The organism is Pseudomonas sp. NFACC43 (genome assembly GCF_900119645.1).
GTDB lineage: Bacteria > Pseudomonadota > Gammaproteobacteria > Pseudomonadales > Pseudomonadaceae > Aquipseudomonas.
This window is the reverse complement of record NZ_FPKK01000011.1, coordinates 1-54,279: the sequence shown is the minus strand read 5'-3', so window position 1 is coordinate 54,279 and position 54,279 is coordinate 1. Positions and strand designations below refer to the sequence as shown.

At 61.4% G+C, this 54,279-nt stretch carries 66 protein-coding genes and 1 pseudogene (1 of these 67 only partly in view); 15 read left to right on the top strand and 52 right to left on the bottom strand.

Annotation, left to right across the window (positions count from 1 at the left end; all coding sequences use genetic code 11):
• The 12 genes from BT179_RS18810 to nrdR form a co-directional block, all read right to left on the bottom strand.
• On the bottom strand, positions 1-795 hold the 5' portion of the coding sequence (locus BT179_RS18810) for a helical backbone metal receptor (protein ID WP_072431432.1). Its footprint begins 3 nt before the window's first position; 795 of the gene's 798 nt are visible here — the first part of the coding sequence; its start codon is at positions 793-795; its stop codon lies beyond the left edge, outside the window.
• Entirely contained in the window at positions 795-1,214 is a 420-nt protein-coding gene (locus BT179_RS18805; RefSeq protein ID WP_072395589.1) for an MFS transporter, read from the bottom strand. The genes BT179_RS18810 and BT179_RS18805 overlap by 1 nt, the downstream gene beginning before the upstream one ends.
• Complete coding sequence (gene ribA, locus BT179_RS18800; RefSeq protein ID WP_072395587.1) at positions 1,211-1,828, bottom strand: GTP cyclohydrolase II; 618 nt, start codon at positions 1,826-1,828, stop codon at positions 1,211-1,213. Before ribA ends, BT179_RS18805 begins: the two co-directional genes overlap by 4 nt.
• A 109-nt stretch (positions 1,829-1,937) precedes the next feature.
• On the bottom strand, positions 1,938-2,696 hold the full coding sequence (locus BT179_RS18795) for a substrate-binding periplasmic protein (RefSeq protein WP_072431433.1): 759 nt from the start codon (positions 2,694-2,696) through the stop codon (positions 1,938-1,940).
• Positions 2,697-2,707: 11 nt separating this feature from the next.
• A complete protein-coding gene (locus BT179_RS18790; RefSeq protein WP_072395583.1) occupies positions 2,708-3,211 on the bottom strand; it encodes a phosphatidylglycerophosphatase A family protein in 504 nt (167 codons plus the stop codon).
• A complete protein-coding gene (thiL, locus tag BT179_RS18785) occupies positions 3,208-4,173 on the bottom strand; it encodes a thiamine-phosphate kinase (RefSeq protein WP_072395580.1) in 966 nt (321 codons plus the stop codon). The genes BT179_RS18790 and thiL overlap by 4 nt, the downstream gene beginning before the upstream one ends.
• Complete coding sequence (gene nusB, locus BT179_RS18780; protein ID WP_072395578.1) at positions 4,174-4,674, bottom strand: transcription antitermination factor NusB; 501 nt, start codon at positions 4,672-4,674, stop codon at positions 4,174-4,176.
• The gene (gene ribE, locus BT179_RS18775) at positions 4,671-5,147 is read right to left on the bottom strand and encodes a 6,7-dimethyl-8-ribityllumazine synthase (RefSeq protein WP_072395576.1); all 477 of its coding nucleotides are present in this window, start codon (positions 5,145-5,147) and stop codon (positions 4,671-4,673) included. The genes nusB and ribE overlap by 4 nt, the downstream gene beginning before the upstream one ends.
• 246 nt (positions 5,148-5,393) lie before the next feature.
• Complete coding sequence (gene ribBA / locus BT179_RS18770; RefSeq protein ID WP_072395574.1) at positions 5,394-6,485, bottom strand: bifunctional 3,4-dihydroxy-2-butanone-4-phosphate synthase/GTP cyclohydrolase II; 1,092 nt, start codon at positions 6,483-6,485, stop codon at positions 5,394-5,396.
• 16 nt (positions 6,486-6,501) lie between these two features.
• Positions 6,502-7,176 (bottom strand): riboflavin synthase, encoded by a 675-nt coding sequence (locus tag BT179_RS18765; RefSeq protein WP_072395572.1) that lies wholly within the window; start codon positions 7,174-7,176, stop codon positions 6,502-6,504.
• Between the two features lie 46 nt (positions 7,177-7,222).
• Positions 7,223-8,356: a bifunctional diaminohydroxyphosphoribosylaminopyrimidine deaminase/5-amino-6-(5-phosphoribosylamino)uracil reductase RibD gene (gene ribD, locus BT179_RS18760; RefSeq protein WP_072431434.1), complete on the bottom strand. Its 1,134-nt coding sequence runs from the start codon at positions 8,354-8,356 to the stop codon at positions 7,223-7,225.
• On the bottom strand, positions 8,353-8,817 hold the full coding sequence (gene nrdR, locus BT179_RS18755; protein ID WP_013694316.1) for a transcriptional regulator NrdR: 465 nt from the start codon (positions 8,815-8,817) through the stop codon (positions 8,353-8,355). Before nrdR ends, ribD begins: the two co-directional genes overlap by 4 nt.
• 127 nt (positions 8,818-8,944) lie before the next feature.
• Here nrdR and BT179_RS18750 point away from each other — a divergent pair, with 127 nt between their 5' ends.
• From BT179_RS18750 to trxA, 3 genes are all read left to right on the top strand, one after another.
• On the top strand, positions 8,945-9,409 hold the full coding sequence (locus BT179_RS18750) for a YbaY family lipoprotein (protein WP_072395568.1): 465 nt from the start codon (positions 8,945-8,947) through the stop codon (positions 9,407-9,409).
• An 11-nt stretch (positions 9,410-9,420) separates the two neighbouring features.
• Positions 9,421-10,080 (top strand): class I SAM-dependent methyltransferase, encoded by a 660-nt coding sequence (locus tag BT179_RS18745; protein WP_072431449.1) that lies wholly within the window; start codon positions 9,421-9,423, stop codon positions 10,078-10,080.
• 176 nt (positions 10,081-10,256) lie between these two features.
• The gene (gene trxA / locus BT179_RS18740; protein ID WP_072395557.1) at positions 10,257-11,129 is read left to right on the top strand and encodes a thioredoxin; all 873 of its coding nucleotides are present in this window, start codon (positions 10,257-10,259) and stop codon (positions 11,127-11,129) included.
• Positions 11,130-11,190: 61 nt separating this feature from the next.
• Here the strand turns inward: trxA and BT179_RS18735 are convergent, their stop codons facing one another.
• Positions 11,191-11,538 carry a hypothetical protein gene (locus BT179_RS18735; protein WP_072395555.1) on the bottom strand — a complete coding sequence of 116 codons (348 nt, stop codon included), beginning with the start codon at positions 11,536-11,538 and terminating at the stop codon, positions 11,191-11,193.
• A 130-nt stretch (positions 11,539-11,668) separates the two neighbouring features.
• On the opposite strand from BT179_RS18735, the gene BT179_RS18730 reads away from it, so the two are divergent.
• From BT179_RS18730 to BT179_RS18710, 5 genes are all read left to right on the top strand, one after another.
• Complete coding sequence (locus tag BT179_RS18730) at positions 11,669-12,253, top strand: DUF2796 domain-containing protein (protein ID WP_072431435.1); 585 nt, start codon at positions 11,669-11,671, stop codon at positions 12,251-12,253.
• A gap of 130 nt (positions 12,254-12,383) precedes the next feature.
• On the top strand, positions 12,384-13,094 hold the full coding sequence (locus BT179_RS18725; protein ID WP_072431436.1) for an ABC transporter ATP-binding protein: 711 nt from the start codon (positions 12,384-12,386) through the stop codon (positions 13,092-13,094).
• A 1-nt stretch (position 13,095) separates the two neighbouring features.
• Positions 13,096-14,361: an ABC transporter permease gene (locus BT179_RS18720; RefSeq protein WP_072395549.1), complete on the top strand. Its 1,266-nt coding sequence runs from the start codon at positions 13,096-13,098 to the stop codon at positions 14,359-14,361.
• Positions 14,362-14,372: 11 nt separating this feature from the next.
• Positions 14,373-14,891 carry a DUF3299 domain-containing protein gene (locus BT179_RS18715; protein WP_072431437.1) on the top strand — a complete coding sequence of 173 codons (519 nt, stop codon included), beginning with the start codon at positions 14,373-14,375 and terminating at the stop codon, positions 14,889-14,891.
• Positions 14,892-15,074: 183 nt separating this feature from the next.
• A complete protein-coding gene (locus tag BT179_RS18710; RefSeq protein ID WP_072395544.1) occupies positions 15,075-15,773 on the top strand; it encodes an OmpW/AlkL family protein in 699 nt (232 codons plus the stop codon).
• Between the two features lie 83 nt (positions 15,774-15,856).
• Here the strand turns inward: BT179_RS18710 and BT179_RS18705 are convergent, their stop codons facing one another.
• Together BT179_RS18705 and BT179_RS18700 are read right to left on the bottom strand one after the other, a co-directional pair.
• Positions 15,857-16,786: an NAD-dependent epimerase/dehydratase family protein gene (locus BT179_RS18705; RefSeq protein ID WP_072395542.1), complete on the bottom strand. Its 930-nt coding sequence runs from the start codon at positions 16,784-16,786 to the stop codon at positions 15,857-15,859.
• Positions 16,779-17,663, bottom strand: a complete 885-nt coding sequence (locus tag BT179_RS18700) for a sugar nucleotide-binding protein (protein WP_072431438.1) — start codon at positions 17,661-17,663, stop codon at positions 16,779-16,781. The genes BT179_RS18705 and BT179_RS18700 overlap by 8 nt, the downstream gene beginning before the upstream one ends.
• A 325-nt stretch (positions 17,664-17,988) precedes the next feature.
• On the opposite strand from BT179_RS18700, the gene BT179_RS18695 reads away from it, so the two are divergent.
• On the top strand, positions 17,989-22,302 hold the full coding sequence (locus BT179_RS18695; RefSeq protein ID WP_072431439.1) for a DEAD/DEAH box helicase: 4,314 nt from the start codon (positions 17,989-17,991) through the stop codon (positions 22,300-22,302).
• A 36-nt stretch (positions 22,303-22,338) separates the two neighbouring features.
• Here BT179_RS18695 and BT179_RS18690 read toward each other — a convergent pair whose 3' ends face one another.
• Complete coding sequence (locus tag BT179_RS18690; RefSeq protein WP_072395517.1) at positions 22,339-24,426, bottom strand: mechanosensitive ion channel family protein; 2,088 nt, start codon at positions 24,424-24,426, stop codon at positions 22,339-22,341.
• A gap of 379 nt (positions 24,427-24,805) precedes the next feature.
• On the opposite strand from BT179_RS18690, the gene BT179_RS18685 reads away from it, so the two are divergent.
• Genes BT179_RS18685 through BT179_RS18670 form a run of 4 tightly spaced genes read left to right on the top strand, consistent with a single transcriptional unit; the run spans position 24,806 to position 28,848 of the window.
• Positions 24,806-25,732 (top strand): DUF72 domain-containing protein, encoded by a 927-nt coding sequence (locus BT179_RS18685; protein ID WP_072395515.1) that lies wholly within the window; start codon positions 24,806-24,808, stop codon positions 25,730-25,732.
• Positions 25,729-26,550: an endonuclease/exonuclease/phosphatase family protein gene (locus tag BT179_RS18680; RefSeq protein ID WP_231991113.1), complete on the top strand. Its 822-nt coding sequence runs from the start codon at positions 25,729-25,731 to the stop codon at positions 26,548-26,550. Before BT179_RS18685 ends, BT179_RS18680 begins: the two co-directional genes overlap by 4 nt.
• On the top strand, positions 26,547-27,845 hold the full coding sequence (gene clsB, locus BT179_RS18675) for a cardiolipin synthase ClsB (RefSeq protein ID WP_072431440.1): 1,299 nt from the start codon (positions 26,547-26,549) through the stop codon (positions 27,843-27,845). Before BT179_RS18680 ends, clsB begins: the two co-directional genes overlap by 4 nt.
• Positions 27,832-28,848: a lysylphosphatidylglycerol synthase domain-containing protein gene (locus BT179_RS18670; protein WP_072431441.1), complete on the top strand. Its 1,017-nt coding sequence runs from the start codon at positions 27,832-27,834 to the stop codon at positions 28,846-28,848. Before clsB ends, BT179_RS18670 begins: the two co-directional genes overlap by 14 nt.
• Positions 28,849-28,980: 132 nt before the next feature.
• On the opposite strand, the gene BT179_RS18665 is transcribed toward BT179_RS18670, so the two are convergent.
• From BT179_RS18665 to BT179_RS18655, 3 genes are all read right to left on the bottom strand, one after another.
• A complete protein-coding gene (locus BT179_RS18665) occupies positions 28,981-29,739 on the bottom strand; it encodes an alpha/beta hydrolase family protein (RefSeq protein WP_072395509.1) in 759 nt (252 codons plus the stop codon).
• Positions 29,729-30,838: a DUF3182 family protein gene (locus tag BT179_RS18660; RefSeq protein ID WP_072431442.1), complete on the bottom strand. Its 1,110-nt coding sequence runs from the start codon at positions 30,836-30,838 to the stop codon at positions 29,729-29,731. Before BT179_RS18660 ends, BT179_RS18665 begins: the two co-directional genes overlap by 11 nt.
• 183 nt (positions 30,839-31,021) lie before the next feature.
• On the bottom strand, positions 31,022-32,017 hold the full coding sequence (locus BT179_RS18655) for a GlxA family transcriptional regulator (RefSeq protein WP_072431443.1): 996 nt from the start codon (positions 32,015-32,017) through the stop codon (positions 31,022-31,024).
• Between the two features lie 98 nt (positions 32,018-32,115).
• Here BT179_RS18655 and BT179_RS18650 point away from each other — a divergent pair, with 98 nt between their 5' ends.
• Positions 32,116-32,670: a cysteine hydrolase family protein gene (locus BT179_RS18650; RefSeq protein WP_072431444.1), complete on the top strand. Its 555-nt coding sequence runs from the start codon at positions 32,116-32,118 to the stop codon at positions 32,668-32,670.
• 79 nt (positions 32,671-32,749) lie between these two features.
• On the opposite strand, the gene BT179_RS18645 is transcribed toward BT179_RS18650, so the two are convergent.
• Positions 32,750-33,262, bottom strand: coding sequence for a single-stranded DNA-binding protein (locus BT179_RS18645; protein WP_072431445.1), 513 nt, complete (start codon positions 33,260-33,262; stop codon positions 32,750-32,752).
• A 9-nt stretch (positions 33,263-33,271) separates the two neighbouring features.
• Positions 33,272-34,669: an MFS transporter gene (locus BT179_RS18640; protein WP_072431446.1), complete on the bottom strand. Its 1,398-nt coding sequence runs from the start codon at positions 34,667-34,669 to the stop codon at positions 33,272-33,274.
• A gap of 178 nt (positions 34,670-34,847) precedes the next feature.
• Between BT179_RS18640 and uvrA the strand changes: the two genes are divergently transcribed.
• Positions 34,848-37,682: an excinuclease ABC subunit UvrA gene (uvrA, locus tag BT179_RS18635; protein ID WP_072395497.1), complete on the top strand. Its 2,835-nt coding sequence runs from the start codon at positions 34,848-34,850 to the stop codon at positions 37,680-37,682.
• A gap of 102 nt (positions 37,683-37,784) precedes the next feature.
• On the opposite strand, the gene bfr is transcribed toward uvrA, so the two are convergent.
• From bfr to BT179_RS18480, 31 genes and pseudogenes are all read right to left on the bottom strand, one after another.
• Positions 37,785-38,249 (bottom strand): bacterioferritin, encoded by a 465-nt coding sequence (gene bfr, locus BT179_RS18630; RefSeq protein ID WP_072395495.1) that lies wholly within the window; start codon positions 38,247-38,249, stop codon positions 37,785-37,787.
• Positions 38,250-38,407: 158 nt separating this feature from the next.
• Positions 38,408-39,856 (bottom strand): catalase, encoded by a 1,449-nt coding sequence (locus BT179_RS18625; protein WP_072431447.1) that lies wholly within the window; start codon positions 39,854-39,856, stop codon positions 38,408-38,410.
• 222 nt (positions 39,857-40,078) lie between these two features.
• Positions 40,079-40,465 (bottom strand): 50S ribosomal protein L17, encoded by a 387-nt coding sequence (gene rplQ, locus BT179_RS18620; RefSeq protein WP_024778333.1) that lies wholly within the window; start codon positions 40,463-40,465, stop codon positions 40,079-40,081.
• A gap of 42 nt (positions 40,466-40,507) precedes the next feature.
• Positions 40,508-41,509 (bottom strand): DNA-directed RNA polymerase subunit alpha, encoded by a 1,002-nt coding sequence (gene rpoA / locus BT179_RS18615; RefSeq protein ID WP_003186012.1) that lies wholly within the window; start codon positions 41,507-41,509, stop codon positions 40,508-40,510.
• Positions 41,510-41,531: 22 nt separating this feature from the next.
• On the bottom strand, positions 41,532-42,152 hold the full coding sequence (gene rpsD / locus BT179_RS18610; protein WP_003176404.1) for a 30S ribosomal protein S4: 621 nt from the start codon (positions 42,150-42,152) through the stop codon (positions 41,532-41,534).
• Positions 42,153-42,170: 18 nt separating this feature from the next.
• Positions 42,171-42,560: a 30S ribosomal protein S11 gene (gene rpsK / locus BT179_RS18605; RefSeq protein ID WP_002555466.1), complete on the bottom strand. Its 390-nt coding sequence runs from the start codon at positions 42,558-42,560 to the stop codon at positions 42,171-42,173.
• A gap of 30 nt (positions 42,561-42,590) precedes the next feature.
• Positions 42,591-42,947 carry a 30S ribosomal protein S13 gene (gene rpsM, locus BT179_RS18600; protein ID WP_072395491.1) on the bottom strand — a complete coding sequence of 119 codons (357 nt, stop codon included), beginning with the start codon at positions 42,945-42,947 and terminating at the stop codon, positions 42,591-42,593.
• A 130-nt stretch (positions 42,948-43,077) separates the two neighbouring features.
• A complete protein-coding gene (gene rpmJ, locus BT179_RS18595; RefSeq protein WP_002555468.1) occupies positions 43,078-43,194 on the bottom strand; it encodes a 50S ribosomal protein L36 in 117 nt (38 codons plus the stop codon).
• A 30-nt stretch (positions 43,195-43,224) separates the two neighbouring features.
• Positions 43,225-44,553: a preprotein translocase subunit SecY gene (secY, locus tag BT179_RS18590; RefSeq protein ID WP_072395489.1), complete on the bottom strand. Its 1,329-nt coding sequence runs from the start codon at positions 44,551-44,553 to the stop codon at positions 43,225-43,227.
• Entirely contained in the window at positions 44,554-44,991 is a 438-nt protein-coding gene (gene rplO / locus BT179_RS18585) for a 50S ribosomal protein L15 (protein ID WP_003186032.1), read from the bottom strand. It lies immediately after the preceding gene.
• A 3-nt stretch (positions 44,992-44,994) separates the two neighbouring features.
• Complete coding sequence (rpmD, locus tag BT179_RS18580) at positions 44,995-45,171, bottom strand: 50S ribosomal protein L30 (RefSeq protein WP_003176408.1); 177 nt, start codon at positions 45,169-45,171, stop codon at positions 44,995-44,997.
• A 2-nt stretch (positions 45,172-45,173) separates the two neighbouring features.
• The gene (rpsE, locus tag BT179_RS18575) at positions 45,174-45,674 is read right to left on the bottom strand and encodes a 30S ribosomal protein S5 (RefSeq protein WP_003186035.1); all 501 of its coding nucleotides are present in this window, start codon (positions 45,672-45,674) and stop codon (positions 45,174-45,176) included.
• A gap of 3 nt (positions 45,675-45,677) precedes the next feature.
• Positions 45,678-46,028, bottom strand: coding sequence for a 50S ribosomal protein L18 (gene rplR / locus BT179_RS18570; protein WP_003186037.1), 351 nt, complete (start codon positions 46,026-46,028; stop codon positions 45,678-45,680).
• Positions 46,029-46,038: 10 nt separating this feature from the next.
• A complete protein-coding gene (gene rplF, locus BT179_RS18565; protein WP_072395487.1) occupies positions 46,039-46,572 on the bottom strand; it encodes a 50S ribosomal protein L6 in 534 nt (177 codons plus the stop codon).
• 12 nt (positions 46,573-46,584) lie between these two features.
• A complete protein-coding gene (gene rpsH, locus BT179_RS18560; protein ID WP_011063773.1) occupies positions 46,585-46,977 on the bottom strand; it encodes a 30S ribosomal protein S8 in 393 nt (130 codons plus the stop codon).
• A gap of 209 nt (positions 46,978-47,186) precedes the next feature.
• On the bottom strand, positions 47,187-47,492 hold the full coding sequence (rpsN, locus tag BT179_RS18555) for a 30S ribosomal protein S14 (protein ID WP_072395485.1): 306 nt from the start codon (positions 47,490-47,492) through the stop codon (positions 47,187-47,189).
• Positions 47,493-47,505: 13 nt separating this feature from the next.
• Positions 47,506-48,045, bottom strand: a complete 540-nt coding sequence (rplE, locus tag BT179_RS18550; protein ID WP_024778330.1) for a 50S ribosomal protein L5 — start codon at positions 48,043-48,045, stop codon at positions 47,506-47,508.
• 20 nt (positions 48,046-48,065) lie between these two features.
• On the bottom strand, positions 48,066-48,380 hold the full coding sequence (gene rplX, locus BT179_RS18545) for a 50S ribosomal protein L24 (RefSeq protein ID WP_003186046.1): 315 nt from the start codon (positions 48,378-48,380) through the stop codon (positions 48,066-48,068).
• A gap of 11 nt (positions 48,381-48,391) precedes the next feature.
• Entirely contained in the window at positions 48,392-48,760 is a 369-nt protein-coding gene (rplN, locus tag BT179_RS18540; protein WP_024778329.1) for a 50S ribosomal protein L14, read from the bottom strand.
• 23 nt (positions 48,761-48,783) lie between these two features.
• Positions 48,784-49,050 carry a 30S ribosomal protein S17 gene (gene rpsQ / locus BT179_RS18535; protein WP_003194644.1) on the bottom strand — a complete coding sequence of 89 codons (267 nt, stop codon included), beginning with the start codon at positions 49,048-49,050 and terminating at the stop codon, positions 48,784-48,786.
• 2 nt (positions 49,051-49,052) lie between these two features.
• Positions 49,053-49,244 (bottom strand): 50S ribosomal protein L29, encoded by a 192-nt coding sequence (gene rpmC, locus BT179_RS18530; RefSeq protein WP_002555481.1) that lies wholly within the window; start codon positions 49,242-49,244, stop codon positions 49,053-49,055.
• Positions 49,244-49,657 (bottom strand): 50S ribosomal protein L16, encoded by a 414-nt coding sequence (rplP, locus tag BT179_RS18525; protein ID WP_003186052.1) that lies wholly within the window; start codon positions 49,655-49,657, stop codon positions 49,244-49,246. Before rplP ends, rpmC begins: the two co-directional genes overlap by 1 nt.
• Positions 49,658-49,669: 12 nt before the next feature.
• Positions 49,670-50,356, bottom strand: coding sequence for a 30S ribosomal protein S3 (gene rpsC / locus BT179_RS18520; RefSeq protein WP_024778328.1), 687 nt, complete (start codon positions 50,354-50,356; stop codon positions 49,670-49,672).
• Between the two features lie 13 nt (positions 50,357-50,369).
• A complete protein-coding gene (gene rplV / locus BT179_RS18515) occupies positions 50,370-50,702 on the bottom strand; it encodes a 50S ribosomal protein L22 (protein ID WP_003103908.1) in 333 nt (110 codons plus the stop codon).
• An 11-nt stretch (positions 50,703-50,713) separates the two neighbouring features.
• Positions 50,714-50,989, bottom strand: coding sequence for a 30S ribosomal protein S19 (rpsS, locus tag BT179_RS18510; RefSeq protein WP_002555486.1), 276 nt, complete (start codon positions 50,987-50,989; stop codon positions 50,714-50,716).
• 16 nt (positions 50,990-51,005) lie between these two features.
• On the bottom strand, positions 51,006-51,830 hold the full coding sequence (gene rplB / locus BT179_RS18505) for a 50S ribosomal protein L2 (RefSeq protein WP_053151953.1): 825 nt from the start codon (positions 51,828-51,830) through the stop codon (positions 51,006-51,008).
• Between the two features lie 14 nt (positions 51,831-51,844).
• Positions 51,845-52,144, bottom strand: a complete 300-nt coding sequence (rplW, locus tag BT179_RS18500) for a 50S ribosomal protein L23 (protein ID WP_002555488.1) — start codon at positions 52,142-52,144, stop codon at positions 51,845-51,847.
• Complete coding sequence (rplD, locus tag BT179_RS18495) at positions 52,141-52,743, bottom strand: 50S ribosomal protein L4 (protein ID WP_003186057.1); 603 nt, start codon at positions 52,741-52,743, stop codon at positions 52,141-52,143. Before rplD ends, rplW begins: the two co-directional genes overlap by 4 nt.
• 12 nt (positions 52,744-52,755) lie before the next feature.
• Positions 52,756-53,391, bottom strand: a complete 636-nt coding sequence (rplC, locus tag BT179_RS18490; protein WP_053151955.1) for a 50S ribosomal protein L3 — start codon at positions 53,389-53,391, stop codon at positions 52,756-52,758.
• A gap of 80 nt (positions 53,392-53,471) precedes the next feature.
• Positions 53,472-53,783, bottom strand: a complete 312-nt coding sequence (rpsJ, locus tag BT179_RS18485) for a 30S ribosomal protein S10 (RefSeq protein WP_003186070.1) — start codon at positions 53,781-53,783, stop codon at positions 53,472-53,474.
• A gap of 156 nt (positions 53,784-53,939) precedes the next feature.
• Positions 53,940-54,279 (bottom strand): annotated as a pseudogene (locus tag BT179_RS18480) (elongation factor Tu); the annotation flags it as partial.

The following is a 54,279-nucleotide window of genomic DNA, read 5'->3' as shown; positions in this document are numbered from 1 at the left end:
ACGGTCTGGCGCGATCAACCCGCACAACCCCGCCGTCGCCTCGATCATCTGCCCACTGGGCCGCTCCAGGCCCTTGTCACTGACCCGCAACAAGCGCCCCTGCTTCACCGCCGCCAGCTGCGGCCAGGCTTTCCACGCGTCGAGCTGGGCCTGTTCGGTGGCCAGGATGACCTGGGGATCGCGCTGCAAAACCGATTCCACGCTGACCTGCGGCGCCGGCAGGGTCAGGTCGGCAAAGACGTTACGCGCCCCGCAAACCGCCAGGGCATCGCTGATGACCTGCCCACCGCCGACGGTGTACAGCGGCCGATCCCAGACCTGGTAGAACACCGGCAATGGCTCAGCGCGCCGATAGCGGCGGCGCAACGCCTCGAGACGCTCGCGCAACAGCGCCGCTCGCTGCTGCCCTCGTTCGGGACGGCCGAGCCGCGCGGCAATGTCTTCGATCTGACCGATGAGTTGGTCGAGGTTGTGGGGCTCGGCCACATAGACCGGGATAGCCAGGCGTTTGAGCTGCTCGCGTTGCGCCTTGCCGACGCTGCCGGGCCAGAGCAGGAGCAGATCGGCCCGCAGGCTGAGCAACCGCTCCATATCCAGCTGCCCGTAACGTCCTACGGAAGGCAGATCCTTCAGCACGGGCGGACGCTCACCGCCATCCAGCACCCCCACCAGCAGGTCGGCGGAGTCCAGCTCAACGACGATTTCCGACATTGACGGCGCCAGGCTGACCACCCGCGGGGCCGCGGCAGTCGAGGCGCTGGCGACCAGCAGCAAGACCGCCAGCCAGCGGCCCATCAGCCGAGTTGGCGCGGTAGGCGATACAGGTAGAACAGCACCGCAGTAGACAAGGCCAGCAGCATCAACGGCACGGCCTCCAGGCCGACGAACACCGCCAGCGCACCGATCCAGGCCGGCAAGCCGGCGGCCAGGAAAGCGGCACGGCGGCGGGCCGCCAGCTCGATCCAGGCCTGGGGCTCTTCAGGGGTGTCGAGAGACTTCTGCGTGGCAATCAGGGCAAGCTTGTACGCGCCGAAGAATCGCAGGCTGACGAACATCGAGGCCACGCCGGCGATGAACAGCGGCATCGCCAGCACCGGCAGGATCGCCTCGCCCTGACCAAACACCGCGTTGATCACGAACAGCGGCAGCAAGGCCAGCGCCAGGTATTTCCACCAACTGACGGCCAGCCGCCTGCGGACCTGACCCCGCGTCACGCGCGGTCGACCTCGCCCTGGTGCTCGTTGCCCATCATATGGTCGAGCTTGCTGGCCTTGGTCGCCAGGTAGAGCTTGTTGTGAGGATTGTGGCCGGTGTGCAGCGGCACACGCTCGGCCACCACGATGCCCATGTCGGTCAGCGCCTTGACCTTGCGCGGGTTGTTGGTCATCAACCGCAGGGACTTGATGCCCAGGTGTTCGAGCATGGGCTGGCAGATGCTGTAGTCGCGCAGGTCGGCGGCGAACCCGAGGCGCTCGTTGGCTTCCACGGTATCGGCGCCACCATCCTGCAATTCATAGGCGCGGATCTTGTTCAACAGGCCAATGCCGCGCCCTTCCTGGCGCAGGTACAACAGCACGCCGCGGCCTTCCCGGGCGATGGCCTGCAGCGCGGCTTCGAGTTGCGAACCGCAGTCGCAGCGCTGGCTGAACAGGGCATCGCCCGTCAGGCATTCGGAGTGAAGGCGACCAAGCACCGGCGCACCATCGGCAACATCACCCAGGCTCAGCACGACGTGTTCGCGACCGGTGGCTTCATCGAGGAAACCATGCATGGTGAATTGCGCAAAGGGCGTTGGCAGCTTGGAAGCGGCAACAAAAACGACAGGCACCGGTGTGCTCCTGATCTAGTACTGGAGATTCGCAGAGGGGGGCATTGTAACAGCAGCTTCCGATGGACGCTTAGGCTGAATTATCGGCCATTACCATCGAAAAGGTTGATCACGGTTTCGGCGGCTTGCCGTGTGCGTCGAAAGGATAAGGTTGTTTCCAACGCTCGAAAATCGGTTTCAACTGGCCGCTCCTGACCAGGATCTCCATGCGGCGGTCGAACAGCGCGCTCAACGCCTTTCCGTTTTCGGTGTTGGCGAAGCCCAGGTACAACGGCAGGTTGATCAGCGGCGAGAGCTTGTACTGCTGGGGGTTATCGGCCTTGGACAGTACATCCTCGATTTCCATCAAGGCGTCGATGTAGAAGTCGGCCCGATCATGCAGCAACATCGGCAGGATGCCTACGGAGCGGTGGATTTCATTGAAGCGCCGGATATTGGGCAGGTAGTTGTTGTATTCGTACCCGCGCATCCACACCAGGCGATAATTGCCTATGGTCGCCAGGGTCGGCGTTGGCTTGGAGGCCAACCCCAGGGCATAGATGTGATCGACATCGTAATGCCACTTCGGGTACAGCACGCCCTCGGACTCATCGAGGTACGCGCCGACCTGCACGTCGGCCTCGCCGCGCTGCACCAACCCGATCGAACGGGTGTAGGGCACGCTGCGGATCTCCAACCGGACGCCTTCGGGCTCGAACACTTCCCGCAGGATGTCCCAAGCCATGCCCTTGCCATCAGCCTGGGTGTAGTCGGACCATTCCTCGCTGACGGCACGGACCTTGTCGGGCAGCGGCGCCGAGTCGGCCACCCGGATGCCAAGGCCAGCTCCTAGACACAGCAACAGCAACAGTGCGCGGCTTACGCCCATGCCTGAATCCCTCAGGTGAAACACCACACCAACCCCTGCATTGCCAACCAGGCGAAAACACCCGCCAACACATCGTCAAGCATGATACCGACACCGCCGTGTACGTGACGGTCGACCCAGCGAATCGGCCATGGCTTGAGGATATCGAAGAAGCGGAACACCAAAAACCCCGTCAACAACCAGTACCAGCCCTCCGGCACCAGCCACAGGGTGATCCACATGCCGACCATTTCGTCCCAGACGATACCTTCATGATCGTGCACCCGCAGGTCGTCCGCGACCTTGCCACACAACCAAAAGCCGAACAGCATGGTGATGCCCAGCGCCAGCCAGTAGCCCCAGTCCGGCAACATCTGCCACAACGGTATGAAGGGTAGCGCAACCAGCGAGCCCCAGGTGCCCGGGGCCTTGGGCAACGTGCCGGAACCGAAGCCAAACGCCACGAAATGCCAGGGATTGCGCCAGACCGACGGGGGTACGAATTCAGCCGGGACCTGGTTGGGATGATCTGTCACGGTGTCTCCCGAAAATGTTGATAACCCCGGATTTGCGGGGTGATGTCGCGTCCGTCCGGGTCGACCAGGCTGACGCCCTGCCCTGCTTCGACACGGCCGACCACGTGGACGGGCCAACCTTGCGCCTGCAATTGCGACAATCGGACAGGCGGTAGGGTGAAGAGCAGCACATAGTCGTCCCCACCACTCAGCGCGGCCTGTTCGGCCTGGGCACGCCCAAGCAATGCCAGCAAAGCCTTGGACAACGGCAGGCGGTCCCGTTCAACCTTTAATGCGACGCCGGACGCCAATGCGATATGCCCGCAGTCGGCCAGCAGTCCATCGGAAATGTCCATCGCCGCACTCGCCAGGCCTCGCAACGCCAGGCCCAGGTCGACCTGGGGCCGTGGCGACCAGTACTGCGCCAGCAATGGCTCGGCGACCGCCGGTTCGGCTGCTCGCTGGCCGAGCACCAGGGGCAGCGCACCGGCAGCGTTACCCAGTTCACCACCGACACACAGCCAGTCGCCGGGGCGCGCGCCGCTTCGAGTCAGGGCCTGGCCGGTCGGCACGCGGCCGAACACGGTCATGGTCAGGCTCAGCGGCCCTCGGGTGGTATCCCCGCCCACCAACCCGACACCGCAGGCCTGGGCCATCTGGTTCAAGCCGCGGGCATAGGCCTGCAACCAATCGGCGGTCACCGTCGGCAAGGTCAAGGCAAGGGTAAAGGCCAGCGGGGTCGCCCCCATGGCAGCCAGGTCACTGACCGCCACGGCCAGCGAGCGCTGGCCCAGCAGATAGGGATCGCAAGGGTCGGGAAAATGCACACCGGCCACGAGGGTGTCGGTGGAAACGGCCAACTGTTCCCCGGCAGGGACCGCCAGCAAGGCACAATCGTCGCCGATCCCCAGCGCAACGCCCTCGCCGCCCTGCGCACAAGGCGCGGCGGCGAAGTAGCTGCGGATCAGCTCAAACTCACCCATTCAGCGCTTGAACGCCTTCACTTCGGCTTCGCGCAGACGCGGTGCGAGCTTGTCGAGTACGCCGTTGACAAATTTGTGGCCATCGGTGGAACCGAAGACCTTCGCCAGCTCGATCCCCTCGTTGATCACCACACGATAGGGTACATCGACGCGGTGCATCAGTTCCCAGGTGGACAGCCGCAATACCGCCAGCTCAACCGGATCCAGCTCTTCGATGGTCAGGTCCAGGCAAGGGGCCAGGGCCTTGTCGATCTCGGTCTTGTGAGCCGGGACGCCGTGCAGGATCTCGCGGAAATACGCACCGTCGACATCGCTGAAATCGTTATCGACCCGAAACTGAGCTTCGATCTCGTTCAACGATTGCCGGGCCATGTGCCATTGATACAGAGCCTGGGTCGCGAGCTGACGGGCTTCGCGACGCTTGGCGCTTTTCGACGGCTTGCCGGCATCGGCCGGCTTGGGATCGCGCGGGTTGAAACGATCGCTTTCGTCGCTAATCACTTGGCCTCCAACTGCGCCAGCAGGCTGACCATTTCCAGGGCGGACAGGGCAGCTTCGGCACCTTTGTTACCGGCCTTGGTGCCGGAACGCTCGATGGCTTGCTCGATGGAGTCAACGGTCAGCACGCCGAAGGCGACCGGCACGCCGAACTCCATGGAGACCTGGGCCAGGCCCTTGGTGCACTCGCCGGCCACGTATTCGAAGTGCGGAGTACCGCCGCGAATGACCGCGCCGAGGGCGATGATTGCCGCAAATTCGCCCTTTTGAGCGACTTTCTGCGCAACCAGCGGAATTTCGAAGGCGCCAGGGGCACGGATGATGGTGATGTCGCTTTCGCTCACGCCGTGGCGAACCAGGGCATCGACCGCACCGTCAACCAGGCTCTCGACCACGAAGCTGTTGAAACGGCCCACTACCAGAGCGTAGCGGCCTTTGGGGGCGATGAAGGTACCTTCGATGGTCTTCAGGGTCATTCGTCAGATCTCTTAAAGAGCCAGAGCGCGTTCTATACGCGCTCTTTCAGTGATATTAGCTTCGAATTACAGCACCGCAGATCCCGCCATTGCCGCTCGCTTGCGTCACGTTTGTGGCGAGGGGCTTCCCCGCTGGGCTGCAAAGCGGCCCCTTTTCCTGGGACTGCTGCGCAGTCCAGCGGGGATGAATCCCCTCGCCACAATAATCCGACAAGCCTGAACAACAATGCTGAAATCTCCGGGCCTTTATTCGGAGGGCACGTATTCTACAACTTCCAGATCGAAACCGGATATCGCATTGAACTTCATCGGCGCACTCATCAGGCGCATTTTACGCACGCCCAGGTCGCGAAGGATCTGCGAACCGGCACCGACGATGCTGTAGGTGGTCGGTTTTTTCACGGCGGTCTGATCGGCGGTTTCACGGATGTGGGCCAGCAGCACGTCACCGTCGAGGGGATGTCCGAGCAGCAGCACCACGCCGCTGCCGGCCTCGGCCACCGCGGCCATGGCGGCGCGCAGGCTCCAGCGGCCAGGCTGCTTGACCATCAGCAGGTCGCGCAGCGGGTCCATGTTGTGCACCCGGACCAGGGTTGGCTCTTCGGCGCACACGGTGCCCAGGGTCAGCGCCATGTGCACGTCACCCTCCACCGAGTCGCGGTAGGTCACCAGGTTGAAATGGCCCAGCTCGCTGTCCAGCGGCTGCTCGGCGATCCGCTGAACGGTACGTTCGTGGATCATCCGGTAGTGGATCAGGTCGGCGATGGTGCCGATCTTGATGTTGTGTTCGGCGGCGAAGGCTTCCAGTTCCGCGCGACGGGACATGGTGCCGTCGTCGTTCATCACTTCGCAGATCACTCCGGCGGGCTCGAAACCGGCCATGCGCGCCAGGTCGCAAGCCGCTTCGGTGTGGCCGGCGCGGGCCAGGGTGCCGCCGGCCTGGGCCATCAGCGGGAAGATGTGACCGGGGCTGACGATGTCTTCGGCCTTGGCGTCCTTTGCGGCGGCGGCCTGCACGGTGCGCGCACGGTCCGCGGCGGAAATGCCGGTGGTCACGCCTTCGGCGGCCTCGATGGAGACGGTGAACTTGGTGCCGAAGCCGGAGCCATTGCGCGGCGCCATCAGTGGCAGCTTCAGCAGTTCGCAGCGCTCGCGGGTCATCGGCATGCAGATAAGCCCACGGGCATGCTTGGCCATGAAGTTGATGTGTTCGGCCTTGCAGCACTCGGCGGCCATGATCAGGTCGCCTTCGTTCTCGCGGTCTTCGTCATCCATGAGGATGACCATCTTGCCTTGGCGGATGTCTTCAACCAGTTCTTCGATGCTATTGAGCGCCACGCGGCACCCCCTTGGGTCAGGATTTGAGGTAGCCGTTGGCGGCCAGAAAACTTTCAGTGATGTTGCCAGGCTTTTGCGAGGAGCCCGACTCCGCGGCCTTGTCCCCCAGCAGCAGGCGCTCCAGGTAACGGGCCAGCAGGTCGACTTCCAGGTTGACCCGGCGCCCCGGCCGATACGAGGCCATGATGGTTTCGCTCAAGGTATGGGGAATGATCGTCAGCAGGAACTCGGCGCCATCCACCGCGTTGACCGTCAGGCTGGTGCCGTCGACGGTGATCGAGCCTTTATGGGCAATGTACTTGGCCAGTTCTTTCGGGGCGCGGATGCGAAACTCCACCGCCCGGGCGTTATCGGTGCGGGAAACCACTTCGCCGACGCCATCCACATGACCGCTGACCAGATGCCCGCCCAGTCGCGTGGTGGGAGTCAGGGCCTTTTCCAGGTTGACCGGGCTGCCGCTCTTGAGGTCGTTCATGGCGGTGCAGTCGAGCGTCTCGCGACTGACATCGGCCATGAAACCGTTGCCCGGCAGTTCGACGGCCGTCAGGCACACGCCGTTCACGGCGATGCTGTCGCCCAGCTTGACGTCGCTCAGGTCGAGCTTGCCGGTTTCGACGTAGACCCGCACATCACCGCCCTTGGGGGTGAGTGCGCGGATGCTGCCGATGGATTCGATGATGCCGGTAAACATGGAGTCCTCCTCGAGAACAGGCCGCCGCTTGAGCGAAGGCCGGCAATTATACGCTGGCCAGCGGAACGGGAATGGCGATGACTCGCCAGTCATCGCCCACGGCACGGATTTCGGTGATTTTCAGTTCCGCAGCGTCCTTCATCTGCGCCAGCGGCCAGTCCAGCAACGGTCGCGCCGAAGAGCCCAGGAACTTGCCGGCGATGAAAATCTGGAATTCGTCCACCAACCCTTGCCGGGCAAATGCCCCCGCCAGGCGCGGACCGGCCTCCACCAGCACTTCATTGACGCCACGGGCCGCCAGTGCCTTGAGCAGGCGATGCAGATCGACCTGGCCGTCATCCCCCGCCACGATTATGCACTCAGGGCCATTGGCATACTGTTCTTCAACCGCCATGCAGGTGGCGACCAGCGCCGGACCGGCCTTGAAGAAAGGCGCGTCCAGCGGCACCCGCAGGCGCCCGTCCACCAGCACCCGCAGCGGCGGACGGCTCATGACCAGCGCCGTCTGCTGCGCATCCAGCCCCAGTTCGTCGGCGCGCACGGTCAGCCGGGCATTGTCCACCAGCACCGTGTCGGCACCGGTCAAGACCACGCTGGCCTGGGCGCGCAGGCGCTGTACCGCCGAACGCGCGGCGGGACCGGTGATCCATTGGCTTTCGCCGCTTTGCATGGCGGTGCGGCCATCGAGGCTCATGGCGAGCTTGACCCGCACGAAGGGCAGGCCGTGTTCCATGCGCTTGAGGAAACCTTCGTTGAGCTTGCGCGCCTCGCCCTCCAGCACGCCGCTTTGGGTGGCGATGCCGGCCTGGGCCAGCCGCTGCAGGCCGCGACCGGCGACTTCCGGGTTCGGGTCCTGCATCGCCGCCACGACCCTGGCGACACCGGCATTGACCAGCGCATCGGCACAGGGCGGCGTACGCCCATGGTGGCTGCAAGGTTCCAGGGTCACGTAGGCCGTGGCGCCCCGGGCCAGTTCACCGGCGGCGCGCAGGGCATGGACTTCGGCGTGGGGCTCCCCGGCGCGGACATGCCAGCCTTCCCCGACAATCTGTCCGTCACGCACGATCACGCAACCGACCCGCGGATTGGGATGGGTGGTGTAGTGACCACGCCGCGCCAGCTCCAGGGCACGGGCCATGTACTGGGCATCGAGGATGGCCTGTTGCGCCGTAACGGTCATTCTTTCACCGGTTCGCGGGCCAGGCGGTCGATTTCCTCGCGGAACTCGTTCAGGTCCTGGAAGCGCCGATACACCGAGGCGAAGCGAATATAGGCGACTTCGTCGAGCTTCTGCAGCTCGGCCATCACCAGCTCACCGACCACCAGGGATTTGACTTCCCGCTCGCCGGTGGCCCGCAGCTTGTGCTTGATGTGCACCAGCGCCGCTTCCAGGCGCTCGACGCTCACCGGTCGTTTTTCCAGGGCGCGCTGCATACCGGCGCGCAGTTTTTCTTCGTCGAACGGCTGGCGACTGCCGTCGGTCTTGATCAGGCGCGGCAACACCAGTTCAGCGGTCTCGAACGTGGTGAAGCGTTCGCCGCAGGCCAGGCATTCGCGCCGGCGGCGCACCTGTTCGCCCTCGGCGACCAGTCGCGAGTCGATGACCTTGGTGTCGTTGGCACCGCAGAAGGGACAGTGCATGGTGGCAGGCAACAAAAAAAGGGAGGGCCATGGTAGCGCATCCCACTGGCAAGACAAGCCATAGGGTTTACGGTATACAGACGGGCTTATCGCCTGATCCATGGAATTCACCTTGCTGGAGCCACACATGCCGCTACGATCGCTCGTTCTGCTCAGTCTTTTCAGCCTGCTGGTGGCGTGCAGCAGCGACGCCCCGAAACCCGCTGCGCCAGCACCGGCTCCGGCGCCGAAACAGGCCCAGGAGAAAGCCCGGCAAGCCGCGGAGCTGGGGCCGTTGCCCGCCCACCAACGAGAGCTGAGCGGTACCCTCGACGGTGTACCGGCCGGGGCCGAAGTGGAGTTGGCACTGCTGGTGATCGACGACAAGGATCGTCCCCAGCAACTGCTCGCCAGTTCGAGCCTGATCGGTACCAACCAGACCCTGCCCTTCCGCCTGCGCTTCAACCCACAGGCCTTCCCGGTCGGCGCACGGGTGGAGTTGCGCGGACGCGCCACCCAGTCGGGCCAGTTGATCCTGCACCTGCCGGAACAGCGGATCACGCAACCGACCACCCAGGCCCTGGGCTCGCTGCAATTCGTCAAGGCGCCGTGATCCGCCAAGGCATGCAGGCACCGCAGACCCTGCAACAGGCCCTGGGCGAACTGCTGGGCGACGCGCGGCTGACGGCCTGCCCGCTGCCCGGTACGGACCTGGGGCTGTGGCTGATCGACGGCGACAACATGGACCGGGCCTTCAGCCCGGAAGAAACCCGGCGCATCCTTCACGAACCGCCGTACTGGAGCTTCTGCTGGGCCAGCGGCCTGGCGATGGCCCGCTATCTGGCTGAGCGGCCGCACTGGGTGGAAGGCAAGCGGGTACTGGACTTCGGCGCCGGCTCCGGCGTGGCGGGCATCGCGGCGGTCAAGGCCGGGGCGCTGGAAGTGGTGGCGTGCGACCTCGATCCGCTGGCGATTGCCGCGTGCCGGGCCAATGCGGCGCTCAATGGCGTGGAGCTGGGGTATTCGACGGACTTTTTCGCCGAGGCCGATCGCTTCGACCTGGTGCTGGTGGCCGATGTGCTCTACGACCGGGCCAACCTGCCACTGCTCGATCACTTCCTCAGCCGCGGCCGCGAGGCCCTGGTGGCCGACTCCCGGGTACGGGACTTCCGGCATCCGCTGTACCGGCGTATCGAACTGCTCGAGGCCATGACCTTGCCGGACCTGGCCGAGCCAGAAGAGTTTCGGCATGTGAGCCTGTACCACGCGCAGCGCCAGTTCTAGAAGCCTCGCGAGCAAGCTCGCTTCCACAAGGGATCCAGTGCTCATGGGAGCCCCGTGGGAGCGGGCTTGCTCACGATGGGGCCCTGCCCATCAACACGCCTCTTACCGACACCCCGCTTTCAGCCACCCCCACCAAGCCGTATAGTTGCTCCATTCAAGCGTTCTATGAGATTCCCATGACCCAGGACACGCCCTACATCTTCGACGCCACCACCGCCGATTTCGACCAGTCGGTGATCGCGAACTCTTTCCACAAGCCCGTGCTGGTCGATTTCTGGGCCGAGTGGTGCGCCCCGTGCAAGGCGCTGATGCCGATGCTGCAAGGGATCGCCGAGAGTTATCGGGGCGAACTGCTGCTGGCCAAGGTGAACTGCGATATCGAACAGGACATCGTCGCCCGCTTCGGTATCCGCAGCCTGCCCACGGTGGTGCTGTTCAAGGATGGCCAGCCCGTCGATGGTTTCGCCGGGGCCCAGCCCGAATCGGCGGTGCGGGCGATGCTCGAACCCCACGTACAGATGCCGCCGCCAGCCGCCGCCGACCCGTTCGAGCAAGCCCAGGCACTGTTCGACGAGGGGCGCTATGCCGACGCTGAAGCCCTGCTCAAGACGCTGCTGGGTGAAGACAACACCAACGCCAAGGCGCTGATCCTGTACGCCCGTTGCCTGACCGAACGCGGTGAACTGGGCGAAGCGCAAACCGTGCTCGACGCGGTGAAAAGCGATGAGCACAAGGCCGCCCTTGCCGGGGCCAAGGCGCAGATCCAGTTTCTCGCCCTGGCCCGGAACCTGCCGGATGCCGCCGACCTCAAGGCACGCCTGGCCAAGGACCCGCAGGACGATGAAGCGGTGTATCAACTGGCTGTCCAGCAACTGGCCCGCCAGCAGTACGAACCGGCCCTCGATGCGCTGCTCAAGCTGTTCACCCGCAACCGCGCCTACAGCGAAGGCTTGCCTCACAAGACGCTGCTGCAGGTGTTCGAACTGCTGGGCAACGACCATCCGCTGGTGACGACCTATCGTCGCAAGCTGTTCGCAGCGTTGTATTGAAGAGGCAGTTGCAAGCTTCACGCTACAAGCGTCAAGACGGTTTTAGCCTGTAGCTTGAAACCTACTCTGCGACCCAGCTATAGAGCGGCGTATCGCCGCCGCTCGATACTTTCACCTCGGCGCAATGGCGCAACCGCACCAGCAGACGCTTGCCCGCCGACGCGCTGCCGGTCAGGCCTTCGAGCTGTTCCAGCAGGTCCGGGCCGCTCAGTTGCCCAGCCTTGCGCAGCAGTTCCCTGGCGATCTGCCATTGGGCATCGTCCTGGTTCGTCGGTTTGGTCGCCGGTGCCGCCGTGCCTTCGGACTTGGCCACTTGCAACTGCGCGCCGAGCTGCGCCCAGTCGCCCTCATCCATTTCGATCGACAAGTCCACCGGCCAATCGCCGACGGTTCCGCGTATGCGCAACATCACCGTGCTCCTGAAGATTTAATGTTGCCATGCTCCCATGGGCCTTGCGCGACGCCAAGCAGCCGGTCAAACTCTCCGCACTTTCGTTATAAGATTACATAACACATATTCACCTGTCCGGAGACTCGTCATGCGCCGTCTGCTTCTCGCCCTGCCGTTTGCCCTGCTGCCTTTGGCTGTCGCCCATGCGGCCGCCGAGCATGATCACGACCATGACCATGAACATGGCAGCCTCGGCGCCCACGAACACGGGGTCGGCCGCTTGAGCGCCGTGCTGGACGGCCAGACCCTGGAACTGGACCTGGACAGCCCGGCCATGAACCTGGTGGGCTTCGAACATGCCGCCACCAGCGACGCCGACAAGAAAAAGGTCGCCGCCGTCCGGGCCCAGCTGGAAAAGCCCCAGGCCTTGTTCAACCTGGCCGATGCCAAATGCTCCCTGGCCCAGCAGGAGCTGGAAAGCCCGCTGTTCGGCGACGAGCCGGAGCATGCAGGCCATGACGAAGACGACGATGGCGACGAGCACCACGAACACAGCGAGATCCACGCCCGTTACCAGTTCACCTGTGTCGCGCCTGGCGCCCTGACCCACCTGGACGTGGCGCCCCTGTTCAAGATCTTCCCCGCCACCCAGAAAATCCAGGTACAACTGATCGGCCCGAGCGGCCAGCAAGGCGCGGAATTGACGCCCAAGGCGGCCAGCCTGAAATTCTGATTCACTGCAAACCCCATGGGGAGCGAGCTTGCTCGCGATCAGGCCGACACATCCGAACGGATGCAGCCTGACACCGCCATCGCGAGCAAGCTCGCTCCCACAGGGTTCACCTTGATCTGACCGGTTTCATATGACCCAAGCTCTCATCGAACTGTCCGACCTGGTCTTCAGCTGGCCCGGACATCCGCCCTTGCTGGACATTCCGGCATTTCGCCTGGAAGCCGGCGAGACCCTGTTCCTGAAAGGCCCCAGCGGCAGCGGCAAGACCACCCTGCTGGGGCTGCTGGGCGCAGTACAGACACCGGACCGGGGCAGCATTCGCCTGCTCGGTCAGGAGCTCAGCGCGCTGAGCGCCGCCAGCCGCGATCGCTTTCGGGTGGACCACACCGGCTATATCTTCCAGCAATTCAACCTGCTGCCGTTCCTTTCGGTGCGGGAAAACGTCGAGCTGCCCTGCCACTTTTCCCGGTTGCGCGCGCAACGTGCCGTGCAGCGCCATGGCAGTGTCGGCCAGGCCGCCGCTACGCTGCTGACGCACCTGGGGTTGGCCGATCCGGACCTGCTCGGGCGCCGCGCCGACTCATTGTCCATCGGCCAGCAGCAACGGGTCGCTGCCGCCCGGGCCCTGATTGGCCAGCCGGAACTGGTGATCGCCGACGAGCCCACTTCGGCACTGGACCACGATGCTCGGGAAAACTTCCTGCGGCTGTTGTTCGCCGAATGCCGCGAAGCGGGGTCGAGCCTGTTGTTTGTCAGCCATGACCGGAGCCTGGCGCCGCTGTTCGACCGCAACCTCTCGCTGGCCGATCTCAATCGCGCCGCCACGCCACTCGAGGTCTGAGATGTATCTGTTCCGTCTAGCCATGGCCAGCCTGGCGAACCGCCGCTTCACCGCGTTCCTCACCGCCTTTGCCATCGCCCTGTCGGTCTGCCTGTTGCTGGCGGTGGAGCGAGTGCGCACCGAGGCCCGCGCCAGTTTCGCCAGCACCATCAGTGGCACCGACCTGATCGTCGGCGCCCGCTCAGGCTCGGTGAACCTGTTGCTGTATTCGGTATTCCGCATCGGCAACGCCACCAATAACATTCGCTGGGACAGCTTCGAACACTTCGCCAGCAATCCGAAGGTCAAATGGGCCATTCCCATGTCCCTGGGCGATTCCCATCGCGGCTACCGGGTCATGGGGACCACCGAGGCCTACTTCGAGCATTACCGGTATGGCCGCCAGCAACACCTGGCGCTGGCCGATGGCCGGGCGTTCGCCACCGATCCCTTCGAAGTGGTGCTTGGCGCCGAAGTGGCCGAAGCGTTGCACTACAAGCTCGGCGACAAACTGGTATTGGCCCACGGCGTGGCGACAGTCAGCCTGGTCAAGCATGACGACAAGCCCTTCACCGTAGTCGGCATCCTCAAGCGCACCGGCACTCCGGTGGATCGCACGCTGCACATCAGCCTCGGCGGCATGGAAGCGATCCATATCGACTGGAAGAATGGCGTGCCGGCCCAGGGCAACGGTCGCATCAGCGCCGACCAGGCTCGCAACATGGACCTCACGCCCCAGGCGATCACCGCGTTCATGCTCGGCCTCAACAACAAGATTTCCACCTTTGCCCTGCAGCGCGAGGTCAATGAGTTCCGAGGCGAACCACTGCTGGCGATCCTGCCCGGCGTGGCGTTGCAGGAGCTGTGGAGCCTGATGGGCACGGCGGAAAAGGCCCTGTTCGTGATATCCCTGTTTGTGGTGCTGACCGGCCTGATCGGCATGCTCACGGCGATCCTCACCAGCCTCAACGAGCGCCGCCGGGAAATGGCGATCCTGCGCTCGGTGGGTGCCCGGCCGTGGCACATCGCGAGCCTGCTGGTGCTCGAGGCCTTCGCCTTGGCGCTGGCCGGGGTGGCCGCGGGGCTGGTCTTGCTCTATGTCGGCATTGCCGCGGCACAGGGCTACGTGCAGTCGACCTACGGCTTGTACCTGCCGCTGGCCTGGCCGAGCGAGTATGAATGGACGCTCATGGCTGGCATCCTGGTCGCCGCCCTGCTGATGGGCACCGTGCCGGCCTGGCGCGCCTATCGCCAATCCCTGGCCGATGGCCTGTCGATCCGTTTATGAGGACGTTGAACATGCCCCGCGCCCTGCTTGCGCTGCTGCTGATGGTCGCCCTGCCCCTGTGGGCGGCCGAACCGAGAGACCTGGCCTGGTCGGAAATGATCCCGGCCGGGGCACCGCCCGAGGTGCCGAACATGACCCCGCTGCACGACCTGTCGCAGATGGGCGATGCCTTGGCCGCCGAATCCGCCCCGGCGGCCAGGCAGGACATGCCCAATGCGCCGGTGGTCAAGGAACTCGATGGCCAGCAGATTCGTTTGCCGGGCTACATCGTGCCCCTGGAAGTGAGCGAGGAAGGCCGGACCACGGACTTCCTGCTGGTGCCGTATTTCGGCGCCTGCATCCATGTACCGCCTCCGCCCTCGAACCAGATCGTGCATGTGAAAAGCGAAGTCGGGGTCAAGCTCGATGAGCTGTATCAGCCGTATTGGGTCGAAGGGCCGATGCAGGTCAAGCCGTCCACCAGTGAACTGGCCGATGCCGGGTACCAGATGGAGGCCGAGAAGATCTACGTGTATGAGTTGCCGGAGTGAATCGGCTGGTGATGTGCAGTCCGTTGGGTAGCTTGCTCGCGATGGGGCCGTCAAGGCTTGCTCATCATCACTTCATTGAGCTGAGTCAATTAATCGACCAAGACTCATTGAGCTGAGTCAAAAGACCGGGGCAGACGCCTTCGTACCATAGGACATCAATTTCAAATGTTCTCTGGAGCCCCCATGCACAAGTCCTTGCTCAGCGCTTCCCTGGTCGCCCTCGCACTCGCTGCCCCCATCGCCCAGGCCCATACGGCCGGCGATATCATCGTTCGCGCCGGCGCCATCACCGTCAATCCGGAGGCCGACAGTTCCAGCGTCAAGGTCGACCGTGGTCCGCTGGCCGGTGCCGACCTGGGCGGCAAGGCGACCATGAGCAGCGACACTCAACTGGGCCTGAACTTCGCCTACATGATCACCAACAACCTGGGGATCGAGCTGCTGGCGGCGTCGCCGTTCGAGCACGATGTGAAGATCAAGGGCACCGCCCTGGGCGCGGCCAACAACAAGCTCGGTACCCTGAAGCACTTGCCTCCGACCCTGAGCCTGGTCTACTACCCGCTCGACGCGAAGTCGGCCTTCCAGCCTTATGTCGGCGCCGGCATCAACTACACCTGGATCTACGACGAACACGTGGGCAGCGAAGCCAGCGCCAACGGCTTCAGCAACTTCCGCGCAAGCAACAGCTGGGGCATGGCGTGGCAGGTGGGCGCTGACTACATGCTGACCGACAACATCATGATCAACGGTCAGGTTCGCTATATCGACATCGACACTACCGCCTATGTCGACAACAACGCCGTGGCCGGCGGCACCCGGGCCAAGGTGAACGTCGACGTGGATCCATGGATCTACATGGTGGGCTTGGGCTACAAGTTCTGACCTGCAGCACGATGGCAAGTTGAAAACACACAACAGCGTATGCCGTGACAAAAAAAGGCGCCTCGAAAGGCGCCTTTTCTCATTCAGCGGCCCAGCAGCCGCGCCAGCCCCACGCTCATCGGTGTCTGCGGGGGAAAGCGGAAGCGCTGCAACAGCCGGTGATTGTCGGCCCGTGAGTGCCGGATATCGCCAGGACGCGCCGGACCATGGCTGATCGGCGGCAAGTCACCGACCACCGCGGCCAGCGCCTGAAGCATCTGCTTGAGGGTCGTGGCCTGGTTCCAGCCCACGTTCACCGCCCCGACTTCAACCTCGGTTTTCTCGATGGCCTGCACCAGCAGGTCCACCAGGTCTTCGACATAGACAAAGTCCCGGGTCTGCTCACCATCGCCGAAGATGGTAATCGGCAGGCCTTTCTGCGCCCGTTCGCTGAAGATGCTGATCACACCGGAATACGGTGAGGACGGATCCTGGCGCGGGCCGTAGATATTGAAGAAGCGGAACACCACCGGCTCCAGGTCATGCTGGCGACGATAGAAATCCAGGTAGAACTCGCTGGCCAGCTTGTCCGAGGCATACGGCGTGAGCGGCGCCTTGGGAGTGTCTTCGTCGATGGACTGGCCTTCGCCGTTGTTGCCATAGACCGCCGCGCTGGAAGCGAACAGCACCCGCTTGACGCCGGCCTGGCGCATGGCTTCACAGACGTTCAGGGTGCCAATGAAATTGCTCTGGTGGGTGCGCACCGGGTCGTCCACCGAAGCCTGCACCGAGGCCACGGCGGCCAGGTGCGCGACGGCACTGCAACCGGCCATGGCCCGGGCCACCAGCGCCGCGTCGGCGACATCGCCCTCGATCAGCTCCACGGCAGGGTTGTCCAGGGGCAGGTTGCTGCGCTTGCCGGTAGACAAATCGTCGAGGATTCGCACCGAATGGCCCTGGGCGAGCAACGCGTCGGTCAGGTGCGAACCGATGAAACCCGCACCGCCGGTAATGAGAACAGGGCCTTTAGCCATGACGATAGAACCTATCCAGGAGAGACGGGAGGGCCGCGCGCCAGGCGCGGGGCTTGATCCCGAAGGTATGCAGAATTTTCTTGCAGGCCAGGACCGCGTGCTGCGGTTCTTCCGCGGCGTCCGGCCGTGCGGCGTGGGCCTGGGGCGTGGGCGACTCGATCGCCAGCGGATGCAGGGCGCGGGCTTCGGTCAGGATCGCCTGCCCCAGCGCCAGCGGCGTGGTCGCCTCGTGTCCGGCGTAATGGTAGGTGCCCCACAGCGGCGCCGCACAGTCGAGCTGCTTGAGCACGGAGATGATGACCCGCGCCGCGTCATCGACCGGCGTTGGATTGCCGCGACGGTCGTCGGCCAGCAGTAATTCCTCGGGGTGTTCGGCCCGGGCCAGGAAGCGCCCCAGGATGCCGTCGGGGCTGTCGTCCAGCAGCCAGCCGAAACGCAGCAGCACATGCTGCGGGCAGGTGGCCCGCACGCTCTGCTCGATCCGCCACAGTGCCTGGCCGCGCAGGCCCAGGGGCACCGGTTCGTCCTTTTCGCTGTAGGCGGTGGCGCGGGAACCGTCGAAGACGCGATAGCTCGACGGTTGCAGCAAGATGATATTGTGATGCTGGCACAACTCGGCCAGGCGCTCGACGGCACGCTCCTGGCTGGCCAGGCGCTGTTCGCTCACCGCCTCGGCCTGGAACCAGTCGAAGTAGTACGCCAGGTTGATCACGGCGTCCGGGCGGGTGTCGTCGAGCAGCTGCGTCAGGCTCGCGGCATCCCAGCCGTCTTCGGGCGGGCGGGGGGCGAGAAAACCGATGTCTTCTTCCGCACCGAGGCGAATCAGCGCCTGCCCAAGGGCATTTCCGCCGCCCAGTAACATAAGGCGCATTCGCATAAAGTCAGCAGGCCCAGTCTGTTGGCACAAGAATTTGGTCGACAACGCCCACAGGCGTCGTCGGAATCCTTGCATTTTGCGGGTTTAGTGCGCAACCGTCATCCGTAAAGTGTGGATCGCATCCTACAAGGTTGGTAGCTGGCCTGTGGCGAGGGGATTTATCCCCGTTGGGCTGCGAAGCGGCCCCTTTGATTGCCACCCGGGCGGGTCAGGTCCATTCCATTCGTCCGGGGCTGTCTTGCAGCCCGGCGGGGATAACTGCCCCTCGCCACAGACGCAGTATCAGTACTTGCATCTTCCCCACTGCGCCCGCATAAACTGCCACATGAATCTGCCCCTTGCCGCCGACCACGCCATGGCAGGCTTCCACCCTGCCGTCCGCGCCTGGTTCAGCCAGACATTCCCGGCGATCACGGCCGCCCAGGCCCGGGCCTGGCCGCTGATCGGCCAGCGCCGTTCGACCCTGGTGGCCGCGCCCACCGGCTCGGGCAAGACCCTGACCGCCTTCCTCGCGGTGCTCGATGAACTGGTGCATCGCGGCCTTGAACAGGGCGGCCTGCCGGACCAGACGCTGGTGGTCTACGTCTCGCCGCTCAAGGCGCTGAGCAACGACATCCGGATCAACCTGCAGAATCCACTGGCCGGCATCACCGAACAACTGCGGCGGATGGACCTGCCGCCCCTGCACATCACCACCGCCGTGCGCACCGGCGACACGCCGCAGAAAGAACGCTCGGCCATGCGCAAGACCGCGCCGCACATCCTGGTGACCACCCCTGAATCGCTCTATGTGTTGCTGGGCTCCGATTCGGGCCGGCAGATGCTCGCCAGCACCCGTACGGTCATCGTCGACGAGATACATGCCATCGCGGCGAGCAAGCGCGGCAGTCACCTGGCCTTGAGCCTGGAGCGCCTGCAGGCGTTGTGTGCCGAACCGCTGGTGCGCATCGGCCTGTCCGCCACGCAGAAACCCATCGAAGCGGTGTCGCGCTTTCTGGTGGGCGCAAGACGCCCGTGTGAAATCGTCGACATCGGCCACGCCCGCCCCCGGGACCTGGGCATCGAAGTGCCTCCGGTACCGCTCTCGGCGGTAATGGCCAACGACGTGTGGGAGCTGGTCTACAACCGCCTCGCCGACCTGGCCCGTGAGCACCGCACCACGCTGGTGTTCGTCAACACCCGACGCCTGGCCGAACGCCTGAGTCGCCATCTGAGCGAACGCCTGGGCAAGGACGCGGTGGCGGCCCATCACGGCAGCCTCGCGAAGGAGTTCCGCCTCGACGCCGAGCAGCGTCTCAAGCGCGGCGAACTGCAGGTATTGATTGCCACCGCGTCCCTGGAACTGGGGATCGACATCGGTGATGTCGACCTGGTGTGCCAGATCGCCTCGCCCCGCTCGATTTCGGCGTTCCTGCAGCGGGTCGGCCGCTCCGGCCACCAGGTCGGAGGGACGCCCAAGGGGCGCCTGTTCGCCACCACCCGCGACGACCTTATCGAATGCGCCGCCCTGCTCGATTGCGTGCGCCGTGGCGAGCTGGACATCCTGCACATTCCCACCGCGCCGCTGGATGTGCTGGCCCAGCAGATCGTCGCGGAGGTCAGTTGCCAGGAATGGCAGGAACAGGCGCTGCTGGAGACCTTCCGTCGCGCTTCGCCCTACGCCGCCCTGGACGAAGGGCACTACCAGGCATTGCTGCAGATGCTCGCCGAAGGCGTCAACGGCCGCCAGGGCGTGCGCAGCGCATACCTGCACCGAGACGCTGTCAGCCGTACCCTGCGCGGGCGCCGGGGCAGCAAGCTGACGGCGGTGACCAGCGGCGGCACCATCCCGGACAACGCCGACTACAGCGTGCTGCTCGAACCCCAGGGGTTGAACATCGGCAGCGTCAACGAAGACTTCGCGGTGGAAAGCATCGCCGGCGACGTGTTCCAGCTGGGCAACACGTCCTACCGCATCATTCGCGTCGAGACCGGCCGCGTGCGGGTCGAGGACGCCCAGGGCCAGCCCCCGACCATTCCGTTCTGGCTCGGCGAAGCGCCAGGGCGCAGCGCCGAGCTGTCCATGGCGGTGGCGCGCCTGCAGGCTCAGCTCGACCGTCTGTTGGGCGCGACGCCGGGCAATCTGCAACCGGCCCTGGACTGGCTGACCGGCACCCTGCAGTTGAACCAGGCCAGCGCCGAGCAGTTGGTGGATTACCTGGCCCCGGCCCGGCTGGCCTTCGGCGCCTTGCCGTCCCAGGACACCTTGCTGATGGAACGCTTTTTCGACGAGTCCGGCGGCACCCAACTGATCATCCACAGCCCTTTCGGCAGCCGCATCAACCGCGCCTGGGGCCTGGCCCTGCGCAAGCGGTTCTGCCGCACCTTCAATTTCGAGCTGCAGGCCGCCGCCAGCGAAGACGCCATCGTGCTTTCGCTGTCCACCAGTCATAGCTTCGAGCTGGACGAGGTCTGGCGCTACCTCAACAGCCAGAGCGCCGAGCAGGTCCTCGTCCAGGCCGTGCTGGATGCGCCATTGTTCGGCGTGCGCTGGCGCTGGAACGCCGGCGTGGCCCTGGCCTTGCCGCGCTACACCGGCGGGCGCAAGGTCGCGCCGCAGATCCAGCGGATGAAAAGCGAAGACCTGATCGCCAGCGTGTTTCCCGACCAGATCGCCTGCCTGGAAAACCTCGCCGGTGAACGGGAGATCCCCGATCATCCCCTGGTGGAACAGACGCTCGACGATTGCCTGCATGAAGCCATGGACAGCGAAGGCTGGCTGACACTGTTGCGACGCATGGAAGCGGGGGAAATCCGCCTGATCAGCCGGGACCTGCCGGCCCCCTCGCCCCTGGCGGCGGAAATCCTCAGCGCCCGGCCCTACACGTTCCTCGACGATGCACCGCTGGAAGAGCGTCGCACCCAGGCGGTGATCAATCGCCGCTGGAGCGACCCACAGTCCACCGATGACCTTGGCGCGCTGGACGCCGAGGCCATCCAGGCCGTCCAGGACGAAGCCTGGCCGACACCGGCCACTGTCGATGAAATGCATGAAACGCTGATGAGCCTGGCCTGTATCGCCGACCACGAAGCCACCGCCCATGCCTCATGGCCGGGTTGGTTGCGGACGTTGGCCGACAGCGGTCGCGCCTGTCACATTCAGATCAGCACCGAACGCGGCCTGTGGCTGCCCCTGGAACGGTTGACCTGCCTGCAGGCGATTTATCCACAGGCTTCATGGCAACCGCCATTGACTCCCCTGGCCGGTTTCGACGAAGCCTGGGATCCCGACGAGGCCGTAGTGGAACTGCTCCGCGCTCGCCTCAGCGCCTTCGGTCCGCAGCCCCTCATGGCCATCGCTTACCCGTTGGGCTTGTCGACGCCACAGGTCACCCAGGCCTTGGCGCAACTCGAACAGCAAGGCTACGTGCTGCGGGGGCGGTTCACACCGGGTGGCGGGCAGGAGCAATGGTGCGAGCGACACCTGCTGGCGCGCATCCATCGCTATACCGTCAAGCGTCTGCGCCGGGAAATCGAACCGGTGTCGCTTAAGGACTTCATGCGCTTTTTGTTCGACTGGCAACACCTGTCGCCCGCCACCCAGGGCCGGGGCGCGGCCGTCCTGCCGTCGATCGTTGGTCAGTTCGAAGGCTACCCGGCCGCCGCCTCGGCCTGGGACGGTGAGCTGCTGCCGGCGCGGATCAAGGACTATTCGCCCACCTGGCTCGACGAACTGTGTCGCAGCGGCAAACTGGTGTGGACGCGCCTCAATGCCCGGCAGAAACCATCGGCCGGCGCCCTGCGCAGCACGCCGATCGTATTGCTGCCGCGCAACCGGGTCGCCCTGTGGAGTGGCCTGGCCGAGCAAACGCCCCCCGGCGAACTGTCCCTGAAGACGCAAAAGGTCCATCGGGCCCTCAGCGAGCACGGCGCCCTGTTCTTCGACGAACTGCTGCACGAAGCGCATCTGTTGCGCAGTGAACTGGAGATCGCCTTGCAGGAGCTGGTGGGCGCCGGACTGGTGAACGCCGACAGTTTCGCCGGGTTACGGGCGTTGATCACCCCTGCCAGCAAACGCCAGGCCCGCAGCAGTCGGCGTGGGCGCGGGGCGTTTGTCGGCGGCATGGACGACGCCGGCCGCTGGGCCCTGCTCCGCCGCAGCCAACCCGCCCCCGAAGAAGGCAATCGCCCCGCATCGACCCCGCCCGAGACGCTGGAACACATCGCCATGACCCTGTTGCGCCGCTACGGGGTGGTGTTCTGGCGCATGCTGGAGCGCGAAGCCGACTGGCTGCCGAGCTGGCGCGAGCTGCTGCCCACGTTCCATCGCCTGGAAGCCCGCGGGGAAATTCGCGGCGGGCGCTTCGTCAGCGGCCTGGCAGGCGAGCAATTCGCCCTGCCGGAAGCCATCCCGCTGCTGCGCGAAGTGCGCCGCCGCCCCACCGACGGCAGCCTGATCGCCGTGTGCGGGGTCGACCCATTGAACCTGGCCGGCACCCTGCTGCCAGGGGCGAAAGTACCGGCGCTGGCGAGTAATCGGCTGGTGTATCTGGATGGGCTGCCGGTAGCGGCGCAGATCGCCGGCAAGCAGCATCTTTGGATGGAGCTGGATGCTCAAGGGATGGCTGAGGTCCGGAACAAGCTTATTCAGAAAGGTTGAGGGTGTCTGGACGGCCCCCCGCCCGAACCTCACCCACTACCGAGATTGATCAGGCACCTGCTCCCCCTCTTTCGGCTCTTCCACGAATCGCTTGGGCATCATCACCTGCTGTGGATAAGTCTGCGCAAAGTGCACCGCCGGGTGGTTATCCACAAGCTTCTTCAATTGATGGTTGAACGCGCGGCTCACCGCGTACTGCCCGCCGGAGACCGTGCGGAACTGCGCCGTGAGCACCACGCCGTTGAGGTCCATCTTGTCCACGCCGAACACATCCAGCGGCCCTTGCAGGTTGAACTTGAGAAACGGATCTTCAGCGATCGAACGCCCGGCCTCGCGAATCAGCTCGATGGCCTGGTCGACATCGGTGTCGTAGGTGAACTGCACCGAGAAAAATGCAAAGGCGAATTGCCGGGACTGGTTGGTCACCGCCTTGATCTGGCCGAACGGTACCGAGTGCACGAACCCCTTGCCGTCGCGCAGGCGCAGGGTGCGGATGGTCAGGCCTTCGACGGTGCCGGCGTGGCCGGAGCTGAGCACCACCCAGTCGCCGATGGACAGCGTGTCTTCAATGATGATGAACAGCCCGGTGATCACATCCTGCACCAATTGCTGCGAACCGAAACCGATCGCCAACCCCACCACCCCGGCACCGGCCAGCAACGGGGCGACGTTGATACCCAGGTTGGCCATGGTGGTGATTGCGCAAATCACCACCAGGATGATTTTCGCCGCGTTGCGCAACAGCGGCAGGATGGTCTTGACCCGCGTACTGGGCTGGCGCGCCCCACGTTTGTTGAGCGGTGGTTTCAGGGCTTCCTGGATGGCCGTATCGAGCACCACCCACATGAGCCAGGTCACCAGCAGGATCAACCCGATGCGACTCAAGGAATCGCTGATCGCCCGCCCCACGGCATTGCGCGAAGCGAATTCGAACAACGAAAGCCCCCAGATCCTGCCGAGGATCTCGATGAACGCCACCGCCATGACAATCCGCAGCAAGGCATGCAACAGGCTCAACAACCGGCCCTTGTAGGCACTGTTGCGCTGGATGGCTTCGGCCTTGGGAGACTTGAACACCTGTTGGAACACGGTGCTGAGAAATACCGTGGCGATCAGCAGGATAGTGGTGAACAACGCACAGCGCAGGGCCCTCTGGTTATCCTCGCCCACGCCGATCAGGCTCACCGCCGAGACCAGCACCATCAGCAATATCGGCCAGTTCCACAGCCCGGAAAAAACCCGCAGCGACTCCTGCAGGGCCGGCTGTTTCAAGCGTTGGGCCAGCGGGCGGTTGCGAATCAGATGCGCCACGGGCCGGCGCATGCGGATCACCAGCCAGCCAAACAGCACCGAGGCGAACAGCCCGGTGAACACCGCGACGCTGGCGGTGATGTTGCCCCCCAGTTGCCGGGCGATCTGCGGACTGGTCAGTGCATCGCTGAGGGCGGCGAGGAAACCGAACAGGAACAACGGACGGGGAATGAAATGGCGAATGATCGACACCGCCCGACGTTTGTGGCCGGCATTGAACATCACGATCACGCAGAGCAGCACCGAGGTGGAGAAGATCCCGCTGCTAGTGGCATAGGCAAAACACAGGGCCAGGGCACGCCCGACCGAAACTTGCAGGAAGTGGCTGACATACAGGGTCAGCGGCAGGCAGACCAGCGCCGGCACGGTGTAGGGCAGCAGGTAGCCGAGCAGGTCCCGTATCCGTTGCCGGCTGCGCAGCCAACGACGATGGCCCAGATGGCGCAGCAGCAGCCGGGCCCCGGCCCAGATCAGCGCAAAGGCACCCAGCCAGACGCCGGAAAGCAACAGGAAATCCCCCGCCACGCGCCAGGAGGACCGGGCGGTCTGGTCCACCAGCCTGTCCACTTCGTCCGCCGCCCGGTCCGCCCGCAGGCGCCAGGCATCGATCAGGCTCTGGTTGAGGTCGAGCTTGTCCTGGACATCGTCGATGCTCGAACTGATGGCGCCCAGTAAACCGCCCTGCACCAGTGGCTCGGGTTCGGCGGGGGCCTCACTGGGCGCCGGTGCGGCAGGCGCGGCGGCCGCAGCGTGGGCGATACCGCCCGTCAGCAGCGACAGGACCAGCAGCAAGGCAGTGCTCAATCGAGACAAAACGCGAGGCTCCTTCACACGGGATTGGTAAGGAACTGATTCAAAACGAGCCGGCAAGTTCGCTTTGCCGGGTGAATCGGGAAAACCTCCGGGACTTCAGCCAAGACCAGATCCTTTGGCGAGGGGATTTATCCCCGCTGCGCAGCAGCCCTATAAGGCGGCACCTCGGTGCATCAGCTCAACCGCGTGTTTTTGTCTGGGACTGCCTCGCGGCCCAGCGGGGATAAATCCCCTCGCCACAATGCTCACTGCCATCAATACCTTTCTCCACAGGACCTCATGGGCCTCACCGCCGGGCATCCCGTCGAAACTTTCTTCACCGCGCGAAGGTCATCACAAGACACAGGCAGTACGAGGTCATCTGGCGCGGGAGGGACACATGACGGCGATCCACATCGGTATTTCCGGTTGGCGATACACGCCTTGGCGGGGGGACTTCTACCCCAAGGGACTGACCCAAAAGCGTGAATTGCAGTTCGCCTCGCGAGCGGTCAACAGCATCGAGATCAACGGATCGTTCTATGCCCTGCAACGCCCTGAACGGTATGCCCAGTGGTACGCCGAAACACCGCCGGGCTTCGTGTTCAGCGTCAAGGCGCCGCGCTTCATCACGCACATCAAGCGTCTGCGGGACATCCGCAAGCCCCTGGCCAATTTCTTCGCCTCCGGGGTGCTGGAGCTCAAGGAAAAGCTGGGGGCGATCCTCTGGCAATTCCCCCCCAGCTTCAAATTCGACCCTGAGCTGTTCGAAGACTTTCTCAAACAACTGCCCCACGACACCGAAGCGGCCGCGGCCCTGGCCCGGGAGCACGAACCGCGCATGGAAGGCCACGCCAGTACCGAAACCGACAAGAAACGCCCGCTGCGCCATGCGGTCGAAATCCGCCATGAAAGTTTCATCGACCCGCGCTTCGTCGCGCTGCTCAAGCGCTACGACGTCGCCCTGGTGATCGCCGACACCGCTGGTAAATGGCCGTATCGCGAAGACGTCACCAGCGATTTCGTCTACCTGCGCCTGCACGGCGCAGAGGAACTGTATGCCAGCGGTTATACCGACGAAGCCTTGAAGCGCTGGGGTGACCGGATCGAAGCCTGGAGCCACGGCAAGCAACCGGAGGATGCCCAACTGATCGATCCGACAACCCGACCCAGGGCGCGCAAGCACCGGGAAGTGTTCTGCTATTTCGACAACGACATCAAGGTTCGCGCCCCTTACGACGCACGCCATCTGCTGGAGCGCTTCGATCTGGACAAGGACCTGGCCACAGCTCCCGGCCAGCGTCCCGCCGAGGGAGTGTTGCCATGAGCACGATCCCCTCCGAAACGGGCCTGGACCCAAGGGGTGACGCGATCCAGGGCCAGGCCCGGGATCTTGGCCGGATCCGCCGTTTCACGGTGCTGACGGTCAATACCCACAAGGGGTTCACCGCCCTGAACCGGCGCTTCATCCTGCCGGAGCTGCGCGAAGCGGTGCGCAGCGTGTCCGCCGATGTGGTGTTCCTGCAGGAAGTCCATGGCACACACGAGCATCATCCCCAGCGCTATAGCAACTGGCCGAGCATGCCGCAATACGAATTCCTGGCCGACAGCCTGTGGCCACAGTTCGCCTACGGGCGCAACGCGGTCTACCCGGCGGGGGACCACGGTAACGCGCTGCTGTCGAAATTCCAGATCATCCGTCACGACAACCTGGACGTCTCCATCAGCGGCCATGAAAACCGCGGCATGCTCCATAGCGTGCTGCGCCTGCCGGATGGCGATGCCCCGCAGGTGCATGCCATCTGCGTACACCTGGGATTGCGCGAGAACCATCGTGTCGAGCAATTGAAACTGCTCTGCCAACGGTTGAGCGAATTGCCGCCCGAAGCGCCGGTGATCGTGGCCGGGGATTTCAACGACTGGCGCGGCAAGGCCAACGAGCTGCTTGCGCCCTGCGGCCTGCGGGAAGTGTTCGCCGAGCAATGGGGCAAACCGGCCCGCAGCTTTCCGGCGCGCCTGCCCATCCTGCGCCTGGACCGCATCTACGTGCGCAACCTCAAGGCCCATCATCCCAAGGTCTTGAGCGTACGACCCTGGTCGCACCTTTCCGACCATGCCCCTTTGTCGGTGGAGATCGAGTTATGAGCGCGACGATGAACAAGGCGACGGTGGAACAGGTCGAGGTTCCACCCACCGAGCGCAATCCGGCGCTGGTGGACATCGAATACGGTTGGCATGGCAATAACCGCGTCACACTGCTGGAGAATGGCGAGCAATACTTTCCCAGGGTCTTCGAGGCCATACGCCGGGCCGAGCAGGAGATCCTCCTGGAAACCTTCATCCTGTTCGAGGACAAGGTCGGCTACGAACTGCGGGACCTGCTGGTGGACGCCGCCCAACGGGGCGTGCGCATCACCGTCAGTCTCGACGGCTTCGGCTGCGGCGAACTGACGCCGCAGTTCCTGACATCGCTGAGCGACGCGGGGGTGCGCCTGCAGATGTTCGACCCGGCACCCCGGCACCTGGGCATCCGCACCAACTGGTTCCGGCGGTTGCACCGCAAGATCGTGGTGGTGGACGGGGTGATCGCGTTCATTGGCGGGATCAATTTTTCCGCCGACCACCTGGGCGACTTCGGCCCCGAGGCCAAGCAGGACTATTCCGTGGAAGTCAAAGGGCCGGCAGTGGTGGATATCCATCATTTCGCCCTGTTGCAAAGCGGCCGGCCGGCCCGGGCCAAATACTGGTGGCAGCGACGCCGCAGCCGCCGCAGCGAACTGGCGTTCAACGAACATGATGGCCAGGTGCGCCTGGTCTATCGCGACAACCACGAGCACCAGACCGATATCGAAGAGGTCTATCTGCAAGTGCTGCGTAGCGCCAAGCGCAGGGTGGTGATCGCCAATGCCTATTTCTTCCCCGGCTACCGGTTGCTGCGCGAAATCCGCAATGCGGCGCGGCGTGGCGTGGAGGTGCGGCTGATCCTGCAGGGCCAGCCGGACATGATGATCGCCAAGCTCGCGGCGCGGATGCTCTACGACTATCTGCTCAAGGCCGGAGTGGTGATCTACGAATACTGCGAGCGCCCCCTGCACGGCAAGGTGGCCCTGGTGGACGAGGATTGGAGCACGGTCGGGTCCAGCAACCTCGACCCCCTGAGCCTGTCGCTGAACCTGGAAGCCAATGTGCTGATCCGCGACCGGGCCTTCAACCGCGAACTGTTCCAGCGGCTCGAACACCTGAGCCACAACCATTGCACCGTCATGCGCCCCAACCATGCCCCACGCGGGCTGCTGTGGCGCATGACCATCGGTTTCATGGTGTTCCACTTCCTGCGGCATTTTCCGGCCTGGGCCGGATGGCTACCGGCCCATAAACCGCGTCTGAAACCTTTTTCGCCGCCAACGGCGGTTCGGAGCGAACCCCATGAACCACTCTGAAGCGCATTCCGTGCCGAGGGACGCCCACGGGCCGGACCAGGCCAACACCGCATCCAGGCCCGCATCGCGCTGGAGCCGCTGGAAAAGACCGCTGACCCTGGCGTTCTTCCTGCTGCTGATCGTACTGTTCACAGCCCTGGCGAGGCGTATCGACTGGGCGGAGGTCCTGGCCACCCTGGCCGATTTCAAGATTCGCACATTGCTCATCGCCGCAGCCCTGACCATTACCAGCTTCATTACCTATGCCTGCTTCGACCTGATCGGACGGACCTACATCCGGCAGAAACTGGGGTGGCGGCAGATCCTGCCGGTGGGGGTGATCAGCTACGCCTTCAACCTCAACCTCAGCGCCTGGGTCGGCGGCATCGCCATGCGCTACCGGCTCTATTCGCGGCTGGGGGTCAGCACCGGCAACATCGCCAAGATCCTAGGCCTGAGCCTGGCCACCAACTGGTTCGGCTACATGACCCTGGCCGGCGTGGTGTTCAGCAGCGGGCTGGTCACCCTGCCACCGGGCTGGAAACTCAGCAGCAATGCCTTGCAGGGTGTCGGTGTGCTGCTGCTGTTGGTGAGTGCCGGTTATCTGCTGGCCTGCCGGTTCTCCAAACGTCGGGCCTGGACGATCCGGGGCATGGAAATCAATCTGCCGTCCCTGCGCATGGCGGTGCTGCAGTTGGCGCTCGGCGCGTTGAACTGGTCGCTGATGGCGGCGGTGATCTTTACCTTGCTGCCGAGCAAACTGGACTATCCGCTGGTGCTGGGCGTATTGCTCATCAGCAGCATCGCCGGGGTGATTACGCACATTCCTGCGGGGCTCGGCGTGTTGGAAGCGGTGTTCATCGCGCTGCTGCAACACGAAGTCTCTCGGGGCAGTTTGCTGGCGGGGTTGATCGCCTATCGGGCGATCTATTTCATCCTGCCGTTGCTGATCACGGTGGTGATGTATCTGGTGATCGAGGCGAAGGCCAAGGCGTTGCGGGTCAAGCCTGGGGTCAAGCGCTGAGGTGCCACGCCCGGCCCCATCGCGAGCAAGCTCGCTCCCACAGGAGATGGCATTGGACATGGGGTTGGCGCCCGTCGCAGTCCGGTGTGGGAGCGAGCCTGCTCGCGATAAGCCCCGCACACACCCACATGATCAGCGCTCCTGGATGATGCTCAACCGCTCTCCCACCACCATTTCCGTGATCCAGTCCACCAGGATCGAGGTGTAAGCCTGCTGTGACACGGGATCGCTCAGGGCATGGTCGGCTCCGTCGATGATCCGGTGCGTCAGCGAGTGGGTCTGCTGGCACGCGGCGCGGTAGCTCATGATGGTGGCGTGGGGTACATGATCGTCGGTCTCCGACTCCACCAACAGCACGTCCCCCGTGAACTGCGAACACGCGTGCAAGGCACGATTGGTATGGGCGTGGACCAGGGTGCTGCGATAATCCAGCAGGTCAGTCTTGTCCAGGTCGCGCTTGGGCGTATGCCATTGCTCGTCGCGGTACAGGGCCGGCACCCGCAGGGCCAGCCAGCGTACCGGTCGCAGCGAGGTCAGGATGGCTGCCAGGTAACCGCCGTAGCTGGTGCCCACCACGGCAATCGCCGAGGTGTCCAGGGCCGGATGGGCGAGCAACCGGTCATAGGCCGCCAGCAAATCCCGCAGATTGTCTTCCCGGGTGACCCGGGACAACGGAATGCCCGCCCCGCCAGTGTGGCCGCGCAAGTCGAAGGTCAGGCACACGCAGCCCAGGCCGGCGATGCCTTTGGCCCGTTCCAGATCACGCTCCTGGCTGCCACCCCAACCGTGTACGAACAACACGCCGGGCACTTTCGATTTGGGACTGAGGAACGTCCCGTTCATGTGCTCATCATCGATCTCGATCTGAATGGTTTCGCTTCTAGCCGTCATGGGATTGAACCGTTACGTATTTGAGTAGGAAATCACCATTTTCCGCCGCGCCGCGATACACCTCCCGGGCACCGGCGGGTAGCGGTTGGTCGGTATAGGTTTCCACCGAGGACACGCGCACCACACTGGTGGAGGGGTCCTCGACGAATACCTGCAACGCCGCAAGCTCGGCACTGCTGGCCCCGCCCATGCGCCAGGATTGTTCCAGCACACCGCCACGGGGCTGGCCGCCGGCGTCGAGGCCCTGGGCAATGTCGTAGTTGCGCCGCGACGCGAAGAAACCGGGATAGGCCTGGTTGGCGGCATCGTCGAACACCTGGGCCAGTCGCACCGCTTCGCGAACGTCGTCGGCCAGTTCAAGCCTGAGCAACTCGATGTAACCGCCCTGCACCACCAGCAGGTCCGAACCGCCGTAGACCTCCAGCCCCTCGCTGTCACGGGTGAGGTGTTGCACGCCGCAATAGCTGATGACCTTGCCGCCGATGCAGCTCTGGCCAACGCTCTGGGTCTTGACCTCCCGCAGGTTCTGCTCCAATACCACTCCGGCGCTGAACAACGCCTGGGCATCGGGCGCGGCGACGATTTCGTCGAACTGGGCGATGCTCTCGATCACGCGCTGGTCGCGCCCGGCACAGGCATGGATGGGCTTGAAGCGGATCGGCCCGGCGTACAGCAGATGTTCGGCTGCGGGGCGCGCGTCCTTGAGCGAAAAGACACTGACACCGTCGAGCACCACGCCGCGGCTCAATTTGGCGAACAACGGCGACCACCCCTCGGGCGCGACGGCGTACTTGTTCAACAGACCGTGGGTGATGGCCTTGGTGCAGATGAAATCATGCTCGACATAGCCGCCCCACAGATCGTCCGGCCCATGGACACCGAACTGCCGCGCGGCTTCGGCGCCGATCAGGGTTTGCGTAGGCAGCAGATACAAGTCGCGCCCCGCATGTTGCTCGCGGTCATAGCTGCCGCCGTATTCAAACCCGAGGATCTGCGCCAACCAATGGGCCAAGGCTCGATTGGTTTGCACCTCATGGACGGGCGCGTGTGGATTGATGGAATGCGCCACTACCGTTTTGTTGCGTTTGACTGACGTCATGCGTTGCCCTTACCTCGATGGCTTCAAGTAAAGGGGTGCAGAGATCAGGCCAAGGCTCGGCGGGGGACGAACGGTCAGGAAAATGGGCGTCCCGTCGGAGGATTAATAGCATCTGGCCTGTTTCATTCTGCACGACCAGCGCAAAGCATCCCGCAATTTGCACGACTGGGGATAAAGGCGTCGCTATCCCTTTGAACCGCTCGGCGGGCTCACACCGAATCTCGTCCGGTAGTCGCTCGGCGCCAGCCCGGTGATTTTCCTGAAGATCGCCCGGAAGGCGCTTGCATCCTGATAGCCCACGGTCCAGGCGATGTGGTCGATGGTGCCGTTGGTGAATTCCAGCATTTCCCGTGCCTTGCCAACCCGCAGATGCTGGCAGTATTCGGTAGGCTTGAGGCCGGTGGCGGCGCGGAACCTTCGCAGGAAGGTGCGTTCTTCCAGCCCTGCCCGTTCGGCCATCGCGCCCAGAGACACATCCACCGCTCCGCTGCCTTGCAGCCAGTGCTGGACCTTGAGAATCGCCGCATCCCCATGCCCGAGGATCGGCGCGAAGTTGCTGCCGCACTGGCTGGCGCTGTCGCTATGCTCGATCACCAGAAATTGCGCTGTGCGTGTGGCGATGCTCGGCCCGAGCAGGCGGTCCACCAGGCGCAACCCCAGCTCCGACCAGGCCATCAGTCCGGCCGTGGTAATCAGGTCGCCATCGTCGACGATGGGCTTGTCCGCCTGGAGCCTGACCTTGGGGTAGCGGGCGGCGAAACTCTTGGCGGACGTCCAGTGAGTGGTGGCGCTACGCCCATCGAGCAAGCCGCTTTCGGCCAGCAGGATCGAACCGACGCAGACCCCGCCCAGTACCGTGCCGCCGGCATGCTGTATCCGCAGCCAGTTCATCAGTCCGTCGGCAGCCTGGCCTTCGCTGAAACCGTCGAGGGATGGCGGGATCAGCAGCGCGGCCAGTTGGCCCGCCGGCCCGGCTGCGCTGTCGAACACCCGTGACGGTGCCTCACCGTGCTCCGCCCGCCAATGGCTGACCCGCAAACGCGGCAACGGCGCGCTGGCATGCTCCAGCGCGATCCGGTCCGCCACGGCGAACAGGTCGGTCAAGCCATGCACCGCCGCCAACTGCGCGCCCGGATAGATCAACACCCCGAGCTCCGCGACCGCCCTTTGTTGCACCATTGTCAGTTTTCCCTCGCTTATTGTCGTTGCGGCCAATCCTCGACGCGGCGGCAAAAGCCGATGATGGCCTCACTTCCAACCTGATCGAGGAAAGCCCCATGTCCAAGCAAGCGCTCATCGTAGTCGATATCCAGAACGACTACTTCCCCCAGGGAAAATGGCCACTGGTCCGCGCCGAAGCCGCCGCCGACAACGCCGCCCGGATCATTGAAGCCTTTCGCCAGGCCGGTAACCAAGTGGTGCATATTCGCCACGAATTCACCTCCGAAGATGCTCCGTTCTTCACGCCAGGCTCCGAAGGCGCGAAGCTGCATTCCAAGGTGCTCAACCGCGCCGATGAGCCGGTGGTGCTCAAGCATTATGTCAATTCGTTCCGTGAAACCGAGCTGCAGGCCCTCCTCGACCAGCACGGTGTCGAAAAATTGGTCATCGTCGGCAGCATGAGCCATATGTGCGTCGACGGTGTCACCCGTGCGGCGGCGGATCTGGGTTATGACGTCACGGTGATCCACGACGCTTGCGCCACCCTGGACCTGGAATTCAACGGCGTCGTCGTCCCCGCCGCCCAAGTGCATGCGGCCTTCATGGCGGCGCTGGAGTTTGCGTACGCGAGCGTGGTGAGTACGGAGGAATTTCTAGGTGGCAGAGCCTGAGCACCAAGGGCCAGGCGTAAAAAAACCGCGTTTCGAAAACGAAGCGCGGTTTTTTGTGCGATGCGGTATTCAGCGACTCTTAGAACGGAATATCGTCATCGAAGCTGTCGAAATCCGGCGCCGGCTGCGGTGCGGTCTGTTGCGGGGCCGGACGCTCGCGCTGTGGCTGAGGCGCCGACTGCGGACGTGGAGCCTGCTGACGAGGCGCGGACTGCTGGTAGTTGTTGCCAGCCTGTTGATCGCCCTGCGGACGGCCGCCCAGCAATTGCATGGTGCCCTGCATGTCGACGATGATTTCAGTGGTGTAGCGCTTGATGCCGTCTTTTTCCCACTCGCGGGTCTGCAGCTTGCCTTCGATGTACACCTGCGAACCCTTGCGCAGGTATTCGCCGGCGATCTCCGCCACCTTGCCGAACATCGACACGCGGTGCCATTCGGTCTTTTCGACCTTCTGGCCGGTCTGCTTGTCGGTCCACTGTTCGCTGGTCGCCAGACTCAGGTTGGTCACGGCGTTGCCGTTAGGCAGGTAGCGAACCTCGGGATCCTGGCCGCAAGTACCGACCAATATGACTTTGTTAACCCCACGGGCCATAACGTTCTCCTAGGCTTCGCACGCGGTCGGTGCCGGGTTGTTCACCAGGCGCTCGAGCGTCGCACGATCCAATAATTCGGTGTCCAGTTTGATATAAACGGCCGCTTCGTCGGCGACCACCACTGCATCGGTTACTCCAACGACGGCCCTGAGGCGCTCGGCCAGGCCTGCTTCGCGGATGGCTTCGGGCGACAACGGCAAGCGCAGGCTCGTCACATACGGAGGTTCGCGCATGGTAACAGCAAAGACCAGCCAAAGTGCAGCCAGCGCCGCGCATCCCAGGAATACAACCGACAAACCGCCATGCTGGAACAACCAGCCGCCCAGGATCCCGCCCAACGCCGAACCCAGGAACTGGCTGGTGGAATAGACCCCCATCGCCGTGCCCTTGCCGCCCGCCGGTGAAACCTTGCTGATCAGCGACGGCAGGGAGGCCTCCAGCAGATTGAACGCGGTGAAAAATACCACCGTGCCGATCACCAGGGCCCGCAGGCTGTCGCCGAACTGCCAGAAGAATAGCTCAGTGAGCATCAGCGTCACGACGGCGCCGAGCAAAACTCGTTTCATTTTGCGTCGCTTCTCGCCATAGATGATGAAGGGAATCATGGCAAAGAAAGAAATCAGCAGCGCGGTGAGGTAAACCCACCAGTGTTGCTCCTTGGGCAGGCCGGCCTTCTCGACCAGCGCCAGCGGCAAGGCCACGAAGCTGGACATCAGCATGGCATGCAGCACGAAGATGCCCAGGTCCAGGCGCAACAGGTCCGGGTGCTTGAGCGTGGGTATCAGCGCCTGGCGGGCCACGCCGGACTCGCGATGCTGCAGCGGCCCGGTGGATTGCGGTACCACGAAGGCCACGATCAGGATGCCCAGCAGGGCCATGGCACCGGTCGCCAGGAACAGCCCCGACAGGCCGAAAGCCCGGGTCAGCAAGGGACCGACCACCATGGCGACGGCGAACGACAGGCCGATCGTCATGCCGATCATGGCCATGGCCTTGGTCCGGTGCTGCTCGCGGGTCAGGTCTGACAGCAGTGCCATGACGGCGGCGGAAATCGCCCCGGCACCTTGCAGGATCCGCCCGGCGATCACGCCCCAGATCGAATCGGCGCTGGCCGCCAGGACGCTGCCCAGGGCAAAGACGATCAACCCCAGGTAAATGACCGGACGCCGGCCGATACGGTCGGAAATGACACCAAAGGGAATCTGGAAAATCGCCTGGGTCAGGCCATACGCGCCAATCGCCAGCCCGATGAGGGCCGGCGTCGCGCCCGCCAGGTCCATGCCATAGGTCGCCAGCACCGGCAACACCATGAACATGCCCAGCATACGGAAGGCGAACACCAGGGCCAGACCGCTTGCCGCTCGGGTCTCGCCGCTACTCATGCGTTCGCTGTGGGGATCGTGCATGGAAAAACCTCATCTGAACCGGCGGCGATTCTACCAGTCCCATCGATTGAGGGGGTATATCGCGACGGTTTGACGCGCAGTCTTCATGTATGGCCGCCGTCGCGATTCAATAGTGTGCATCCATCCAGTATTTGCCCTTATACTCCTACGTTTTCGACGCCCGCCGAGCGAGGCCATTTTGGACAAGATCCTGATTCGTGGGGCCCGTACCCACAACCTGAAGAATATCGACCTGACCCTGCCACGGGACAAGCTGATCGTCATCACCGGCCTGTCCGGATCCGGCAAATCATCCCTGGCTTTCGACACCCTGTACGCCGAAGGCCAGCGACGCTATGTCGAATCGCTGTCGGCCTACGCCCGGCAATTCCTGTCGATGATGGAAAAACCCGACGTCGACACCATCGAAGGCCTGTCGCCGGCGATTTCCATCGAACAGAAATCAACTTCCCATAACCCCCGATCGACGGTCGGCACCATCACCGAGATCTACGACTACCTGCGCCTGCTCTACGCGCGAGTCGGGATCCCCCGCTGCCCCGATCACGACATCCCCCTGGAAGCCCAGACCGTCAGCCAGATGGTCGACCTGGTACTGGCCCAGCCCGAAGGCAGCAAGCTGATGCTGCTGGCACCGGTCGTCCGCGAGCGCAAGGGCGAGCACCTGCTGGTCTTCGAAGAGCTGCGAGCCCAGGGCTTCGTGCGGGCCCGGGTGAACGGCAAGTTGTGCGAACTGGACGAACTGCCGAAGCTGGATAAACAGAAGAAGCATTCGATCGATGTGGTGGTGGACCGCTTCAAGGTCCGACCCGACCTGCAACAACGCCTGGCCGAGTCCTTCGAGACCGCCTTGAAGCTGGCCGACGGCATTGCCCTGGTCGCGCCGATGGACGACGAACCCGGTGAGGAAATCATTTTTTCCGCACGCTTCGCCTGCCCGGTCTGCGGCCATGCCATCAGCGAGCTGGAACCCAAGCTGTTCTCCTTCAACAACCCGGCGGGCGCCTGCCCGACGTGCGATGGCCTGGGGGTCAAGCAGTTCTTCGACACCAAGCGCCTGGTCAATGGCGAACTGACCCTGGCCGAAGGCGCGATTCGCGGCTGGGACAGGCGCAACGTCTATTACTTCCAGATGCTCGGGTCCCTGGCGGCCCACTACAAGTTCAGCCTGGACAAGCCGTTCAACGAACTGCCCGCCGACCGGCAGCAGTACATCCTGCACGGCAGCGGCTCGCAGAACGTCGACTTCAAGTACTTGAACGATCGCGGCGACATCGTCAAGCGCTCCCACCCGTTCGAAGGCATCGTGCCGAACCTCGAGCGGCGCTACCGTGAGACCGAATCGGCGAGCGTGCGCGAAGAGCTGGCCAAGTTTCTCAGCACCCAGCCCTGCCCCGACTGTCGTGGCACCCGTTTGCGGCGGGAGGCCCGGCATGTCTGGGTGGGCGAGAAGACCTTGCCGGCGGTGACCAACCTACCGATCGGCGATGCCACCGACTATTTCGGCGGCCTCAAGCTCACCGGGCGCCGCGGCGAAATCGCGGACAAGATTCTCAAGGAGATTCGTGAACGCTTGCAGTTCCTGGTGAATGTCGGCCTGGACTACCTGACCCTCGATCGCAGCGCGGACACCTTGTCCGGCGGCGAAGCCCAGCGCATCCGCCTGGCCAGCCAGATCGGCGCGGGCCTGGTGGGGGTGATGTACATCCTCGACGAACCTTCCATCGGCCTGCACCAACGGGACAACGATCGGCTGCTGGGGACCCTGAAGCATTTGCGGGACATCGGCAACACGGTGATCGTGGTGGAGCACGATGAAGACGCGATCCGCCTGGCGGACTACGTGGTGGATATCGGCCCCGGTGCGGGGGTACATGGCGGGCATATCGTGGCGCAGGGCACTGCCGCCGAGGTCATGGCCCATCCTGACTCCCTGACCGGCAAATACCTGTCCGGCCGTGTGAAGATAAAGGTCCCGGCCAAACGTACGCCGCGCAACAAGAAGCTGTCCCTGACCCTCAAGGGGGCCCGTGGCAACAACCTGCGCAACGTTGACCTGGAGATCCCGATCGGTCTGCTCACCTGTGTCACCGGCGTATCCGGCTCCGGCAAATCCACCCTGATCAACAACACCCTGTTCCCTCTCAGCGCCACGGCCCTGAACGGCGCAACCACCCTGGAAGCGGCGGCTCACGACAGCATCAAGGGCCTGGAGCACCTGGACAAGGTGGTCGACATCGACCAGAGCCCGATCGGCCGTACGCCGCGTTCGAACCCGGCGACCTACACCGGCTTGTTCACGCCGATTCGTGAGCTGTTCGCCGGCGTGCCCGAATCCCGTTCCCGGGGCTACGGCCCGGGCCGGTTCTCGTTCAACGTCAAGGGCGGGCGCTGCGAAGCGTGCCAGGGCGATGGCCTGATCAAGGTGGAGATGCACTTCCTTCCGGACATCTATGTGCCGTGCGACGTGTGCAAGAGCAAGCGCTACAACCGCGAAACCCTGGAGATCAAATACAAGGGCAAGAACATCCACGAAACCCTCGAGATGACCATCGAAGAGGCGCGGGAGTTCTTCGACGCGGTGCCGGCCCTGGCACGCAAGCTCCAGACGCTGATGGACGTGGGCCTGTCCTACATCAAGCTTGGGCAGTCGGCGACAACCTTGTCCGGGGGGGAGGCCCAACGGGTCAAGCTGTCCCGGGAACTGTCAAAGCGCGACACCGGCAAGACCCTGTACATCCTCGACGAACCGACCACGGGCTTGCACTTCGCCGATATCCAGCAATTGCTCGACGTGCTGCATCGTCTTCGCGACCACGGCAACACCGTGGTGGTGATCGAGCACAATCTGGACGTGATCAAGACCGCCGACTGGCTGGTGGACCTTGGGCCGGAAGGTGGCTCCAAGGGTGGCCAGATCATCGCGGTGGGGACGCCCGAGCAAGTGGCGCAGATGAAGCAATCCCATACCGGTCACTACCTCAAGCCTCTGCTGGAGCGGGACCGGGATTGAGACACCGGTCATGAAAAAGCCCCTGCCATCTCATCGATGCCAGGGGCTTTTTCATAACGGCATGCCCACCAGAACAACGGTCTCACCGACCTCAAGCCAGAATCAGCACTGCGACTGCAGGTAGTTTTCCAACCCGATCAACTTGATCAGCCCCAACTGCTTCTCAAGCCAGTAGGTGTGGTCTTCCTCGGTATCGTTGAGCTGGACGCGCAGGATCTCGCGGGTCACGTAGTCGTTGTGTTGCTCGCACAGTTCGATGCCTTTGCACAACGCCGCGCGGACCTTGTATTCCAGACGCAAGTCAGCGGCCAGCATTTCGGGCACGGTGGTTCCGATATCCAGGTCGTCTGCGCGCATGCGTGGAGTGCCTTCAAGCATCAGGATCCGGCGCATGAGTGCATCGGCGTGCTGAGTCTCTTCTTCCATCTCATGGTTGATACGTTCGTAGAGCTCGGTAAAACCCCAATCCTCGTACATCCGCGAATGGATGAAATATTGATCACGTGCCGCCAGCTCACCGGTCAGCAGCGTGTTGAGGTAATCGATTACGTCTGGGTGACCTTGCATCGCCCTACATCTCCACAAGCTTTGAAAGGCTCTAGTTTGAACCATGCTGACTGCAAGGTCACTCGCTCATCGCAATAAAAGCGAAGAAAATCCGAGAAAACAGGGTTAAATAACGCAAAAACCGCCCAAATGAGGGCGGTTCTGCTTCTCGTTTAGACTTAGTTAAGCTGTACGCCCAACGCCTTTGCGATGCCTTCGCCGTAAGCGGCGTCTGCCTTGAAGAAGTGCTGCAATTGACGGTCGACGACGTCTGCCGAGACACCCGCCATCGCACCGGCGATATTACTGATCAACAGCGCTTTCTGCTCGTCGTTCATCAAGCGGAACAGCGCCCCCGCATGGCTGTAGTAGTCAGTATCCTCGCGATGATCGTAGCGATCGGCCGCCCCGCTCAAGGCCAGAGCCGGCTCCGCATAACGTGGTGCCTGCTTCGGCGCCTCCACATAGCTGTTCGGCTCGTAGTTGGGCGCTGCTCCACCGTTGCTGCCGAACGCCATGGCACCGTCGCGCTGATAGGTGTTGACCGGGCTGCGCGGAGCATTCACCGGCAACTGCTGATGATTGGTGCCGACACGGTAGCGGTGCGCATCCGCGTAGGCGAATACGCGGCCTTGCAACATGCGGTCCGGCGAAAGCCCCACACCTGGCACCATGTTGCTGGGCCCAAACGCTGCTTGCTCCACTTCAGCGAAGTAGTTCAGAGGGTTGCGGTTGAGCTCCAGTTCGCCGACTTCAATCAGCGGAAACTCTTTCTGCGACCAGGTCTTGGTCACATCGAACGGATTTTCGTAATGCGCAGCAGCCTGGGCTTCGGTCATGATCTGGATGCAGACGCTCCATTTCGGGAAATCACCGCGCTCAATGGCGTTGAACAGGTCACGCTGGGCGTAATCCGGATCAGTACCCGCCAGGCGAGCGGCCTCGGCCGGCGACAGGTTCTTGATGCCTTGCTTGGTCTTGTAGTGCCATTTGACCCAGTGACGCTCACCCTGTGCATTGATCAAGCTGTAGGTGTGGCTACCAAAGCCGTGCATGTGGCGATAGCCGTCAGGAATGCCGCGGTCAGAGAACAGAATGGTGACCTGGTGCAGGGCCTCAGGCGAATGCGACCAGAAATCCCACATCATCTGGGCGCTTTTCAGGTTACTTTGCGGCAGACGTTTCTGGGTGTGGATAAAGTCCGGGAACTTCAGCGGATCGCGAATGAAGAATACCGGCGTGTTGTTACCCACAATGTCCCAGTTACCTTCCTCGGTGTAGAACTTCAGGGCGAAACCACGGGGATCGCGCTCAGTATCGGCAGAGCCTCGCTCGCCTCCCACAGTGGAAAACCGCAGGAAAGTAGGCGTCTGCTTGCCGACAGACTCGAACAATTTGGCACTGGTGTATTGGGTGATATCCCGTGTCACGGTGAATGTGCCGTAGGCGCCCGAGCCTTTGGCGTGCACGCGGCGCTCGGGGATATTCTCGCGGTTGAAGTGAGCGAGCTTCTCGATAAGGTGGAAGTCGTCGAGCAGCAACGGGCCACGGGGGCCCGCAGAGCGAGAATTCTGGTTATCGGCGACAGGAGCGCCGCTTGCTGTCGTAAGCGTTTTGGTCTGGCTCATGCTCAATCTTCCTCGGTCGGTCTCTGAACTGCCGGCTAATCGGCTGGAAAGGAGTATTGACCATGTTAGTTACAGTATCCAAATTCATTAAATCATGGATATCGATAGCCATTATCTAATGCTGCCGTGTTGCCAATAGCGAAACCAGCCGAAACGGCCGCTTACCTTTTCACAGGCACAAAAAAACCGGGCACAAGGCCCGGTTTTTTCTTTATTGCCGTCTTACTCAGCGGATACAGCTTCACCGCCGGTAGCACGATCAACCAACTCGACGTACGCCATAGGCGCGTTGTCGCCAGCGCGGAAACCGCACTTGAGGATGCGCAGGTAGCCACCCTCACGGGTAGCGTAACGCTTGCCCAGGTCGTTGAAGAGCTTACCAACGATAGCTTTCGAACGAGTACGGTCGAAAGCCAGGCGGCGGTTAGCCAGGCTGTCTGTCTTGGCCAGAGTGATCAGCGGCTCGGCAACGCGGCGCAGTTCTTTGGCTTTCGGCAGTGTAGTTTTGATCAGCTCGTGCTCGAACAGCGACACCGCCATGTTCTGGAACATGGCCTTGCGGTGCGAGCTGGTGCGGCTCAGGTGACGACCACTTTTACGATGACGCATGGTTCATTCCTTACCAAACACAACGTTCGGTGATTACGACGATCAGGCAGTCGCCTTGTCGTCCTTCTTAAGACTTGCAGGCGGCCAGTTGTCGAGGCGCATGCCGAGGGACAGACCGCGGGAGGCCAGAACGTCCTTGATTTCAGTCAAGGATTTCTTGCCAAGGTTCGGAGTCTTCAACAGCTCTACTTCGGTACGCTGAATCAGGTCGCCGATGTAGTAGATGTTTTCCGCCTTAAGGCAGTTAGCCGAACGTACAGTCAGTTCCAGATCGTCAACCGGGCGAAGCAGGATCGGATCGATCTCGTCTTCCTGCTCGACAACCACTGGCTCACTGTCACCCTTGAGGTCGACGAACGCAGCCAACTGCTGTTGCAGGATGGTTGCAGCACGACGGATAGCCTCTTCAGGATCCAGGGTACCGTTGGTTTCCAGATCAATAACCAGCTTGTCCAGGTTAGTACGCTGCTCGACACGGGCGTTTTCCACCACGTATGCGATACGGCGAACCGGGCTGAACGAAGAGTCAAGCTGCAAGCGACCGATGCTGCGGCTTTCGTCTTCATCGCTCTGACGCGAGTCTGCCGGCTCATAACCACGACCACGAGCTACGGTGAGCTTCATGTTCAGGGCGCCGTTAGACGCCAGGTTAGCGATTACGTGATCGGGGTTAACGATCTCGACATCATGATCCAGCTGAATATCGGCAGCGGTAACCACCCCCGAACCCTTCTTCGACAAGGTCAGCGTAACTTCGTCACGACCGTGCAGCTTGATAGCCAGGCCTTTAAGGTTCAACAGGATTTCAATGACATCTTCCTGTACGCCTTCGATCGCGCTGTACTCATGGAGTACACCGTCAATCTCGGCCTCGACTACTGCACAGCCGGGCATTGAGGACAACAGGATGCGGCGCAGCGCGTTGCCCAGGGTGTGGCCGAAACCACGCTCGAGAGGCTCGAGTGTGATCTTGGCGCGGGTTGGACTGACAACCTGCACATCGATATGGCGGGGTGTCAGGAACTCATTTACCGAAATCTGCATGGATGCACCTATTTTCTAGCCCTTACTTGGAGTAGAGCTCGACAATCAGGCTTTCGTTGATGTCGGCGGACAGATCACTGCGAGCTGGAACGTTCTTGAAAACGCCCGACTTCTTCTCAGTGTCTACTTCTACCCATTCTACGCGGCCACGTTGGGCACACAGATCGAGAGCTTGGACAATGCGAAGTTGATTCTTTGCTTTCTCGCGAACAGCAACCACGTCACCAGCACGAACCTGGTAGGACGGAACGTTTACGGTCTGACCGTTAACGCTGATCGACTTGTGCGATACCAGCTGACGGGATTCGGCACGAGTAGAACCGAAGCCCATACGGTATACAACGTTGTCCAGACGGCATTCGAGCAGTTGCAACAGGTTTTCGCCGGTTGCGCCTTTCTTGCCAGCTGCTTCTTTGTAGTAGCCGCTGAACTGACGCTCGAGAACGCCGTAGATACGACGAACCTTCTGCTTCTCACGCAGTTGGGTGCCGTAATCGGACTGGCGACCGCGGCGCTGGCCGTGGATACCAGGTGCTGCTTCGATGTTGCACTTCGATTCGATCGCGCGCACGCCGCTCTTCAGGAAGAGATCGGTGCCTTCGCGACGAGCGAGTTTGCATTTTGGACCAATGTAACGAGCCATTCTTTACAATCTCCTGGATTACACGCGGCGCTTCTTCGGCGGACGGCACCCGTTGTGCGGGATTGGCGTCACGTCGGTGATGCTGGCGATCTTGTAGCCACAGCCGTTCAATGCACGAACTGCGGATTCACGACCTGGACCTGGACCCTTGACGTTGACGTCGAGGTTTTTCAGGCCGTATTCCAGCGCAGCTTGACCAGCACGTTCAGCAGCAACTTGAGCGGCAAACGGGGTGGACTTGCGGGAACCGCGGAAACCCGAACCACCGGAGGTAGCCCAGGAAAGAGCGTTACCTTGACGGTCGGTAATGGTCACGATGGTGTTGTTAAAAGATGCATGGATGTGGGCGATGCCATCAACCACTGTCTTTTTAACTTTTTTACGAGGACGAGCAGCAGGTTTTGCCATGATTAAATTCCTGTCGATTCGCTGGGGCGATTACTTGCGGATCGGCTTACGCGGGCCTTTACGGGTACGCGCGTTGGTCTTGGTACGCTGACCGCGTACTGGAAGACCACGACGATGACGCAGACCGCGATAGCAACCGAGGTCCATCAAGCGCTTGATTTTCATGTTGGTTTCACGGCGCAGGTCACCTTCAGTGGTGAACTTCGCCACTTCGCCACGCAGCTGTTCAATCTGCTCGTCGCTCAGATCTTTGATCTTTGCCGCTGGGTTGACCCCAGCCACTGCACAAATTTTCTGTGCAGTAGTGCGACCAACACCATAGATGTAGGTCAGCGAGATAACAGTATGCTTGTTATCTGGAATGTTGACGCCTGCAATACGGGCCATTCAGTGGGACTCCAATTGACAGCTACCTACGCCCCGGAAGCCAAGAAATAGGGCGCGAGATAATATCGCTGTAATAACAAATAATCAACCCGGCAGCGCACTAGCTGCCGGGCTTAAAGCACAATCACACTCAGCCTTGGCGCTGTTTGTGACGCGGTTCCGCGCTGCAAATTACCCGAACAACACCTTCGCGGCGAATAATCTTGCAGTTACGGCACAGCTTTTTCACCGATGCACGAACTTTCATCACCAACTCCTCGAACCTTATGGACGCTACTCAGCGCAACATGCCGCTGCCGTAGCCCTTCAGGTTGGCTTTCTTCATCAGGGATTCGTACTGGTGCGAAACGAGGTGCGATTGTACTTGGGACATGAAGTCCATCACAACCACGACCACGATCAGCAACGAGGTCCCGCCAAGGTAGAACGGTACGTTTGCCGCAACCACCAGGAACTGGGGCAACAGGCAGACGGCCGTCATGTAAAGAGCACCGAACATGGTCAAGCGAGTCAGAACGCCATCAATGTAGCGCGCAGACTGCTCACCCGGACGGATACCCGGAATAAAGGCACCGGACTTCTTCAGGTTTTCCGCTACGTCTTTCGGATTGAACATCAACGCCGTATAGAAGAAGCAGAAGAAAATAATCCCTGCACTAAACAGCAGAATATTCAACGGCTGACCAGGAGCGATCGACTGCGAGAGATCCTGCAACCAGCCCATACCTTCAGACTGGCCGAACCAGGCGCCCAACGAAGCCGGGAACAGCAAGATGCTGCTCGCGAAAATAGCCGGAATAACACCGGCCATGTTCACCTTCAACGGCAAGTGGCTCGTCTGCGCAGCAAATACCTTGCGGCCCTGCTGACGCTTGGCGTAGTGAACAGCAATACGACGCTGACCACGCTCGATGAATACCACGAAACCGATAATCGCTACTGCCAGCAAACCGATGGCAACCAGAGCGAAAATGTTGATATCACCCTGACGCGCAGACTCGAAAGACTGCCCGATCGCTCTCGGAAGACCGGCGACGATACCTGCGAAGATCAACATCGAGATACCGTTGCCAACACCACGCTCAGTAATCTGCTCACCCAGCCACATCATGAACATCGCGCCCGCCACGAAAGTGGTTACCGCGACGAAATGGAAGCTGAAGTCAGCAGTGAACGAAACGCCTTGCCCCGCCAGGCCGATGGACATGCCAATGGCCTGGACAAGAGCAAGAACGACAGTGCCGTAGCGGGTGTACTGGCTGATCTTGCGACGGCCAGCTTCACCTTCCTTCTTCAACTGTTCCAGCTGCGGGCTGACAGCGGTCATCAGCTGCATGATGATCGATGCCGAGATGTACGGCATGATCCCCAGTGCAAAGATGCTCATCCGCTCCAGCGCGCCGCCGGAAAACATGTTGAACAAGCTAAGAATGGTCCCCTCATTCTGTCGAAACAGGTCTGCGAGTCGGTCCGGGTTGATACCTGGAACCGGGATGTGTGCGCCTATTCGGTAGACGATAATCGCCAGGAACAGAAAACGCAGACGAGCCCAGAGTTCAGACATACCGCCTTTGCCGAGCGCAGAGAGAGCACCTTGCTTAGCCATTTATTCCTCGAACTTGCCGCCAGCTGCTTCGATAGCCGCACGCGCACCTTTGGTGGCGCCGATTCCCTTTCCGATGGTGACAGCGCGAGCAACTTCGCCCGACAGCATGATTTTCACACGCTGTACGTTCTGGTTGATCACGTTGGCATCCTTCAGGGACTGCACGGTGACGATGTCGCCGTCCACTTTAGCCAGCTCGGACAGACGCACTTCTGCGCGGTCCATGGCCTTCAGGGAAACGAAACCGAACTTCGGCAGGCGACGATGCAGCGGCTGTTGACCGCCTTCAAAGCCTGGAGCAATGGTGCCACCGGAGCGGGAGGTCTGACCTTTGTGACCACGGCCACCAGTCTTGCCCAAACCACTACCGATACCACGGCCCGGACGATGCTTTTCGCGACGGGAACCCGGCGCTGGACTCAGATCATTGAGTTTCATCGATTAACCCTCGACACGCAGCATGTAGTAAGCCTTGTTGATCATCCCGCGGTTCTCGGGAGTATCCTGGACTTCTACAGTGTGACCGATGCGACGCAGACCCAGACCCTTAACGCACAGTTTGTGGTTAGGGATGCGGCCGGTCATGCTTTTGATCAGCGTAACTTTTACGGTAGCCATGATCAGAAGATCTCCTTGACGCTTTTGCCACGCTTGGCGGCAATGGATTCAGGAGACTGCATAGCCTTCAAGCCCTTGAAAGTGGCGTGAACCACGTTTACAGGGTTAGTCGAGCCATAGCACTTGGCCAGAACGTTCTGAACGCCAGCAACCTCGAGGACAGCACGCATGGCGCCGCCGGCGATGATACCGGTACCTTCAGAAGCAGGCTGCATGTACACCTTCGAAGCGCCGTGGGCAGACTTCATTGCGTACTGCAGAGTGGTGCCGTTCAGATCAACCTGGATCATGTTGCGGCGAGCAGCTTCCATTGCCTTCTGGATCGCAGCAGGCACTTCACGCGACTTGCCACGGCCGAAGCCAACACGGCCCTTGCCATCACCTACCACGGTCAACGCGGTGAAAGTGAAGATACGGCCGCCTTTTACGGTTTTGGCTACGCGGTTAACTTGAACCAGCTTCTCGATGTAGCCTTCGTCGCGCTTTTGGTCGTTATTGGACATAACTTAGAACTCCAGCCCAGCTTCACGAGCAGCATCAGCCAGCGCCTTGACGCGGCCGTGGTACTTGAAGCCAGAGCGGTCGAAAGCCACCTGCGAGACGCCAGCGGCTTTAGCACGCGTAGCGACCAGCTGGCCAACCTTAGTGGCCGCGTCGATGTTGCCGGTAGCACCATCACGCAGTTCTTTATCCAAAGTCGAGGCACTTGCCAGGACTTTGTTGCCGTCGGCCGAAATGACCTGGGCGTAGATGTGCTGCGAAGAGCGGAACACGCAGAGACGCACGACTTCGAGTTCGTGCATTTTCAGGCGTGCTTTGCGAGCGCGACGCAGTCGAGTAACTTTTTTGTCGGTCATTTGCTATGCCCTACTTCTTCTTGGCTTCTTTACGACGGACGACTTCGTCCGCGTAGCGCACACCTTTGCCTTTGTACGGCTCTGGTGGACGGAAGTCGCGGATCTCGGCGGCCACTTGACCTACCAGCTGCTTGTCGATGCCCTTGATCAGGATATCGGTCTGGCTAGGAGTCTCAGCGGTGATGCCTTCCGGCAGTTCGTAATCCACTGGGTGCGAGAAGCCAAGAGCCAGGTTCAGAACCGAGCCTTTTGCTTGCGCTTTGTAACCAACACCGACCAGCTGGAGCTTGCGCTCGAAGCCTTGGCTTACGCCTTGGACCATGTTGTTTACCAACGCACGAGTGGTACCAGCCATTGCGCGAGTCTGTTGGTCACCATTGCGAGCAGCAAAACGCAGCTCACCGGCTTCCTGAACGATCTCAACGGACGAATGGATGTTCAGTTCAAGAGTGCCCTTGGCACCCTTCACCGAAAGCTGTTGGCCTGCGAATTTGACTTCGACACCGGCTGGCAGCTTAACGGGGTTCTTAGCGACGCGAGACATGCTTATCCCCCCTTAGAACACAGTGCAAAGAACTTCGCCGCCGACACCGGCAGCGCGCGCAGCACGATCAGTCATCACACCCTTGTTGGTGGAGACGATAGACACGCCCAGACCGCCGCGAACTTTCGGCAACTCCTCGACGGACTTGTACTGACGCAGGCCTGGACGGCTAACGCGCTTCACTTCCTCGATGACCGGACGGCCTTCGAAGTATTTCAGCTCGATGGACAGCAGAGGCTTGATTTCGCTGCTGATCTGATAACCCGCGATGTAACCTTCGTCCTTCAGGACTTTTGCTACAGCCACCTTCAACGTGGAAGACGGCATGCTTACGACGGACTTTTCAGCCATCTGGGCATTACGGATTCGAGTTAGCATGTCCGCTAACGGGTCCTGCATACTCATGGGCTAGACGCTCCTAATGCAAAAAAATTAGCCTTACGGCTACTACGTGTCGCCGAGAAACTCCGGGCATGAAAAACACGGGCTCAGGCGAGCCGGTCATTCTAGACACACCCCAGAAATGAATCAAGCCCCAAAAGGGGCTTGATTCGGCTTCAAGGCCACCGGTGGTCAGGATCCTGAGACCCTGACCACCGAGACTTTGACAGTGCTTACCAGCTGGCTTTGACCAGACCTGGAACGTCACCACGCATTGCAGCTTGACGCAGCATGTTACGGCCCAGGCCGAACTTGCGGTACACGCCATGCGGACGACCAGTCAGGCGGCAGCGGTTACGCATGCGCGAGGCGCTTGCGTCACGTGGCTGCTTCTGCAGTGCTACGGTAGCTTCCCAGCGTGCTTCTGGACTTGCGTTCAGATCAACGATGATAGCTTTAAGCGCTGCACGCTTGGCGGCGTACTTGGCAACGGTGAGCTGACGCTTCAGCTCACGGTTCTTCATGCTCTTCTTGGCCATTTTCCTACTCCAATCAGTTGCGGAACGGGAATTTGAAAGCACGCAGCAGAGCGCGACCTTCGTCATCCGATTTGGCAGTGGTGGTCAGGGTAATGTCCAGACCGCGCAGAGCATCGATCTTGTCGTAATCGATTTCCGGGAAAATGATCTGCTCTTTCACGCCCATGCTGTAGTTGCCACGACCGTCGAAGGACTTGGCATTCAGGCCGCGGAAGTCGCGAACCCGAGGCAGGGAGATCGACAGCAGACGATCCAGGAACTCATACATACGATCGCGACGCAGGGTCACTTTGACACCGATCGGCCAACCTTCACGGACTTTGAAGCCAGCGATGGATTTGCGAGCGTGAGTCACAACGACTTTCTGGCCGGTGATCTTCTCCAGGTCAGCTACCGCGTGCTCGATGACTTTTTTGTCGCCGATCGCTTCGCCCAGACCCATGTTCAGGGTGATCTTGGTAATGCGCGGAACTTCCATCACGTTCGCCAGCTTAAGTTCTTCCTTAAGCTTCGGTGCGATTTCCTTCCGGTAAATCTCTTTCAGTCGTGCCATGGTCTTCTACCTAGCAGTGTTCAAGCATCAACCGCTTTTTGGGTCGACTTGAAGACACGAATTTTTTTGCCGTCTTCTACTTTGAAACCAACGCGGTCAGCCTTGTTGGTTTCGCCGTTGAAAATGGCGACGTTGGAAGCGTGCAGTGGCGCTTCTTTCTCGACGATACCGCCCTGTACGCCCGACATCGGGTTAGGCTTGGTATGACGCTTGACCAGGTTCAGACCACCAACAACCAGACGGTTGTCAGCGAGAACCTTAAGCACCTTACCGCGCTTGCCCTTGTCTTTGCCGGCGATCACGATGATCTCGTCGTCACGACGAATCTTTTGCATGTCGGATCTCCTTACAGCACTTCTGGGGCGAGCGAGACGATCTTCATGAACTTCTCAGTACGAAGTTCACGGGTCACTGGCCCAAAGATACGGGTGCCGATTGGCTCTTGCTTGTTGTTCAACAGAACAGCAGCGTTGCCATCAAAGCGGATGATGGAGCCGTCTGCACGACGAACACCATGGCGAGTGCGGACTACAACAGCAGTCATCACTTGGCCTTTCTTCACCTTACCGCGAGGAATTGCTTCCTTGACGGTAACCTTGATGATGTCGCCAATTGCAGCGTAACGACGATGGGAGCCACCCAGCACCTTGATGCACATAACGCGGCGAGCGCCGCTGTTATCGGCCACATCAAGCATGGATTGAGTCTGAATCATATAATTTCTCCGACCCCTAGCCCTTAGACTTCCACAGCGCGTTCGAGAACATCAACCAGCGCCCAAGATTTGGTCTTGGCCATCGGACGGGTTTCACGAATAGTGACCTTGTCGCCGATGTGGCACTGATTGGTTTCGTCGTGCGCGTGCAGCTTAGTCGAACGCTTAACGTATTTACCGTAGATCGGGTGCTTTACGCGACGCTCGATCAGAACGGTGATGGTTTTGTCCATCTTGTCGCTGACAACACGGCCAGTCAGCGTACGGACAGTTTTTTCGGCTTCTGCCATGATTACTTACCTGCCTGCTGGTTGAGCACAGTTTTCACGCGAGCGATGTCACGCTTAACTTGCGAGAGCAGATGAGACTGCCCCAACTGGCCAGTTGCCTTCTGCATACGCAGATTGAACTGGTCGCGCAGCAGGCCGAGCAGTTGCTCGTTCAGCTGCTGTGCGGATTTTTCACGAAGTTCATTCGCTTTCATCACATCACCGTCCGTTTAACAAAGGAGGTGGCGAGCGGCAGCTTTGCAGCAGCCAGGGCGAAAGCCTCACGCGCCAGCTCTTCAGAAACACCCTCGATTTCATACAGGACTTTACCTGGCTGAATCTGGGCAACCCAGTATTCCACGTTACCCTTACCTTTACCCATCCGCACTTCGAGAGGCTTCTTGGTGACAGGCTTGTCCGGGAACACACGGATCCAGATCTTGCCGCCACGTTTTACGTGACGGGTCAGAGCACGACGTGCTGACTCGATCTGACGAGCGGTGAGACGACCACGAGCAACAGACTTCAGCGCGAACTCGCCGAAGCTGACTTTGCTACCGCGCAATGCCAGGCCACGGTTGTGACCGGTCATCTGCTTGCGGAACTTCGTACGCTTTGGTTGCAACATTTGGCGTACCCCTTACTTAGCAGCTTTTTTACGAGGCGCTGGTGCTTGTGGCTTCAGCTCTTCTTGGCGACCACCAATTACTTCGCCTTTGAAGATCCAAACCTTTACACCGATCACACCGTAGGTGGTGTGAGCTTCGTAGTTGGCATAGTCGATGTCGGCACGCAGGGTGTGCAGTGGCACACGACCTTCGCGATACCATTCAGTACGTGCGATTTCAGCACCGCCGAGACGACCGCTCACTTGGATTTTGATGCCTTTGGCACCAATGCGAATGGCGTTCTGTACAGCACGCTTCATAGCGCGACGGAACATTACGCGACGCTCCAGCTGCTGAGCTACGCTCTGCGCAACCAGCATACCGTCGAGCTCCGGCTTGCGGATCTCTTCGATATTGATGTGCACAGGCACACCCATTTGCTTGGTCAGGTCCTGACGCAGTTTCTCAACATCTTCACCTTTCTTCCCGATAACGATACCTGGGCGAGCGGTGTGGATGGTGATACGTGCTGTCTGAGCCGGACGATGGATATCGATACGGCTTACGGACGCGCTTTTTAGTTTGTCTTGGAGATACTCACGCACCTTCAGATCAGCGAACAAGTAGTCCGCATAAGTCCGACCGTCTGCGTACCAGACGGAGGTGTGCTCCTTGACGATTCCCAGGCGAATGCCAATGGGATGTACTTTCTGACCCATCTCTTCGACTCCGTTACTTGTCAGCAACCTTGACAGTGATATGGCAAGACCGCTTGACGATGCGATCAGCACGGCCTTTGGCACGTGGCATGATGCGCTTCAGCGAACGCCCTTCGTTAACGAAAACGGTGCTGACCTTCAGATCATCAACGTCTGCGCCTTCGTTATGCTCGGCGTTGGCTACGGCCGACTCCAGCACTTTTTTCATGATCTCGGCGGCTTTCTTACTGCTGAAAGCCAACAGGTTGAGCGCTTCGCCCACCTTCTTCCCGCGGATCTGGTCGGCGACCAAGCGGGCTTTCTGGGCGGAGATTCGAGCGCCCGACAACTTAGCGGCTACTTCCATTTCCTTACCCCTTAACGCTTGGCTTTCTTGTCAGCCACGTGCCCACGGTATGTGCGGGTACCGGCGAACTCGCCCAGTTTGTGGCCGACCATGTCTTCGTTCACGAGAACTGGGACGTGCTGGCGACCGTTGTGTACAGCGATGGTCAGACCGACCATCTGTGGCAGAATCATCGAACGACGCGACCAGGTCTTAACTGGTTTGCGATCGTTCTTTTCCGCCGCCACTTCGATCTTCTTCAGTAGGTGAAGATCAATAAAAGGACCTTTTTTCAGAGAACGTGGCACTGTCGTATCCCTCTATTTACTTGCGACGACGGACGATCATTTTGTCGGTACGCTTATTACCACGAGTCTTCGCGCCCTTAGTCGGGAAGCCCCATGGCGATACCGGATGACGACCACCAGAGGTACGACCTTCACCACCACCATGTGGGTGGTCAACCGGGTTCATGGCAACACCACGAACGGTTGGGCGAACGCCACGCCAGCGCTTGGCACCAGCTTTACCCAACGAACGCAGGCTGTGCTCGGAGTTCGAGACTTCACCCAGGGTCGCACGGCACTCAGCCAGTACTTTACGCATCTCACCGGAGCGCAGACGCAGGGTAACGTACACACCTTCACGAGCGATCAGCTGAGCCGAGGCGCCAGCGGAACGAGCGATCTGCGCGCCTTTACCTGGCTTCAGTTCGATGCCGTGCACGGTGCTACCCACTGGGATGTTACGCAGTTGCAGAGCGTTGCCCGGCTTGATCGGTGCGAGAGCACCAGAGATCAGCTGGTCGCCAGCGCTCACGCCTTTAGGGGCGATGATGTAGCGACGCTCGCCATCTGCGTACAGCAGCAGGGCGATGTGAGCAGTACGGTTTGGATCGTATTCGATACGCTCGACGGTGGCAGCGATGCCATCCTTGTCGTTGCGACGGAAGTCGACCAGACGATAATGCTGCTTATGACCACCACCAACGTGACGAGTGGTAATACGGCCATTGTTGTTACGACCACCAGACTTCGATTTTTTCTCGAGCAGCGGTGCGTGAGGAGCGCCTTTATGCAGCTCCTGGTTGACCACCTTGACCACAAAACGGCGGCCAGGGGAAGTCGGTTTGCATTTAACGATTGCCATGATGCACCCCTTCCTTACTCAGCACTGCTGCTGAAATCGAGATCTTGGCCTGGCTGAAGGGAGATAACTGCCTTCTTCCAGTCATTGCGCTTGCCCAGACCGCGAGCAGTGCGCTTGCTCTTACCCAGAACATTCAGGGTAGTCACGCGCTCTACTTTCACGCTGAACAGGCTTTCGACGGCCTTCTTGATTTCCAGCTTGGTTGCGTCGGTAGCAACCTTGAAAACGAACTGGCCTTTCTTGTCTGCCAGAACCGTAGCCTTCTCGGAAACGTGCGGGCCAAGCAGAACTTTAAATACGCGTTCCTGGTTCATCCCAGCAGCTCCTCGAATTTCTTCACGGCCGACACGGTGATCAACACCTTGTCGTATGCGATCAGACTGACCGGATCGGAACCCTGCACGTCACGAACATCGACGTGTGGCAGGTTGCGAGCAGCCAGGTACAGGTTCTGATCAACAGCATCGGACACGATCAGGACATCAGTCAGACCCATGCCATTGAGCTTGTTCAGCAGATCTTTGGTTTTCGGTGCTTCGACAGCGAAGTCCTGAACCACGACCAGACGATCAGTACGCACCAGCTCAGCAAGGATGGAACGCATCGCTGCGCGATACATCTTCTTGTTCAGCTTTTGGGAGTGATCCTGAGGACGAGCTGCAAAAGTGGTACCGCCGCCACGCCAGATTGGGCTACGGATAGTACCGGCACGAGCACGGCCAGTACCTTTCTGACGCCATGGGCGCTTGCCGCCACCGGAAACGTCGGAACGGGTCTTTTGCTGCTTGCTACCTTGACGGCCGCCAGCCATGTAGGCCACGACTGCTTGGTGAACCAGCGTCTCGTTGAATTCGCCGCCAAATGTCAGTTCGGAAACTTCGATCGCTTGAGCGTCATTTACATTTAATTGCATGTCAGCTTCCCCTTAACCGCGAGCCTTGGCTGCTGGACGTACAACCACGTTGCCGCCAGTAGCGCCAGGAACAGCGCCCTTGACCAACAACAGATTGCGTTCAGCGTCCACGCGCACTACTTCCAGGGACTGCACGGTCACGCGCTCAGCGCCCATATGACCGGACATTTTCTTGCCCTTGAATACACGACCAGGAGTCTGGCACTGGCCGATAGAGCCTGGGACGCGGTGGGATACGGAGTTACCGTGGGTGTTATCTTGCCCGCGGAAGTTCCAACGCTTGATCGTACCCTGGAAGCCTTTACCCTTGGACTGACCGGTTACATCAACCAGTTGGCCAGCGGCGAAGATTTCGGCCTTGATCAGATCGCCGGCCTGGTACTCGCCTTCTTCAAGGCGGAATTCCATTACGGTACGACCAGCGGCAACGTTCGCCTTGGCGAAGTGGCCAGCCTGAGCTGCTGTTACACGCGAAGCACGACGCTCGCCGACAGTGACTTGCACTGCACGATAGCCATCGGTCTCTTCAGTTTTGAACTGGGTGACGCGATTCGGCTCGATCTCAATGACCGTGACCGGAATGGAGACACCTTCTTCGGTGAAAATACGGGTCATACCGCATTTACGACCGACTACACCAATAGTCATGTTGTAAACCTCATGAGTGTACGGGGCTTTCACCCGCTATGGCCGCCCATTTCAGAGCGTTACACGACCAAGACCGAGTCTTAGCCGAGGCTGATCTGCACTTCCACACCGGCCGCAAGATCGAGCTTCATAAGTGCATCAACGGTTTTATCCGTTGGCTGGACGATGTCCAGAACGCGCTTATGAGTACGGATCTCGTACTGGTCACGCGCGTCTTTGTTGACGTGCGGGGAGACCAGAACGGTGAACCGCTCTTTACGGGTAGGCAGTGGAATTGGACCACGCACTTGAGCACCAGTACGTTTCGCGGTTTCCACGATTTCCTGGGTGGATTGGTCGATCAGGCGATGGTCAAAAGCCTTCAACCTGATACGGATTTGCTGATTTTGCATTGGATTTCAGACTCCGGCTGCTATTCCCACCGGGCGCAATACGCCCGTTAAAAGGAGGCGCAATTCTATAGACGCCCCTGGTAGGTGTCAACTCAATAAAAAAGCCCCCGCTAGGCGGGGGCTTCTTCACTCATCAAGCTGACTCTGATAAGAGTCTTATTCGATGACTTTGGCTACGACGCCAGCGCCGACGGTACGACCGCCTTCACGGATAGCGAAACGCAGACCATCTTCCATCGCGATCGGCTTGATCAGGGTGACAGTCATCTGGATGTTGTCACCTGGCATTACCATTTCAACGCCTTCTGGCAGCTCGCAGTTACCAGTCACGTCAGTTGTACGGAAGTAGAACTGTGGACGGTAGCCTTTGAAGAACGGAGTGTGACGACCGCCTTCTTCCTTGCTCAGAACGTAAACTTCTGCGGTGAACTTGGTGTGAGCCTTGACGGTGCCTGGCTTGACCAGAACCTGACCACGCTCTACGTCGTCACGCTTG

Excerpts from the sequence above, each read along its gene's own strand:
- rpoA (WP_003186012.1), bottom strand. The coding sequence starts at position 41,509 with ATGCAGATTTCGGTAAATGAGTTCCTGACACCCCGCCATATCGATGTG.
- rplE (WP_024778330.1), bottom strand. The coding sequence starts at position 48,045 with ATGGCACGACTGAAAGAGATTTACCGGAAGGAAATCGCACCGAAGCTT.
- rplR (WP_003186037.1), bottom strand. The coding sequence starts at position 46,028 with ATGACCGACAAAAAAGTTACTCGACTGCGTCGCGCTCGCAAAGCACGC.
- rplC (WP_053151955.1), bottom strand. The coding sequence starts at position 53,391 with ATGACTATTGGTGTAGTCGGTCGTAAATGCGGTATGACCCGTATTTTC.
- rpsQ (WP_003194644.1), bottom strand. The coding sequence starts at position 49,050 with ATGGCAGAAGCCGAAAAAACTGTCCGTACGCTGACTGGCCGTGTTGTC.
- BT179_RS18670 (WP_072431441.1), top strand. The coding sequence starts at position 27,832 with ATGAACCACTCTGAAGCGCATTCCGTGCCGAGGGACGCCCACGGGCCG.
- clsB (WP_072431440.1), top strand. The coding sequence starts at position 26,547 with ATGAGCGCGACGATGAACAAGGCGACGGTGGAACAGGTCGAGGTTCCA.
- BT179_RS18685 (WP_072395515.1), top strand. The coding sequence starts at position 24,806 with ATGACGGCGATCCACATCGGTATTTCCGGTTGGCGATACACGCCTTGG.
- rpsC (WP_024778328.1), bottom strand. The coding sequence starts at position 50,356 with ATGGGTCAGAAAGTACATCCCATTGGCATTCGCCTGGGAATCGTCAAG.
- ribD (WP_072431434.1), bottom strand. The coding sequence starts at position 8,356 with ATGACCGTTACGGCGCAACAGGCCATCCTCGATGCCCAGTACATGGCC.
- BT179_RS18705 (WP_072395542.1), bottom strand. The coding sequence starts at position 16,786 with ATGGCTAAAGGCCCTGTTCTCATTACCGGCGGTGCGGGTTTCATCGGT.
- rpsM (WP_072395491.1), bottom strand. The coding sequence starts at position 42,947 with ATGGCCCGTATTGCAGGCGTCAACATTCCAGATAACAAGCATACTGTT.
- rplN (WP_024778329.1), bottom strand. The coding sequence starts at position 48,760 with ATGATTCAGACTCAATCCATGCTTGATGTGGCCGATAACAGCGGCGCT.
- BT179_RS18765 (WP_072395572.1), bottom strand. The coding sequence starts at position 7,176 with ATGTTTACCGGCATCATCGAATCCATCGGCAGCATCCGCGCACTCACC.
- BT179_RS18750 (WP_072395568.1), top strand. The coding sequence starts at position 8,945 with ATGCCGCTACGATCGCTCGTTCTGCTCAGTCTTTTCAGCCTGCTGGTG.
- rpmD (WP_003176408.1), bottom strand. The coding sequence starts at position 45,171 with ATGGCTACCGTAAAAGTTACGCTGATCAAAAGCATGACCGGCCGCATC.
- BT179_RS18640 (WP_072431446.1), bottom strand. The coding sequence starts at position 34,669 with ATGCACGATCCCCACAGCGAACGCATGAGTAGCGGCGAGACCCGAGCG.
- ribE (WP_072395576.1), bottom strand. The coding sequence starts at position 5,147 with ATGACCCTGAAGACCATCGAAGGTACCTTCATCGCCCCCAAAGGCCGC.
- nrdR (WP_013694316.1), bottom strand. The coding sequence starts at position 8,817 with ATGCACTGTCCCTTCTGCGGTGCCAACGACACCAAGGTCATCGACTCG.
- BT179_RS18650 (WP_072431444.1), top strand. The coding sequence starts at position 32,116 with ATGTCCAAGCAAGCGCTCATCGTAGTCGATATCCAGAACGACTACTTC.
- BT179_RS18720 (WP_072395549.1), top strand. The coding sequence starts at position 13,096 with ATGTATCTGTTCCGTCTAGCCATGGCCAGCCTGGCGAACCGCCGCTTC.
- trxA (WP_072395557.1), top strand. The coding sequence starts at position 10,257 with ATGACCCAGGACACGCCCTACATCTTCGACGCCACCACCGCCGATTTC.
- BT179_RS18660 (WP_072431442.1), bottom strand. The coding sequence starts at position 30,838 with ATGACGTCAGTCAAACGCAACAAAACGGTAGTGGCGCATTCCATCAAT.
- BT179_RS18655 (WP_072431443.1), bottom strand. The coding sequence starts at position 32,017 with ATGGTGCAACAAAGGGCGGTCGCGGAGCTCGGGGTGTTGATCTATCCG.
- BT179_RS18735 (WP_072395555.1), bottom strand. The coding sequence starts at position 11,538 with ATGTTGCGCATACGCGGAACCGTCGGCGATTGGCCGGTGGACTTGTCG.
- BT179_RS18645 (WP_072431445.1), bottom strand. The coding sequence starts at position 33,262 with ATGGCCCGTGGGGTTAACAAAGTCATATTGGTCGGTACTTGCGGCCAG.
- rpsH (WP_011063773.1), bottom strand. The coding sequence starts at position 46,977 with ATGAGTATGCAGGACCCGTTAGCGGACATGCTAACTCGAATCCGTAAT.
- thiL (WP_072395580.1), bottom strand. The coding sequence starts at position 4,173 with ATGGGTGAGTTTGAGCTGATCCGCAGCTACTTCGCCGCCGCGCCTTGT.
- rplO (WP_003186032.1), bottom strand. The coding sequence starts at position 44,991 with ATGAAACTCAATGATCTGAGTCCAGCGCCGGGTTCCCGTCGCGAAAAG.
- BT179_RS18725 (WP_072431436.1), top strand. The coding sequence starts at position 12,384 with ATGACCCAAGCTCTCATCGAACTGTCCGACCTGGTCTTCAGCTGGCCC.
- rplB (WP_053151953.1), bottom strand. The coding sequence starts at position 51,830 with ATGGCAATCGTTAAATGCAAACCGACTTCCCCTGGCCGCCGTTTTGTG.
- BT179_RS18710 (WP_072395544.1), top strand. The coding sequence starts at position 15,075 with ATGCACAAGTCCTTGCTCAGCGCTTCCCTGGTCGCCCTCGCACTCGCT.
- rplD (WP_003186057.1), bottom strand. The coding sequence starts at position 52,743 with ATGCAATTAAATGTAAATGACGCTCAAGCGATCGAAGTTTCCGAACTG.
- BT179_RS18795 (WP_072431433.1), bottom strand. The coding sequence starts at position 2,696 with ATGGGCGTAAGCCGCGCACTGTTGCTGTTGCTGTGTCTAGGAGCTGGC.
- rplQ (WP_024778333.1), bottom strand. The coding sequence starts at position 40,465 with ATGCGTCATCGTAAAAGTGGTCGTCACCTGAGCCGCACCAGCTCGCAC.
- rpsE (WP_003186035.1), bottom strand. The coding sequence starts at position 45,674 with ATGTCCAATAACGACCAAAAGCGCGACGAAGGCTACATCGAGAAGCTG.
- BT179_RS18700 (WP_072431438.1), bottom strand. The coding sequence starts at position 17,663 with ATGCGAATGCGCCTTATGTTACTGGGCGGCGGAAATGCCCTTGGGCAG.
- rpmJ (WP_002555468.1), bottom strand. The coding sequence starts at position 43,194 with ATGAAAGTTCGTGCATCGGTGAAAAAGCTGTGCCGTAACTGCAAGATT.
- rpsN (WP_072395485.1), bottom strand. The coding sequence starts at position 47,492 with ATGGCCAAGAAGAGCATGAAGAACCGTGAGCTGAAGCGTCAGCTCACC.
- rplP (WP_003186052.1), bottom strand. The coding sequence starts at position 49,657 with ATGTTGCAACCAAAGCGTACGAAGTTCCGCAAGCAGATGACCGGTCAC.
- rpsD (WP_003176404.1), bottom strand. The coding sequence starts at position 42,152 with ATGGCTCGTTACATTGGTCCAAAATGCAAACTCGCTCGTCGCGAAGGC.
- rplX (WP_003186046.1), bottom strand. The coding sequence starts at position 48,380 with ATGCAAAAGATTCGTCGTGACGACGAGATCATCGTGATCGCCGGCAAA.
- BT179_RS18695 (WP_072431439.1), top strand. The coding sequence starts at position 17,989 with ATGAATCTGCCCCTTGCCGCCGACCACGCCATGGCAGGCTTCCACCCT.
- BT179_RS18730 (WP_072431435.1), top strand. The coding sequence starts at position 11,669 with ATGCGCCGTCTGCTTCTCGCCCTGCCGTTTGCCCTGCTGCCTTTGGCT.
- rplV (WP_003103908.1), bottom strand. The coding sequence starts at position 50,702 with ATGGAAGTAGCCGCTAAGTTGTCGGGCGCTCGAATCTCCGCCCAGAAA.
- BT179_RS18665 (WP_072395509.1), bottom strand. The coding sequence starts at position 29,739 with ATGACGGCTAGAAGCGAAACCATTCAGATCGAGATCGATGATGAGCAC.
- bfr (WP_072395495.1), bottom strand. The coding sequence starts at position 38,249 with ATGCAAGGTCACCCAGACGTAATCGATTACCTCAACACGCTGCTGACC.
- BT179_RS18745 (WP_072431449.1), top strand. The coding sequence starts at position 9,421 with ATGCAGGCACCGCAGACCCTGCAACAGGCCCTGGGCGAACTGCTGGGC.
- BT179_RS18625 (WP_072431447.1), bottom strand. The coding sequence starts at position 39,856 with ATGAGCCAGACCAAAACGCTTACGACAGCAAGCGGCGCTCCTGTCGCC.
- rplF (WP_072395487.1), bottom strand. The coding sequence starts at position 46,572 with ATGTCTCGCGTCGCTAAGAACCCCGTTAAGCTGCCAGCCGGTGTCGAA.
- rplW (WP_002555488.1), bottom strand. The coding sequence starts at position 52,144 with ATGAACCAGGAACGCGTATTTAAAGTTCTGCTTGGCCCGCACGTTTCC.
- BT179_RS18715 (WP_072431437.1), top strand. The coding sequence starts at position 14,373 with ATGCCCCGCGCCCTGCTTGCGCTGCTGCTGATGGTCGCCCTGCCCCTG.
- rpsJ (WP_003186070.1), bottom strand. The coding sequence starts at position 53,783 with ATGCAAAATCAGCAAATCCGTATCAGGTTGAAGGCTTTTGACCATCGC.
- rpmC (WP_002555481.1), bottom strand. The coding sequence starts at position 49,244 with ATGAAAGCGAATGAACTTCGTGAAAAATCCGCACAGCAGCTGAACGAG.
- BT179_RS18680 (WP_231991113.1), top strand. The coding sequence starts at position 25,729 with ATGAGCACGATCCCCTCCGAAACGGGCCTGGACCCAAGGGGTGACGCG.
- rpsK (WP_002555466.1), bottom strand. The coding sequence starts at position 42,560 with ATGGCAAAACCTGCTGCTCGTCCTCGTAAAAAAGTTAAAAAGACAGTG.
- secY (WP_072395489.1), bottom strand. The coding sequence starts at position 44,553 with ATGGCTAAGCAAGGTGCTCTCTCTGCGCTCGGCAAAGGCGGTATGTCT.